General features: G+C 55.4%; 44 protein-coding genes, 3 pseudogenes and 1 riboswitch (1 of these 48 only partly in view). Of the genes and pseudogenes, 33 read left to right on the forward strand and 14 right to left on the reverse strand.

What is annotated here, in order from left to right:
• The 10 genes and pseudogenes from AB5287_RS01055 to AB5287_RS01100 form a co-directional block, all read left to right on the forward strand.
• A protein-coding gene (locus AB5287_RS01055; protein ID WP_368220392.1) for a glycoside hydrolase family 3 N-terminal domain-containing protein crosses the window boundary here: on the forward strand, positions 1-483 show its 3' end. The gene continues 1,881 nt to the left of window position 1, outside the view; 483 of the gene's 2,364 nt are visible here — the last part of the coding sequence; its start codon lies off the left edge, out of view; the stop codon is at positions 481-483.
• Between the two features lie 460 nt (positions 484-943).
• A complete protein-coding gene (locus AB5287_RS01060; RefSeq protein ID WP_014485422.1) occupies positions 944-1,231 on the forward strand; it encodes a nucleotidyltransferase family protein in 288 nt (95 codons plus the stop codon).
• On the forward strand, positions 1,218-1,619 hold the full coding sequence (locus AB5287_RS01065) for a nucleotidyltransferase substrate binding protein (protein ID WP_003830196.1): 402 nt from the start codon (positions 1,218-1,220) through the stop codon (positions 1,617-1,619). Before AB5287_RS01060 ends, AB5287_RS01065 begins: the two co-directional genes overlap by 14 nt.
• 14 nt (positions 1,620-1,633) lie before the next feature.
• On the forward strand, positions 1,634-2,839 hold the full coding sequence (locus AB5287_RS01070; RefSeq protein WP_368220395.1) for a glycoside hydrolase family 5 protein: 1,206 nt from the start codon (positions 1,634-1,636) through the stop codon (positions 2,837-2,839).
• Positions 2,840-3,433: 594 nt separating this feature from the next.
• Positions 3,434-5,029 (forward strand): annotated as a pseudogene (locus tag AB5287_RS01075) (glycoside hydrolase family 3 C-terminal domain-containing protein); the annotation flags it as partial.
• A 221-nt stretch (positions 5,030-5,250) separates the two neighbouring features.
• Entirely contained in the window at positions 5,251-5,784 is a 534-nt protein-coding gene (locus AB5287_RS01080; RefSeq protein WP_007055872.1) for a MarR family winged helix-turn-helix transcriptional regulator, read from the forward strand.
• Complete coding sequence (locus AB5287_RS01085) at positions 5,781-7,739, forward strand: ABC transporter ATP-binding protein (protein WP_007058868.1); 1,959 nt, start codon at positions 5,781-5,783, stop codon at positions 7,737-7,739. Before AB5287_RS01080 ends, AB5287_RS01085 begins: the two co-directional genes overlap by 4 nt.
• The gene (locus AB5287_RS01090; RefSeq protein ID WP_131237367.1) at positions 7,736-9,751 is read left to right on the forward strand and encodes an ABC transporter ATP-binding protein; all 2,016 of its coding nucleotides are present in this window, start codon (positions 7,736-7,738) and stop codon (positions 9,749-9,751) included. The genes AB5287_RS01085 and AB5287_RS01090 overlap by 4 nt, the downstream gene beginning before the upstream one ends.
• Positions 9,752-9,930: 179 nt before the next feature.
• Entirely contained in the window at positions 9,931-10,956 is a 1,026-nt protein-coding gene (locus AB5287_RS01095; protein ID WP_007052498.1) for a substrate-binding domain-containing protein, read from the forward strand.
• A gap of 187 nt (positions 10,957-11,143) precedes the next feature.
• Positions 11,144-11,374, forward strand: a complete 231-nt coding sequence (locus AB5287_RS01100) for a hypothetical protein (protein ID WP_347047017.1) — start codon at positions 11,144-11,146, stop codon at positions 11,372-11,374.
• Between the two features lie 168 nt (positions 11,375-11,542).
• Here AB5287_RS01100 and AB5287_RS01105 read toward each other — a convergent pair whose 3' ends face one another.
• From AB5287_RS01105 to AB5287_RS01120, 4 genes are all read right to left on the reverse strand, one after another.
• Positions 11,543-12,193, reverse strand: coding sequence for an ATP-binding cassette domain-containing protein (locus AB5287_RS01105; protein ID WP_009243732.1), 651 nt, complete (start codon positions 12,191-12,193; stop codon positions 11,543-11,545).
• Positions 12,194-12,195: 2 nt separating this feature from the next.
• Positions 12,196-14,151, reverse strand: a complete 1,956-nt coding sequence (locus AB5287_RS01110) for a hypothetical protein (RefSeq protein WP_101629281.1) — start codon at positions 14,149-14,151, stop codon at positions 12,196-12,198.
• 81 nt (positions 14,152-14,232) lie between these two features.
• Positions 14,233-14,547: a hypothetical protein gene (locus tag AB5287_RS01115; RefSeq protein WP_009243730.1), complete on the reverse strand. Its 315-nt coding sequence runs from the start codon at positions 14,545-14,547 to the stop codon at positions 14,233-14,235.
• A 411-nt stretch (positions 14,548-14,958) separates the two neighbouring features.
• The gene (locus AB5287_RS01120; RefSeq protein WP_101629280.1) at positions 14,959-15,594 is read right to left on the reverse strand and encodes a helix-turn-helix domain-containing protein; all 636 of its coding nucleotides are present in this window, start codon (positions 15,592-15,594) and stop codon (positions 14,959-14,961) included.
• A 497-nt stretch (positions 15,595-16,091) separates the two neighbouring features.
• Between AB5287_RS01120 and AB5287_RS01125 the strand changes: the two genes are divergently transcribed.
• The 9 genes from AB5287_RS01125 to AB5287_RS01165 all read left to right on the forward strand — a co-directional run bounded on the left by AB5287_RS01125 (position 16,092) and on the right by AB5287_RS01165 (position 24,290).
• Positions 16,092-17,141 (forward strand): replication initiation factor domain-containing protein, encoded by a 1,050-nt coding sequence (locus AB5287_RS01125; RefSeq protein ID WP_257963366.1) that lies wholly within the window; start codon positions 16,092-16,094, stop codon positions 17,139-17,141.
• Positions 17,142-17,153: 12 nt separating this feature from the next.
• Positions 17,154-17,360: an excisionase gene (locus tag AB5287_RS01130; RefSeq protein WP_101629282.1), complete on the forward strand. Its 207-nt coding sequence runs from the start codon at positions 17,154-17,156 to the stop codon at positions 17,358-17,360.
• Positions 17,361-17,437: 77 nt separating this feature from the next.
• The gene (locus AB5287_RS01135) at positions 17,438-18,628 is read left to right on the forward strand and encodes a site-specific integrase (protein ID WP_101629279.1); all 1,191 of its coding nucleotides are present in this window, start codon (positions 17,438-17,440) and stop codon (positions 18,626-18,628) included.
• 154 nt (positions 18,629-18,782) lie between these two features.
• Positions 18,783-19,037, forward strand: coding sequence for a GNAT family N-acetyltransferase (locus tag AB5287_RS01140; RefSeq protein ID WP_368220501.1), 255 nt, complete (start codon positions 18,783-18,785; stop codon positions 19,035-19,037).
• 64 nt (positions 19,038-19,101) lie between these two features.
• On the forward strand, positions 19,102-20,022 hold the full coding sequence (gene rihC / locus AB5287_RS01145; RefSeq protein ID WP_003830214.1) for a ribonucleoside hydrolase RihC: 921 nt from the start codon (positions 19,102-19,104) through the stop codon (positions 20,020-20,022).
• A 101-nt stretch (positions 20,023-20,123) separates the two neighbouring features.
• Positions 20,124-21,554, forward strand: coding sequence for a C4-dicarboxylate transporter DcuC (gene dcuC, locus AB5287_RS01150; RefSeq protein WP_013582880.1), 1,431 nt, complete (start codon positions 20,124-20,126; stop codon positions 21,552-21,554).
• 225 nt (positions 21,555-21,779) lie between these two features.
• A complete protein-coding gene (locus tag AB5287_RS01155; protein ID WP_242075983.1) occupies positions 21,780-22,748 on the forward strand; it encodes a ribokinase in 969 nt (322 codons plus the stop codon).
• A gap of 72 nt (positions 22,749-22,820) precedes the next feature.
• Positions 22,821-23,117, forward strand: coding sequence for a hypothetical protein (locus AB5287_RS01160; protein WP_301005829.1), 297 nt, complete (start codon positions 22,821-22,823; stop codon positions 23,115-23,117).
• Positions 23,118-23,279: 162 nt separating this feature from the next.
• Positions 23,280-24,290, forward strand: coding sequence for a LacI family DNA-binding transcriptional regulator (locus tag AB5287_RS01165; RefSeq protein ID WP_022527791.1), 1,011 nt, complete (start codon positions 23,280-23,282; stop codon positions 24,288-24,290).
• Positions 24,291-24,349: 59 nt separating this feature from the next.
• Here AB5287_RS01165 and AB5287_RS01170 read toward each other — a convergent pair.
• Both AB5287_RS01170 and AB5287_RS01175 read right to left on the reverse strand, forming a co-directional pair.
• Positions 24,350-24,901: pseudogene (locus AB5287_RS01170) on the reverse strand (beta-galactosidase small subunit); the annotation flags it as partial.
• A gap of 116 nt (positions 24,902-25,017) precedes the next feature.
• Positions 25,018-26,229: a MalY/PatB family protein gene (locus AB5287_RS01175; RefSeq protein ID WP_007052506.1), complete on the reverse strand. Its 1,212-nt coding sequence runs from the start codon at positions 26,227-26,229 to the stop codon at positions 25,018-25,020.
• Positions 26,230-26,748: 519 nt separating this feature from the next.
• On the opposite strand from AB5287_RS01175, the gene ileS reads away from it, so the two are divergent.
• Both ileS and AB5287_RS01185 read left to right on the forward strand, forming a co-directional pair.
• Entirely contained in the window at positions 26,749-30,060 is a 3,312-nt protein-coding gene (ileS, locus tag AB5287_RS01180) for a mupirocin-resistant isoleucine--tRNA ligase (RefSeq protein ID WP_368220401.1), read from the forward strand.
• A gap of 355 nt (positions 30,061-30,415) precedes the next feature.
• Entirely contained in the window at positions 30,416-30,889 is a 474-nt protein-coding gene (locus tag AB5287_RS01185) for a restriction endonuclease subunit S (protein WP_050496130.1), read from the forward strand.
• On the opposite strand, the gene AB5287_RS01190 is transcribed toward AB5287_RS01185, so the two are convergent.
• Together AB5287_RS01190 and AB5287_RS01195 are read right to left on the reverse strand one after the other, a co-directional pair.
• On the reverse strand, positions 30,882-31,811 hold the full coding sequence (locus AB5287_RS01190) for a site-specific integrase (RefSeq protein ID WP_007058548.1): 930 nt from the start codon (positions 31,809-31,811) through the stop codon (positions 30,882-30,884). The two genes, AB5287_RS01185 and AB5287_RS01190, sit on opposite strands and share 8 nt — an antisense overlap.
• Positions 31,802-32,428: a restriction endonuclease subunit S gene (locus AB5287_RS01195; protein WP_310591286.1), complete on the reverse strand. Its 627-nt coding sequence runs from the start codon at positions 32,426-32,428 to the stop codon at positions 31,802-31,804. The genes AB5287_RS01190 and AB5287_RS01195 overlap by 10 nt, the downstream gene beginning before the upstream one ends.
• Between AB5287_RS01195 and AB5287_RS01200 the strand changes: the two genes are divergently transcribed.
• Genes AB5287_RS01200 through AB5287_RS01220 form a run of 5 tightly spaced genes read left to right on the forward strand, consistent with a single transcriptional unit; the run spans position 32,360 to position 42,001 of the window.
• The gene (locus AB5287_RS01200; protein WP_007053942.1) at positions 32,360-33,295 is read left to right on the forward strand and encodes a restriction endonuclease; all 936 of its coding nucleotides are present in this window, start codon (positions 32,360-32,362) and stop codon (positions 33,293-33,295) included. The two genes, AB5287_RS01195 and AB5287_RS01200, sit on opposite strands and share 69 nt — an antisense overlap.
• Before the next feature lie 31 nt (positions 33,296-33,326).
• On the forward strand, positions 33,327-35,894 hold the full coding sequence (locus AB5287_RS01205) for a type I restriction-modification system subunit M (protein ID WP_007053943.1): 2,568 nt from the start codon (positions 33,327-33,329) through the stop codon (positions 35,892-35,894).
• Positions 35,894-37,135, forward strand: coding sequence for a restriction endonuclease subunit S (locus tag AB5287_RS01210; RefSeq protein WP_350445859.1), 1,242 nt, complete (start codon positions 35,894-35,896; stop codon positions 37,133-37,135). The genes AB5287_RS01205 and AB5287_RS01210 overlap by 1 nt, the downstream gene beginning before the upstream one ends.
• A 14-nt stretch (positions 37,136-37,149) precedes the next feature.
• Complete coding sequence (locus AB5287_RS01215; RefSeq protein WP_011068837.1) at positions 37,150-38,727, forward strand: RNA-binding domain-containing protein; 1,578 nt, start codon at positions 37,150-37,152, stop codon at positions 38,725-38,727.
• Positions 38,714-42,001 carry an HsdR family type I site-specific deoxyribonuclease gene (locus tag AB5287_RS01220; protein WP_368220505.1) on the forward strand — a complete coding sequence of 1,096 codons (3,288 nt, stop codon included), beginning with the start codon at positions 38,714-38,716 and terminating at the stop codon, positions 41,999-42,001. Before AB5287_RS01215 ends, AB5287_RS01220 begins: the two co-directional genes overlap by 14 nt.
• A 67-nt stretch (positions 42,002-42,068) precedes the next feature.
• Here the strand turns inward: AB5287_RS01220 and metK are convergent, their stop codons facing one another.
• Positions 42,069-43,289, reverse strand: a complete 1,221-nt coding sequence (metK, locus tag AB5287_RS01225; RefSeq protein ID WP_010080946.1) for a methionine adenosyltransferase — start codon at positions 43,287-43,289, stop codon at positions 42,069-42,071.
• A riboswitch (SAM riboswitch) is annotated at positions 43,285-43,344 on the reverse strand. (Overlaps the previous gene by 5 nt.)
• A 222-nt stretch (positions 43,345-43,566) precedes the next feature.
• Positions 43,567-43,851, reverse strand: a complete 285-nt coding sequence (rpoZ, locus tag AB5287_RS01230; RefSeq protein ID WP_007053158.1) for a DNA-directed RNA polymerase subunit omega — start codon at positions 43,849-43,851, stop codon at positions 43,567-43,569.
• A 201-nt stretch (positions 43,852-44,052) separates the two neighbouring features.
• Here rpoZ and ilvD point away from each other — a divergent pair, with 201 nt between their 5' ends.
• Positions 44,053-45,915: a dihydroxy-acid dehydratase gene (gene ilvD / locus AB5287_RS01235; RefSeq protein ID WP_080786031.1), complete on the forward strand. Its 1,863-nt coding sequence runs from the start codon at positions 44,053-44,055 to the stop codon at positions 45,913-45,915.
• 91 nt (positions 45,916-46,006) lie between these two features.
• Here the strand turns inward: ilvD and fmt are convergent, their stop codons facing one another.
• The 4 genes from fmt to serB are packed head-to-tail and all read right to left on the reverse strand — an operon-like array spanning position 46,007 to position 50,854.
• A complete protein-coding gene (fmt, locus tag AB5287_RS01240) occupies positions 46,007-46,993 on the reverse strand; it encodes a methionyl-tRNA formyltransferase (protein WP_082253968.1) in 987 nt (328 codons plus the stop codon).
• A 23-nt stretch (positions 46,994-47,016) separates the two neighbouring features.
• The gene (locus tag AB5287_RS01245; RefSeq protein ID WP_013141141.1) at positions 47,017-47,721 is read right to left on the reverse strand and encodes an HAD family phosphatase; all 705 of its coding nucleotides are present in this window, start codon (positions 47,719-47,721) and stop codon (positions 47,017-47,019) included.
• A 58-nt stretch (positions 47,722-47,779) separates the two neighbouring features.
• The gene (locus tag AB5287_RS01250; RefSeq protein ID WP_368220407.1) at positions 47,780-50,092 is read right to left on the reverse strand and encodes a primosomal protein N'; all 2,313 of its coding nucleotides are present in this window, start codon (positions 50,090-50,092) and stop codon (positions 47,780-47,782) included.
• 39 nt (positions 50,093-50,131) lie between these two features.
• Positions 50,132-50,854: a phosphoserine phosphatase SerB gene (gene serB / locus AB5287_RS01255; protein ID WP_022527777.1), complete on the reverse strand. Its 723-nt coding sequence runs from the start codon at positions 50,852-50,854 to the stop codon at positions 50,132-50,134.
• A 50-nt stretch (positions 50,855-50,904) separates the two neighbouring features.
• On the opposite strand from serB, the gene AB5287_RS01260 reads away from it, so the two are divergent.
• The 6 genes and pseudogenes from AB5287_RS01260 (at position 50,905) to pafA (ending at position 57,580) form a co-directional block, all read left to right on the forward strand.
• Positions 50,905-51,603 carry a DedA family protein gene (locus tag AB5287_RS01260; protein ID WP_007057155.1) on the forward strand — a complete coding sequence of 233 codons (699 nt, stop codon included), beginning with the start codon at positions 50,905-50,907 and terminating at the stop codon, positions 51,601-51,603.
• Positions 51,604-51,681: 78 nt separating this feature from the next.
• Positions 51,682-53,229: pseudogene (gene arc / locus AB5287_RS01265) on the forward strand (proteasome ATPase); the annotation flags it as partial.
• Between the two features lie 21 nt (positions 53,230-53,250).
• On the forward strand, positions 53,251-54,918 hold the full coding sequence (dop, locus tag AB5287_RS01270) for a depupylase/deamidase Dop (protein ID WP_077385816.1): 1,668 nt from the start codon (positions 53,251-53,253) through the stop codon (positions 54,916-54,918).
• 11 nt (positions 54,919-54,929) lie between these two features.
• Positions 54,930-55,826: an inositol monophosphatase family protein gene (locus AB5287_RS01275; protein WP_007053167.1), complete on the forward strand. Its 897-nt coding sequence runs from the start codon at positions 54,930-54,932 to the stop codon at positions 55,824-55,826.
• Between the two features lie 90 nt (positions 55,827-55,916).
• Positions 55,917-56,120 carry a ubiquitin-like protein Pup gene (locus tag AB5287_RS01280; protein ID WP_007055644.1) on the forward strand — a complete coding sequence of 68 codons (204 nt, stop codon included), beginning with the start codon at positions 55,917-55,919 and terminating at the stop codon, positions 56,118-56,120.
• The gene (pafA, locus tag AB5287_RS01285; protein WP_131237339.1) at positions 56,120-57,580 is read left to right on the forward strand and encodes a Pup--protein ligase; all 1,461 of its coding nucleotides are present in this window, start codon (positions 56,120-56,122) and stop codon (positions 57,578-57,580) included. The genes AB5287_RS01280 and pafA overlap by 1 nt, the downstream gene beginning before the upstream one ends.
• Positions 57,581-57,671: the final 91 nt, after the last annotated feature.

Consider the following 57,671-nt stretch of genomic DNA (forward strand, 5'->3'; position numbering starts at 1 on the left):
GGCCAGCTGCCGGTCTACTACAACCAGATTCGCGGCCAGCACGGCGACCGGTACGCCGACCTCACCCAGGATCCGGCGTTCGCGTTCGGCGAAGGCCTGAGCTACACGACGTTCGCATACGGCGAACCGACCATTACGGGCGGCGCAAGCAACGCCGACGGCACATTCGCCGAAACCGACACCGTACGTGCCGAAATCACCCTCACCAACACCGGCGAGCGCGCCGGCGTGGAGATCGTGCAGGCCTACATCGGCGACATCGTGACCTCCTACAGCTGGACCGACCGCGAATTGAAGGCGTTCCAGCGCGTCGCACTGGAACCCGGCGAGACCAAGACCGTCACCTTCGAGATCCCGGTGGCGAACTGCACGATCGTGGACCCGGACGCCAACCGCATCGTCGAGCCCGGCGAATTCGAACTGCTCATCGGCCACTCCTCGCGCCGTGAGGACCTGAAGCGCACCACGTTCACCGTGGCGTGAGTGAGTCTGACAATCGCCGGATAATAACAAAGTGGGATGAGGCTCGATGTCCCATCCCACTTGTTGGCTTGTTGTACTGTTGCGATGTTGCTGGTCAGCGTCAGTCGGACGTTTCAGTCGGACGTGGTGATGTGCTCCACATCCCAGCGCACGCCGAGCACTTCGGGCGCGCAACTGGCGTTCGAGCCCTATCAGCGCGCCCAATGCCGTGCCGAGCACAATGCGTACGGTGCAGTCGAGAATGATGGCCAGAGAAAACGTGGTGAACATGAGGATTCACCTCCTGAAAAGTAGACGTCAGGAACTTCCCGCACACCCTACAGCGCCAGCCCGCCTCCCGCAACTACGTCGCCGCGTTCGGGTGGTTCGGGCTCCGTGCGGTGAGTGGGCCGCGGCCGTATGATGGAAGCGCGGGTGGTCCGGGATTGGTCCGGGACTGTTGGATGCGGCGGGAGGTGTCATGGTTCCTATCGAGCACGTGTACGACCAGATTCGCGCGTTTGCCGCTGATGCCGGCGCTCGCAAGGTCGTGCTGTTCGGTTCTCGCGCAAAGGGTGTGAACCGGCCTAAAAGCGATATCGATCTTGCCGTGGCCGGTTGCCCCGATTTCAATCGCTTGGAGCAGAACCTTCAGGACAATCTGTGGTCACTGCTTAAAGTTGATGTCATTAATCTGGATGAGCCGATTTCTTCATCGCTGAGGGCGGAGATTGAGCGTAGCGGAAAGGTATTGTATGAAAAAATATGAGAATTACGTTTCCGCACTGAAGTCGCTGCGCAAGGCTCCCGAACAGGATCTCAGCAATGATTTCATCCAGAGCGGCATCATTGACAAGTTCGAGTTGCAGTTTGAGCTTGGTTGGAAACTGTTCAAGGCGCTGCTGGCTTATGAGGGAGACCCTGTTTCCGCTTCCGGTTCTCCGCGAGATGTGCTCAAAACCGCTTTCCAATATTACGATTTCATGGACGAATCGTTGTGGCTGCGTATGCTGCGCGATCGCAATGATTCTGCTCATATCTACGATGAGGAACGCGCCCGGCGTCTTGTAGATGCCATCATCGTTGATTACATCCCCGAATTTGAGCGTGTGAATCAGGGGTTGGTCGTTCGTTACGGCGAAGCATTGAACGATTAGCGCGGGTGACATTAATGGCACTGGGCACGCTGGGCATTGGCGAACAAATCAATGGGGTGAACCTCGGCAACTGGCTGGTACTGGAAAAGTGGATGAAGCCGGGGATTTTTGCCGCCAGCGGCGAAGCGGACGAGATCTGGCTGCATCGGGCTACGGAGTCTGCTGAGTTGGAGGCTCTGCTGACGCGGCATCGCGACACGTATATCACTGAAGCTGATTTTCGGAACATTGCCGCGCATGGCTGCAATCTGGTGCGTATTCCTGTGCCGTATTTTATCTTCGGGGATGTGTCCGGTCATCCGGGCTGCATCGAGTACTTGGACAGGGCGTTCGACTGGGCCGAGCGTACCGGTCTCAAGATTCTTATCGACCTGCACACGGTGCCCGGCTCACAGAATGGATTCGACAACGGCGGCCTCACCGGCGTGGTGCGCTGGCATCATAGCCCGCGAGCGGTCGCCTATGCGCTGGATGTGCTGGTCCGTCTGGCTCGCCGGTATCGCGACCACGCGGCGCTGTTCGGTATCGAAGTGCTGAATGAGCCGATTGACTGGCTGACGTATGCCATGTCACCATCGAGCAGGCAGGCGAAAGACCGGTCCGAAGCGCGAGGAAGCGGGCCTATTCCGATGGCGTTCCTCAAGCGTTTCTACCGCGAGACATACCACCGGTTGCGCCCGATTCTGGCAGGGAATCAAGTCATCGTGTTCCATGACGGCTTCCGACTGGGCCGTTGGCGGGACTGGTTCGTGCGCGAGGGCATGCGGGGCGTCATGCTCGATACGCATGTCTATCTGGTCATGGCCGAGCAATTCCCGCTGTTCCGTCTGATCCCGGATCGGTGGCTGATGGGCTGGTATCGCTTGTTCGTGCGCTGGAACGAACGCCGCATCCGCCGGGCCGCGCGCTATACGCCGGTGATTGTAGGGGAGTGGTGCGTGGCTAATGGTCTGGTAAATCGGGTGGTCGATAAGCGTACAGGCGATGGTGGCCGCTCCAAGGAAAACGCCATGCACAGTGCATCTATCAGAGGCTCTATTTACCGCGAGGTCGCCGCCATGCAACGCAAGGCATGGAACGTGTCCGCCGGGCAAATCTATTGGAGCTACCAATTACGTGGTAATCGTGATTTCTTGCCTACCATCGACCCGCAATCCGACACGTCACGCCTCGACCCTTGGGATTTCACTCACGTCTGGCACGCTGGTTGGATGGTGTAATGAGAACGAAATCGCTCTCTGGTGGCATGATTCGAGCCAATTGTGTAAGGTAGAGAATGAGCTTCGTGACCCGGCCTATCCTTTGCGGCGGGGTGGGTTGCGGGTTCGAGATGAGAAGTCAGCCGCCGCTGGCACTTGATTCGTCCGCGCGGACGAATACCGCGAAAGCAGGGTGCCTAGCCCAGTGGCTGGGTGATATGGTTGGGCCAACCGAAGCCACTACCGATTCCACTTCGAAAGTAGTGGATGATAGTCATGCAGAAGACTGTAAAACATGGCTTTTCATCTCAGGAGGGACATCTGGCTCAGATGTCCCTCCCTTATTTTTCGGCAAAGGGGGAGCCGTGAATATAACGAAGACAAAGGAGTATGCATTGGCGCAAGCCCATGCTGCGGCTCTCCTGTATCATGAGCGACTTGAAGGCCGTTCAATAAAAAATCACTGTGAAGATGATCTGACTCTTGCCATTGTTTGGGACTCGGGAAATTTCGCTCATCTATGTGGCTTGGATTATTATCTGGATGATTCCAAGCGATGTCGTCTTCCTCCTAGAAAGCTCTATGAGGATTTGCTTAGGGGACGCAGAATCTCACCTAAGCGAGTGAGTCCTCTGGGGCGCCGATCATGACCGTGGGGCCTCCCTGAATGCGGGCCTGAATCTGGAAATGCCGCCGAGCTACACCGACGACCAGATTGTCTACGCCGTCCGCGACGGCCTAATCATCCCCGCCCAGCTCGATCGTATGGCTCAGGGCATGATTGACTTGGTAAACAAGACCCGCGCTGCAATGAGCATCGATAATTACCGTTTCGATGTGGACGCCCACGATGAAGTCGCCCATCAGGCCGCTATTGAATCCATTGTGATGCTCAAGAACGATGATGCGATTCTGCCGCTGAACGCCGGTCCAGTCGCCAATCCGTCCGCCACGCCCCAGAAGATCGCCGTTATCGGCGAATTCGCCCGCACCCCGCGCTACCAGGGCGGCGGCTCCTCCCACATCACCCCCACCAAGATGACCAGCTTCCTCGACACGCTCGCCGAGCGCGGCATCAAGGCCGACTTCGCCCCCGGCTTCACACTCGATCTGGAACCGGCCGACCCGGCCCTCGAATCCGAGGCCGTGGAAACCGCCAAGAACGCCGACGTTGTCCTCATGTTCCTAGGCCTGCCGGAAGCCGCGGAATCCGAAGGCTTCGACCGCGACGCCCTCGACATGCCCGCCAAGCAGATCGCCCTGCTCGAACAGGTCGCCGCCGCGAACCAGAACGTCGTGGTCGTGCTGTCCAACGGCTCCGTCGTCTCCGTGGCCCCGTGGGCCAAGAACGCCAAGGGCATTCTCGAATCCTGTCTGCTCGGCCAGGCCGGCGGCCCTGCGCTCGCCGATGTGATCTTCGGCTAGGTCAGCCCGTCCGGCAAGCTCGCCCAGTCGATTCCGCTGGACATCAGCGATGACCCGAGCACGCTGAACTGGCCGGGCGAGGAAGGCCACGTCGACTACGGCGAGGGCGTGTTCGTCGGCTATCGCTACTACGACACCTACGGCAAGGTTGTGGACTACCCGTTCGGCTACGGCCTGAGCTACGCCACATTCGAGATCGATGACGTCGCCGCCGCCAAGACCGGCGCGAACACCGCCACCGTGACCGCCACCGTGACCAACACCTCCGATGTGGATGCCGCCGAAACCGTGCAGGTGTACGTGGCTCCGGGCAAGGCCGACGTGGCCCGCCCGAAGCACGAGCTCAAGGGCTTCACCAAGGTGTTCCTCAAGGCCGGCGAATCCAAGACCGTGACCATCGACCTCGACGAGCGCGCGTTCGCCTACTGGTCCGAAAAATACAACGACTGGCACGTGGAGGCCGGCGAATATGCCATCGAAGTGGGCGTGAGCTCCCGCGACATTGCCGACACCGTTGCCGTGGCCCTCGATGGCGACGGCAAGACCCAGCCGCTCACCGAATGGTCCACCTACGGCGAGTGGGAGGCCGATCCGTTCGGCGCCAAGATCGTGGCCGCCGTGGCCGCCGCCGGCGAGGCCGGCGAGCTGACGAAGCTGCCCGACAACGCCATGATGCGCATGTTCCTCAACCCCATGCCGATCAACTCGCTGCCCACCCTGCTGGGCGAAGGCGGCAAGAAGATCGCCCAGTTCATGGTTGACGAGTACGCCAAGCTCGCGAAGTAAGGGCTGAAGCGAGGCAATCGCACGGCGTAATACAGCTGGCTTCCCTCTCCTGAGGGGAGCCAGCTTTGTTTAGGCTCAACAGTTGTTTGGAGATACTACAACACGCCGATTGTTGTATGTGCAACTGTTGTATATAGGTCTCTTTATCATGAATTGTTGCGTATACAACAATGTGGGGTGAAGGTACAAACGCACACGGCCCCCGCATGGTACGGAGGACAATGGATCAGCATATTCTCAGCATCGAAATGCGCGCGGTAACCAAAGCCGTCGACCGCTATTTGGGCGAGAGCATGCCGCAAACCGCCAGGGAAACCACCGGCGGCAACGCGCATATCATCATGTTCTTGGCGCGTAACCGCGGCCGTGAGATATACCAGCACACCATCGAACAGAAATTCTGCATCACCCGGTCCACCGCCTCGCGTGTGCTGGCCCTGATGGAGAAGAAGGGCCTGATCGCCCGTGAATCGGTGGAGCATGACGCGCGCTGCAAGCGCATCGTCCTGACCGACAAGGCGGACGCGATCGTCGCCGATCTCAAGGCGAACGGCGATCGGGTCGAACGGTTGCTGGTCGGCGGCTTCTCCGATGGAGAGAAGGCCGCTCTGCGCGACTACGTCGCACGCATGCGTGCGAACATCGAGCGCGCACAACGCGAATTTGAACATCAAACACTCCCTCAGTCACCTGTGGTGATGGCTCCCGATCAAGACGGAGCAGAGGTTGCTAACACGAAGGAGGAGAACGAATGAGCGATACCGCAGAGGCAATCGCGCAGGCGCGCAAAGCCGTCGAACCGGACAAGCCCAAACATGTACTGCGCACGTTGGGCCAGTCGATTCGTGAATACAAGAAAGCCAGCATCCTGGCTCCGGTGTTCGTGACGGTCGAAGGCATCCTGGAGATCCTGATCCCGACCATCATGGCTTCGCTGATCGATGAGGGTATCACCGGTGGCAGCATGCCGGCCACCGTCAAGTTCGGCGTGATTCTGCTGGTGTGCTCGATGGTTTCGCTGGGTGCCGGCTTCCTGTCCGGAAAGTACGCGGCCGTGGCCGGCGCGGGCTTCGCCAAGAACCTGCGCAAGGACCAGTTCGAGAAGGTGCAGGGCTTCAGCTTCACCAATATTGACCGGTTCTCCACCGGTTCGATCGTGACCCGACTGACCACCGACGTGACGAACCTGCAGAACGCCTACATGATGATCATTCGTCTGGGCGTGCGTGCCCCGATTATGGTGGTCGTATCCTGGCTGTTCTCGTTCCGTATCTCCCCGTCGATTTCCATGGTGTTCCTGGCCTGCATCCCGATTCTGGCCATCGGCCTGTGCGGTCTGGCCGTGCTCGTGCATCCGGTGTTCGAGCGCGTGTTTCACACCTACGATGCGTTGAACAACGTGGTCGACGAGAACCTGCAGGGCATCCGCGTGGTCAAGTCCTATAACCGCGAATCCTTCGAGGTCTCCAAGTTCGGCCGCATCTCCCAGCGCATCTTCAAGGACTTCACCAAGGCTGAGCGCATCATGAGCTTCAACAGCCCGCTGATGATGATCTGCATCTACGGTTCGATGATCCTCATCGCATGGATGGGCGCGCAGCAGATCGTCGCCTCCGGCAACAACCCCGCCGTGGGCCTGACCACCGGCGACCTGACCGCACTGGTCACCTACGCCATGCAGATCCTTATGGCCATGATGATGCTGTCCATGATCTTCGTCATGGTGATTATTTCTCAGGCTTCTGCCGAGCGTATCTGCCAGGTGCTGCAGGAGGAAAGCACGGTGCAGAACCCGGCACAGCCGGTGACTGACATGGCCGACGGCTCCATCGAATTCGACCATGTCACCTTCCGCTACTCCGACAGTTCCGAAAAGCCCGTGCTTGACGACATCAACCTGAAGATCCGCTCCGGCATGACCGTCGGCATTGTCGGCGGTACTGGTTCGGCAAAGTCGTCTCTGGTACAGCTCGTGCCGCGACTGTACGACGTGAGCTCCGGTTCGCTGAAGGTCGGCGGCGTGGATGTACGCGACTACGATCTCGAGGCGCTGCGCGATCAGGTGGCCATGGTGTTGCAGAAGAACGTGCTGTTCTCCGGCACTATTGCCGAAAACCTCAGGTGGGGCAACCCGAACGCCACCGATGAAGAGATTCGCCATGCCGCGCAGCTCGCGCAGGCCGATGGATTCGTTCAGGAATTCCCCGATAAGTACGACACGTACATCGAGCAGGGCGGTACCAATGTGTCCGGCGGACAGCGCCAGCGCCTGTGCATCGCCCGTGCGCTGCTGAAGAAGCCGAAGATTCTGATTCTCGACGATTCGACCAGCGCCGTCGATACCAAGACGGACAAGCTGATCCGTTCCGCGTTCCACAACGAGATTCCGGACACCACGAAGATCATCATCGCCCAGCGCGTGGCCTCCGTGCAGGAATCCGACATGATTCTGGTGATGGATTCCGGCCGCATCATGGCGTCCGGCACACACGACGAACTGCTCGTCACCTGCGATGAATACCGTTCCATCTACGAATCCCAGACCAAGAACCAGGCCCAGCCCGAAGAACTGGCTGCTGCCGAACAGGCTGCTGAGTCATCTACCGCTGAGCCGTCCGAAACCGTGACGGTGACAGTGCCCATGCCCACGGCCGATACCAGCGCAGCTGATACCAATGCAGCCGATACCAAGGAAGGAGAAGCACGATGAGCAACGACCAGAGTTTCAAGAACCGCAAGCCCGCCATGGGCAAAGCCGAGCCTGGCACCATCAAGCGCATCTTCAGCTACATCTTCCAGTACAAGTGGCGTGTCATCGCCATCGTGGTGTGCATCTTGGTCGGTGCCGCCGCGCAGGCCGGTTCCGCGCTGTTCCTCCAGTCGCTCATCGACACGTACATCCTGCCGATGGTGGGGGAGTCGAACTCCGACTGGGCCCCGCTGCTGCGGGCCATCAGCCTGATGGCGGGCCTGTATGTGGCCGGCATCGTGGCGTCCTGGCTGTGGCAGTGGCTGATCGTCACCGTCGAGCAGGGCACGCTCAAGAAGATTCGTGACGACATGTTCGCCCACCAGCAGAAGCTGCCGATCCGCTACTTCGACAGCCACGAGCACGGCGACATCATGAGCCACTACACCAACGACACCGATACGCTGCGCCAGGCCATCTCGCAGTCGTTCCCGCAGATGTTCTCCTCGATTATCTCCGCGGTCGCGGCGCTGCTGTCCATGCTGTGGCTGTCCATTCCATTCACCGCGTTCGTAATCGTGTTCACCGTTCTGCTCTACTTCATCGTGCGCAAGATCGTGAGCCGCTCCGGCCGCTACTTTGTCAAGCAGCAGCAGTGGATCGGCGACGTGAACGCCTTCGTGGAGGAATCCGTCAACGGCCAGAAGGTCATCAAGGTCTTCAACCATGAAGACGCCACCCAGAAGACCTTCGACGAGAAGAACGAGGAACTCTTCGAGGCGTCCGCCGAAGCGAACACCTGGGGCAACGTCACCATGCCGGTCGTCGGCAACATGGGCTACCTGCTCTACATCCTGCTTGCCATCGTCGGCGCCGCCGTCTCGCTGGCCGGCGTCAACGACATCGGTCTGACCGGCGTCAAGCCGCTCACCCTCGGCACGCTCGTCTCCCTGCTGACCCTGTCCCGCTCGTTCATCAACCCGATCGGTCAGGTCTCTCAGCAGCTGACCATGGTGATGATGGCGCTCGCCGGTGCCTCCCGTATCTTCAAGCTGATGGATGAGCCCATCGAGGAAGACAAGGGCACCGTGACGCTCGTGAACGTGGAACTTGGCGAGGATGGCCGCACCATGACCGAAGTCGACCACGAGACCGGCCACTGGGCATGGAAGCGCGAGGTCGGCGACGACGGTACGAGGTCTCTGAAGGCCGCAGAAAAGCTCAAGGGCTCGGCCCGCGAGGTGGCGATGAAGGCCAAGGAGCAGGCGATCACCTCGCCCGACGGCCGACTGACCCTGCTGCGCGGCGACGTGCGCTTCACCAACGTAACCTTCGGCTACAACCCGGACAAGCCGGTGCTGCACGACATCACCTGGTTCGCCAAGCCCGGCCAGAAGATCGCGCTCGTCGGCGCCACCGGTGCCGGCAAGACCACCGTGACCAACCTCATCAACCGGTTCTACGACATTCAGGAAGGCCAGATTCTGTATGATGGTATCTCCGTGGCCGGCATCAAGAAGCCTGACCTGCGCAGGTCTTTGGGCATCGTGCTGCAGGACGTGAACCTGTTCACCGGCACCGTGATGGACAACATCCGTTACGGCCGCCTGAACGCCACCGATGAGGAATGCATCGAGGCCGCGCGTCTGGTCAATGCGGACAGCTTCATCCGCATGCTGCCCGGGGGATACAACACGGTGCTCGAAGGCGACGGTTCCGGCCTGTCCCAGGGCCAGCGCCAGCTGATCTCCATCGCTCGCGCGGCGGTGGCCGATCCGCCTGCGCTGATCCTTGACGAGGCCACGTCCTCGATTGATACGCGTACTGAAGAGGTTGTGCAAGCTGGTATGGATAACCTGATGAAGGGCCGTACGGTCTTCGTCATCGCCCACCGCCTGTCCACCGTGCGCAATTCCGATGTGATCATGGTGCTCGACCACGGCAACATCATCGAGCGTGGTTCGCATGACGAGCTGATCGCGCAAAAGGGCGAGTACTACCAGCTGTACACCGGTGCAGTGGAACTGGAGTAGCCGGTACGCCTGCAAAAACCGCACCTCGATTATCGGGTTGAAGCAATTCTCATCCGGTGGTTGAGGTGCGGTTTTCTATGTTGAGAGCCGTGTGTTAGCGCAGGATTACGAATATTGGCGGTGAAAAGGGTACATTTGAATTGTTGTTTTGACGATGTATCGGCCGCAAGGAGGGGACTATGGCGTTCGTGACGTTGAAGGATGTCGCTCAACGTGCCGGTGTGTCGGCTGCTGCCGTCTCCCAAATACTTCACAATAAAGGCCGCTTTTCTAGCGATACGCGACAGTTGGTGCTGAATACTGTTGAGGAAATGGGGTATGTGCCCGATCAACGTGCTCGCTCCATGCGCTCGTCGGATACTAAGACTGTTGGTTTGCTGGTTCCTGATTTGCGCAATCCGTATTTCGCCGATTTGGTCTCGTCAATGGAGGATGAGTTGTATGCCCGGGGCTATTCCACGCTGATTGGTACTTCAGCAGAAACAGTGGAACGCCAGGATGCGTTTATTGACAATCTGCTCGGGCAGCGTATTGATGGTGCGATCGTGGTGCCGCAAGGTGTCAATTCGCCTGGTATGCAGTCGCTTATCGCGCGCGAGCTACCACTGGTGTTCGTGGATCGTTTGGTATCGGGAGTAAATTCGGTGCCATTCGTAGTGTCCGACCCATACCCAGGTGTTTGCGAGGCGGTTGCCGAACTTGTGCGCTTAGGGCATCGTCACATTGGATTTGTGTCACACTCGTCACTGGGCTCGTCCAATATAAATGAGCGTGAAGCGGCATTCCGTTCTGCTGTGGCACAGGTGACGCAGTTGGGGGAGGGAACTGCGGCGGTTGTCGACTGTGATTCTACATATGTTTCGCGCGAAGCAGGACTAAATGAACTTGTAAGAGCAGGTGTTACGGCGATTATTTGCGCTTACTCGCCTGACATGATCACGATGATTGGTTTGCTGCATGACCGCGGCATTGATATTGGTAGTGAAATGTCAGTGATTTCATTCGATGACATTGCCGTATTCCGTCTGCTGACTCCGCAAGTCGCGATTATTTCGCAGCAAGCTGAGGATATGGGTCGCCAGGGCGTGGATATGTTGCTCGACATGATTATAAATAATGATTGCAGTCGTGGTGAATCGCGCTATGTCCCGTCATCGTTTGTACTGCGTGATTCGGTTGGGGCTCCTATGTGGCGTGTTCCCTGATATTGCAGCGTTTATCAGGTGCATGAAGGCTGGGTTTATGCGCTGAACAGTGCTGACGTGCCGACATCGTTGACAACATTGGTAAAAGGTTATATCATAATTTTCATTAGTTGATTAAACGTTTTATCAATGGCGATGATCAACGATGATCGGTTTGGAGGAAACTCACAGAGGAGGTGAGCGGGCAATGTGCATATCGATTCAGCAAGACGCGCTGACAGCCGAACTGTACGTCAGCGTTCGCGACGCTGTGGGTTTCTACCATTACGACCGCGAAGACGCGCGTATGGCGCTGGATGGTGGGCTGTATTCCGTGGTTGCCTACGTTGATGGTCAAGTGGCCGGAATTGGTCGTGTGGTCGGCGATGGACGTATCGCATTCTTCATCAAAGATCTCGTGGTATTACCGCAAACTTGATATAGAAAATCCGATTATCCGCATAAATACAGCATTTAAGGGCTGTTCATCACTTGAAAAAATAAGTGTTTTACCACGAATTTACCATAATTGAATATGAGTCTTGATATGACGAAATATAAAGGGAGATTGCACGTATAATAAAACCGCGTATCTCCCTTTAACAAACTATCTAAAGTTTTCTACATTTATAACTCTGGAAAAACAATCGCACAAATTCATGTTGTGAGTGACCATGATTATAGTAATGCCCTTTTCATTTAATTCTTTCAAAAGTTTCATCACTATCAATTCGTTCTCTTTATCAAGTCCAGAAGTTGGTTCATCAGCTAATATAATCTGACTTCCTTGCAAAATCAATTTAATAATTGCAATTCGCTGTTGCTCTCCACCGCTTAACTGATATACTTTTTTGTTAAGCATGTCACTTAGCTCAAATTGCTTTAAATACTTATTGATTAGTTTCAGTTTTTCTTCTTTTTTTACTTTTTTATATTCAAGAGCTAATTTTAAATTCCACAACACGCTTTCATCTTCTATTAGTCCATAATTTTGAAATAGATAGCCTATTGTATATCTTCTCAAAATCATAGCATTTTTACCGTTCATGGACAAATTTTTATGACTATCAATAGTGATTGTTCCCTCGGATATATCAGTAATCAATCCTATTATATTTAAAAGTGTCGTTTTACCTGCCCCGCTTTTCCCTACAAGCCCCACAAATTCGCCTTTTTCTATTTCTAAAGATAAATTTTCAAATAGAACCTGATTTTTCCCATATTCTTTTTTGACGTTCTTTAATGTAATCAATGACATACTTATGCCCCCTTTTCAATCTCATATAAAGCGTTTGAGATATAAATTCTATAAAGCAATTCGCAGAATATGTAGTCAATAAGTATAATCGCAAAAAGGCAAGCAAAATAATAATTTATAGCAGTTAATACGCCTGATATAATTATTTCGATTCCCCAAAAAATATACCGATTTTTCAGTGTCCTAAAATGAGAGAATCCTAAAATCTCTTTTGCCGCATATCTCTTTCGATTTACAAAAATGTCCACATAATTTGAAATATACAAAATAAACAGTAAAGACACTATAAAGACAATCGTAAACATAGTGAGTGTTTTAAGAACGAATGTCACATTTTCAAGTTGCATTAAATAAGGTGTAAGTAATGTTCCAGCTGTAACTAATTGCTCTAAATCATATTCTGATAACAAAGAAGAAAAATCTTCTCTTGACTCCATTTGAAAAAATAAACACCTTGTATTTAAAGAATCCAAATAGTAAAGTCCTGCAAAATTGCCCGTATCAACAATGATAACAGGATTAGCCATATCCGAAAAACCATTTTCTGTATTGACTTTTATCGTAGAATCATCGTCTATATAAACAACATTAAATTTATCAATAGTTTTTTCTTCTCCCGGTATTCCATAAAATTGATTGTAATTCATCAATCGGAAATATTCTTGCTTAATATATTCGCTAATAGAATTTTCATCATTCTTATATTTATGTGGAACTAATACTGTTGGTTCACTAAATATATCTTCTCCCAATGGTTTTCCACTGAGCTGGATATTTGAAAATTCATTCAGATAATTTCTATTTGCAATAACAAGCTGTTGTTCATAATAGGGGCGTGATGTCTGCAAACCACCGTCTGTCCTAAAATCACATAGTAGTGAATGGTTATGATTATACATCTCTAATGTTTGTTCAGAATATTTTTCTAATATGTCTGTGTTTGCTAACGCATAATCATACTCCGATGAATTAAAACCATTAGCGGTATAATATCCGTCCAGATACTTATAATCTAAAACAGCTTGTTGGCTTTGTCTAAATGAGTTCCCCTGATTCAGCAATGAAATAATAGTGATAGCGATTATTACCGAAAAAATTATTTTTATAGCCTGAACTACAATATTTGTGCCGCTATTTAAAGTCTTATTTTTTATCATTGCCTCTAAAGAAACAAACTTAATTAAAATACTTGTAATTAAAACACAAAGTATATTTATAGCTAAAACACCAATAAAGAACAGTACACTTGTTGCTAAATAAGAAAAATCATATCTGTTTGTTAATGCGTAATATAAATTTAGCAAGAACAGTAATACTAAACATATTACAGCAAAATATTTTATTACACTGGTAATTTGCTCCTTTAAAATATGTATAGTAGAAAAGCCCATGCTTTTTTTAATACCTATTTTTTTCAAACTATAAGACGTATAAATACAGTATATGATTTGAAGTACAATAAATAAGATTACAAAATTCAGAAGATTCAATTCTAATACCATACTATACGGAATAGCGTCATTTTCAAAGTTATTTATTGCGACGGACAGTTGAGAAGCTATCTCTTTAATTGCGTTAGCTGGTAAATCTGTATAGAATACACCAACACTATCTAAAAAATCTTCCTTTTGCAATTCATGATATTGAAACAAAATAGAGGAAGATATAGGCTGTTTTTGTGTAAACTCATTTAATGGATAGCAATATAAATCATAAACAGATTTATCTGTGGAAGTGAGCGTATTGTTAATGAGTTCTAATTTATTTTGAGAATATTCTTCTGTAAATATTGTATAAAATTTGTCGAGAATTTCTGGCGATGTTTCTTCTAAAACATACCCTTTTAAATTCTCAGTAGCAATGTTATTCTTTTCATAAATGTTGTAAATAGAAGTATTAAAAATATATGCAAAGAGTATGACTTCAAGGAAAATAAAAATCTTTAAAAATTTTTTCATAACATACGCCCCTTTCTTTGAAGAAATGTATAAAATAGGGCGGGACAAATAGCCCCGCCCTAGGTGTTTGAACTATTTTACTTAATATGGATAATAATCATAATAAGATGTTTCGTTCGCCCACCAAACTCTCTTTGCATCTTTGTAAGCGTAGTTTGACTTGAATCCACTGGTATATGTATCTCCGCCGACCTTTACAGTTGCCTTTACCATGTAGTTGCGACTAATACCTGCTTTACGCCCAATTTCGGAATATACAATGGTGTCTGTTTGCCCTCCATTGTAGTACAAATCTCCACCCGCTACATCAATAGCCCACGCTGTAAGTGGAGCGCCGACAACCATAACTGCTGCTACAAGACCAACTACTTTCGTTCTCAACTTCTTTGCTCTCATTCGATAAACCTCCTTTCTCTTTTTTACTTTTTGATAGTTTTATGTCACGTACTGTTTTTACTAACCTCAACATAACATATATTTCATTAAATGTCAAGTTATTTTTGTTTCTATTTTATATATGACCTCTTTGTTGCTATCATATTTTGTGCATAATGCACAAAATCAAAGTGCCAATATTAGTGCTTTCCACGATTGTACTTTTACAATGAAAAGACGAAGTACCTGTGATAAATTCATTGCTCTAAAATTATTAGAGAAACTATACAATATAGCTATCCTTTTTTCTCTTGTCTGCCATAAACAGAAAAGAAAAAGCCCTGTCAAGAGCCTGCCACTTCTTTAGAAGTGGTGCTTGCACTCTTGATCTGGGCTTTTTGTTTGCTGTATCTTTTTGCAAGAGGAAAAAGGCTACTCGTCCCCGTTGTCAAAATGGCTGTCCTTTAAGACTTCCCGCAACAGCTCCATATCTTCTTTTGAGTTGGGATTTATCCTCTTTACAACCTGATAAGGTGTACCGTACTTGTGTCCGTCTGTGCTTTCCCCGAACATATCCATGCTGTATAAATCATCATAACGGTCTAATACTTTCTGAAATTTCAAGTGCTGGATAAATGTTTTGATAGGGTAAAGGTCGGACGCTTGTATGTCCTCTCCCTTGATATAGTCTGTGATGTATTTCCGCAACTGCTCCAACTCATACTCTAGCCATTCTTCTTCACTGTCAAAGAAGTTATCATAGTGTCCGTGTTTCAGTTCTGCATTTAGGCGTTCTTCCGTCCGTAAAAACTTGCATACCTCTTTTTCCGCCTGTTGGACAAACTTCCATTCTCCCGACAACAATTCATTCGGTGTTACTTCCAGTACGTCCATTATCTTTTCCAGCGTGTCAAAGGTGGGATAGTTTACCCCTCGTTCAATCTTAGAAAGGCTCTGCATATTGATACCGATGGCGTCCGCAAGCTCCTGCTGTTTCATTTTCCTGTGTTTTCTTATGGTCTGTATGTTCTCCCCTAAAAAATTTATTTTCTTTGTGTCATGCTCCATAACTTCTTATATCTTTTCCTTTCCCGGCTTTTTCGTTCCTTTATAAGCCTATCATACTTATTATAGCCGAAAAAGTCAAGAAAAAGTTCTTGACAAGTAATTCTAACGGCGTTATTATCATGGAGGATATAGTGATTAAGCACAATGAGGTCAATCACACGCTTGAGTAGGCATAGAAAAGAGTTATTTTCGCTTTGATAGCATGAATAGGCATGGACTATCCGACCGAAAACGGTGTTTCTTCCTGTGCCTGCCCCGTTTAGCCACGAGCCTCCCAAAGGCTCGTGAGCGTTAAGAACGGGGCTGGTGCAGGAAGAAAAGGAACGCCGTAGGCGTTCCGTACAGGGCGTATATGTAACACCGCCCTGCGCATACATGTCATAGTACCTAGAAACTGTGATAAATAAAGGACAAAACACGATTTTTACCCCGCAAAAAAACGGGGAGTACGAAAGGAGTAATGCACTATCGCAACACATGAAAATTTATCCGTCAAGATTGATTACATCAGCATTGTCTTTGATACGGCAACGGCAGAAGATGTGATACGGCACATTTTATGCTTGCCGACCGATATTTTTAATGTCTATCCTGCAACGGTCAAATTTAAGACGTATCAGGCGCGTTGGGAAATCGGAGATATTTATGTATCGGGCGACGCAAAAAAGACAGAGGACAACCCACAAGGGCTGGGCTGTTATCTCGTGATGACAGGCAGGGGGTGTGATGATATTTTCCGTATCCTCGATAACAACGGCTTGACCTTTGGGGATATGTTCGGACGCTGTGAAAGGAGATATGGGGCTGGAAACTACCATTTCACAAGGCTGGACGTTGCCATTGACGACAGGAACGAAACGCCGTTCTTTACCATAGAGCAGATAAAGAAGAAATGTGAAAAAGAGGAATTTATCGCCAACAGTGAGGGCTACCATTTTGACGAGAGCAAGTTTGATGATTTTGACACCGCAAAGACCGTCTATATCGGGGCTGGAAAATCGGGGCTTTCCTACCGCTTTTATGACAAGGACAAGGAAGTGTGCGGCAAATACAACAGGACGCTTGATGAAGTCGGGAGTTGGAAACGGACGGAAATGCAACTGCGTGATGAAAAGGCTCATGCCTTTGCTATGGCATTTCAGGCAAGACCGCTGGAGATTGGGGAACTGGCTTTCGGACTGCTGGCGGACAACCTGCGTTTTGTCGTAGCAAACAGGAATGAGAGCAACAAGAGCAGGTGGAAAACGTGCCGTTTCTGGCAACGCTTTTTAGGGGCTGTGGAACTTTTAAAACTCCATGTACCCACACCGCATAATTCCCTTGAAGAAACGCAACAGTGGCTTACAGAGGGTGGTGTCATATCCGCTGTCAAAGGCTTTTACTTCCTCGAATCCCATGACGCTTTAGGTGGGCTGGAACGTGTCGGGGATATGGTAGATAAGGCAAGGTACAGCACTTCCCTTTCCAGCAAGCTGACCGCCCATTTACAGCGGATAGACAGGACAGAATTGATACCCTACGTCCAGTATGACACAAAGAACAGGTAGGGGGGTGGCATGATGAACGAAAAGATTGATATTCCTGTATGGGAAAAATACACCCTTACCATTGAGGAAGCGTCAAGATACTTCACAATCGGACAGAACAAGCTACGCCGATTGGTAGAAGAAAACCGACACGGCGACTGGTATGTGATGAACGGCAACCGTATCTTGATTAAGAAAAAACAGTTTGAGAAATTTATGGATAAAACAGACGCAATCTAATGCAAAAGAGCCTTGTATGTGATATTATTTCAGTAAGTCATATCAAGGCTCTTTCTTACGAAAGGAGCAGATAAGAAATGTCGGAAAAAAGACGGGACAGTAAAGGTCGCCTCTTAAAGACAGGAGAGAGCCAGCGAGCAGACGGAAGATACTTATACAAATATGTGGACAAGGCAGGAAAGACAAGGTATGCCTATTCATGGAAACTTGTGCCGACAGACCTCGTACCTAAAGGCAAGAGGGACGGGAAATCCCTAAGGGAATTAGAAACGGAGATACAAAGGGATTTACAGGACGGTATCGACACAACAGGCGGAAAAATGACGCTGTGCCAGCTATACGCCAAACAGAACGCCCAGAGAGCCAACGTAAAGGAAAGCACAAGACAGGGCAGGAAAAAGCTCATGCGGACATTAGAGGGCGATATACTGGGGGCTAGGAGCATTGACAGCATACGCCTTTCAGACGCTAAGGAATGGGCGTTACGCATGAAAGACAAGGGCTATGCTTATCAGACCATAAGCAATTATAAACGCTCGTTAAATGCGTCATTCCGCATTGCCATAGCGGACGACCTCGTGAGGAAGAACCCCTTTGATTTCAAGCTGAATGAGGTCATAGAGGACGACAGGACACCACGGCAGGCATTGACCGAGGAACAGGAAGAAAGGCTCTTGTCCTTTGCCAGCAGGGACAGGGTATATAAAAAGTATTATGACGCAATCGTAATACTGTTAAAGACAGGGCTTCGTATCTCGGAACTGTGCGGACTGACAAGGCAGGATATAGACTTTGAAAACGGCGTTATCCATGTAGACCACCAGCTATTATCCAGCAAGGAAACGGGCTATTATATCGAAACACCAAAGACAAAAAGCGGTGTGCGTGATGTTCCCATGAGTGAGGAAGTGAAACAGGCATTTGAGCGTGTCATGGCAAACAAGGCAAAGGCAGAGCCGACAGAGATAGACGGGTACAGTGGTTTCCTCTTTCTGAACGGGAAAGGCTTTCCTATGACGAATGCCTATTATACTTCTACTTTCGCTAATCTGAGAAAGAAATATAACAAGAGCCATGAGGACAGCTTACCAAAGATAACGCCCCATATCCTGCGTCATACGTTCTGTACCAGACTTGCGAACAGGAACATGAACCCTAAGAGTTTACAGTATATCATGGGACACGCAAACATCAGTATCACGCTGAACCTGTACGCCCATGCGTCCATAGAGAACGTCAAGGCAGAATTAAGAAGCATGATAGCTTAAAGTTTTACCACGATATTTACCACGATTGACCGTGAGAAAACGTGATGAAACGTAGCTGTTTGGAAGTATCAGCCGAAAAGAGAAATGCCCGTAAAGCTGATAAAATAAGGCTTTGCGGACATTTAAGAAGATATGAAAAGATAATCAAAAATTTATATTAAGTTTTAAGGAATACCAAGGGGATGGAGTCGGTACGGCGGTGCTGCGCGCACTTATCACACGCATTCGAGAACACTGCTGCAACCATGCGTACATTGGCCTGATGGCAACACCTGGCAAGGAATCGTTCTACGAAGAGCATGGGTTCCTGCGCCGGCCGGCACCGGGTTATGGCAGCGGATTAGTCCAATTCGTTGATCCCGTTCCGCTCAGCGCAGCTGAATCCACCGCCACAAGCGGAATCAAGTAATCGGCTCGCCGAGCACTACGCATAACACGTATATCAACACACCACGAAAGGAACCGAACAAGCAATGAAGCAGATCCCTCTGATTATCGACACTGACCCCGGCATCGATGACGCCGTCGCCATCGCACTGGCAGTGTTCAACCCGCGCTTCGACGTGCGGCTGATTACTACGGTTGCTGGCAATGTCAGCATTGAAGCGACAACGACGAACGCGCTCAAGCTGATGGCCTACTACGGTAAGGATGTACCGGTCGCTCGTGGCGCTGCTGAACCGCTGATCCGTCAGCTTGATGATGCAAGCGATATCCACGGTAAAACCGGTATGGAGGGATTCGATTTCCCTGAGCCCAAAACTGAACTTCTGCTGGATAAGCATGCTGTCGAAGCAATGCGCGACGAGATCATGGCTTCTGCTGAACCCGTCACCGTCATGCCAATCGGTCCGCTGACCAACATCGCACTGTTGCTAAAAACTTTTCCGGAAGTCAAGTCGCGTATTGAGCGCATTGTGCTCATGGGTGGTTCGGTCACTCGCGGCAACAAGGGTGTTATGGCCGAATTCAATATTTTCGTTGACCCTGAAGCCGCCAAGATTGTGCTCACTTCTGGTCTTGACATTACTATGGCCACACTGGACGCCGGCTTGGGAACTGTGATTCCGCCGGAGAAAACCGCTCAGCTTAAGGATATGGGCAAGGTCGGTCTGATGGCTCATGACCTGTTCCAGCGCTACCGCAAGCGCAGCTTCGGCACCGGTCTCAAAATGTATGACGCTTGCGCAGTCGCATGCTTGCTGGAGCCTGACCTATTCGACATGACTAAGGCATTTGTGGACGTAGAAATCGCTGGCGAACTCACTGCAGGGTGTACGGTCGTTGATCTTAAGGGCTACCTTAAGCGCGAACCGAATGCCACCGTCACCACCGGCGTTCACGCAGATCGATTCTGCGACTGGTTCATGGACGGCATCGCCCATTGTGCATAGTCCCTTGTCTCTTCGACGCCGCTAACACCGGCGCCCCTGAGCGCATCAGTATTCGTGAATTCAACAACAGAGAATAAGAGAACAAAGAAAGGACCAGACCGATGGAACTGGTGATTATGTACCTCGTGGCAATTGCCGCGGTTGGCATTGTGGGCTTTATGCTCGTGAAGAAAATGGACATCAAGATTTCCCTGTTCCTCATCGGCATTGTGCTGATGTACATCGCATTGCTGATGGGCAAGGACATCTCATTCACCGACTTCGTTTCCAGTGGTGTCACTTGGCTTGATCCGTTCAAGGTTGTAGGCGATCAGTTCGTGAGCACGCTCACTTCTGCTGGCTTCATCATCCTCATCCTTGGTGGCTACACCGGCTACATGTCCCATATCGGAGCCAATGAAGTCACGGTAAGTGTGCTCGCCAAGCCGATTGCGCACATCAAGTCCCCGTATATACTCGTGCCGATTACCTTCTTGTTGGGCAACCTGTTGTCTCTGGTCATTCCGAGTGCTTCCAACCTGGCTATCATCCTTATGGCAACGCTGTACCCGGTGCTTCGCCAAGCTGGTATGAGCCTGCTGAGCGCAGCTGCAGTCATTGCCACTACTGCAACGATTATGCCGACCCCGCTTGGCTCCGACAATGTTGCCATCGCCGCTGAACTCGCTAAGACCGACATGTTCTCCGGCCTGACCGCCAGCGATTACGTCTTCCGTTATCACGTGCTCGTTTCCATCCCGACCTTGCTCGTCATGGCACTGGCACACTACTTCTGGCAGAAGTTCATGGACAAGCGCGCTGGCTCGGATTTGACCGACGGTGATGTTGACCTGGCTGAGGTTAAGGCTGTCGAAGGTAGCGCTCTCTACCGCACTGTGTATGCGATTTTGCCGCTGCTGCCGATCATCATGCTTCTCATCGTGTTCGCCATCACTTCCACCACCGGCGCAAAGATCGACCTGAGTGTTGAACTCGCTTCCATTCTCTCCTTCGTGATCGCCATTATCTGCGAGCTCATCCGCACTCGCAAGGGCAAGGAAACCCTCGCTGGCACCGAGTCCTTCTTCAAGGGCATGGGTGGCGCAATGCCGATTGTGGCACTGTTGGTCGCTGCTTCTGTGTTCGTCATTGGTCTTAAGTCCATTGGTCTGATCACCGAACTGCAGAACGCAATGACCGGCCTGTCCGGCTCTGGTATGGGCTTCGTGCTGCCGCTTATCCTTGTCGGCCTCACTGCGCTCATCGTGCTACTCTCCGGTTCCGGTACCGCACTGTTCTTCGCGATGGTTCCGCTCATGGTTCCGCTGGCCGCTGCTGCTGGTATCAATGTGCTCGCTGTGTCCATCCCGATGGGTCTCGCTGGCAATCTGCTGCGCGCTGTCTCGCCGGTCTCCGCTGTGGTGATGATCGTCGCCGGCTCCATCAAGAAGAGCCCAATCGACATTGTGCGCCGTACCAGTGTGCCGATGATCGCTGGCGTAATCGTCATGTTCATCCTGTCCATGGCAATCTTCCTGCCGATGGGTGCGTGATGCTGATATAACCATCACAATCCGCTAGGCGTCAGTCGTCAGCAGAACATATCAATCGCGCAGACGATTTGGCCCCGAATACGTGCAATGCCCGGGATTTGACTTCAGACTCCGGGCATTCGCATACCCGCACGATTGTGTTTCCATCGTGATTTTGCTGAAACGTAGAACAAGCGCAGAACATAGAAGACAGGCCGAAACAAGAAGGCCGAAAGGAAATGCATCATGTCAGCATCATGTCTTGACTTGCTCGACCACCTGCACGGCAGTGTGTCCGTGGTCGGATCAATGAATGTTGATTACACGGTCGTTACTGAGCGGTTGCCGAAACCGGGAGAGACCGTCAACGGTGGCCCGCTGACCTTATTGCCGGGAGGCAAATCAGCGAATCAGGCATCGGCGGCTGCGCGAATTGGAGCGCAGGTGCGGATGTTTGGTGCAGTCGGGGAAGATGCCAATGCGGATTTTCTGCTGGAGCATTTGCGCGATGCTGGTGTGGATACTTCGCATATCGCTGCCGTTGCAGGTCCCAGTGGCACTACGGTAATTACCGTGGACGCGAATGGCGAGAACACCATCGTATATTCGGCTGGTTCCAATGGTGAGGTGTCTGTCGACTATGTGCGCCAGTCATCTGACGCATTGGTTGCCGCCGATGTACTGGGACTGTGTTTGGAGAGTCCGATGGAAACGGTCACGGCATGCGCTCGCCTCTGCCATGATGCCGGGCTCAAGGTATTGCTCAACGATTCGCCATTCGTTGCTGAACTACCCGCTGAGCTTATTGAGGCTTCGGACATTCTGTTGGTCAATGAGCATGAAATGGCGCAGCTGCTGGACATCGCCGAGCCTGACGATGACGATTGGGATGGACTGGACTGGTCTGATGTGGCGCGGCAGATGCATGACTTCGGCTTTAATCAGGCGGTAATTACGCTTGGCGGGGATGGGTCGGTGGTCATCGATGGTGATGATATCTATCGTATTGCGCCAGTTGCGGTTGCGGCCATCGACACTACCGGGTGCGGAGATGCCTTTATGGGCACGGTTCTGGCCGGACTTGCCTCGGGTCATGCGTTGGAGGACAGTGCGCAGTTGGCCTCGTACGTTTCCGCGTACGCCGCGACTGGGGTCGGTGCGCAAGCCTCTTATGGTACTGCTGCTCAGATTCGTGAGCGGTTTGGTACGAATTGATTACTGAGAAGTGTGGAGTATTGCCGGCCGTGAATTGGTGCAGACCTAACACGTTCATTTAGGCGCTATGCAGTGTCGAATGTTCTCGGCGCGGATTTTACGAAGTATTGTCAGCAAATGCATCAAGGCAATGGCGGCGGTCTGGGCGGGACTACGGCCGCGCATAACAGTATCGAGTACTCGAATGAGTCCTATGACGCGAAAACTCGGACCGTGACGATGCATGCCGTTATCGACTGGAGTGATCCGTACCGATTCGGGGATTCGACCGGCAGTTTTACTGCGCCGGACATCACCGTTGTCTTTGACAAGTCCGGGAAAATCCAGCGCATTGACTCCACGGTCTGGGGATTCCCGCCTGCCCGATAATTATCGGAGGGCCTGAAACATGCACGTTCTCATCAGCGCTGCGGATCGACGATGCTGCAACCATACGGCGTCATACCCGCATGACGTGAGTTACACTATGTAGTAAAGTTATTTACTGAGATACTGCGTATTGTTACGTACTGAGGCGTGGAAGGCTCAACTATGGTCACGATGAAGGAAATCGCACAGAAATCAGGCTTCTCGCAGGCCACGGTATCCCGGCTGCTCAATGGGGACCCGACATTGTCTGTCAAAGAGGAGACGCGACGTCGCATCATCGAGGTCAGCGAGCAGCTTGGCTACGCTACCGGATCACGCCGTATCGCATTGCCACGCCGTGTGGCCGTACTCGACAACGCCACCCGCGAGGAAGAACTGGCGGACGCCTATTTCGATGAACTACGGTCCGTGCTCGGCGACAATGCCAGAGCCCAGCACATGGAACTCACGTCGTTTTCCCATATCGACGATCTGATTGCCAACGCCGGTGATTTCGACGGCTTCATTTCCATCGGACCGTCCGTACTCTCTTCGGATAAACTGTTGAAACTCCATCTGGTATTGCCCTATGGCGTATTCATCGACATCAATCCTGCGCCCAGCCTGTTCGATTCGGTACAACCGGATTTAAGCCAAACCATTTTGGACGCATTGGATGTGTTGGTGTCCTCGGGCAAACGACGCATCGGCTATATCGGCGGTACTGGCTTCACGATGGGTTTGCACGAATACCCGGAAGACAGCCGATTAACCGCATTCCGCAATTGGACCGAGCGTTTGGGGCTGGATGCGGAAGGCCTGATTTACGCGCAAGGCGCGTTCACTGTGGACACCGGGCGCACTCTAGGGGAGAAAGCGGCTAACGATCATCGAGATGACATGCCGGATGCGTTCATCGTGGCTGCGGACACGATTGCAGTCGGCGTACTGCAGGCGTTTATTGCTGCGGGAGTGCTGGTGCCTCGCGATACCAGTGTGATCAGTATCAATAACCAGGCCATCGCCCAGTACACTTCGCCGACATTGACCAGTTACGATATCGATCAGAATGAGCTGGCCGATACTGCGATTACGATGCTTGCCGAGGCCATCTCCAGTCGGCGCACGCTGCACCACCATACCTTCATCTCCACCACCCTAGTGGTGCGTGACAGTTTCGTACCAGCACGATAAAGAAGCTCCCTCTGTGCGATAAAGAAGCTCCCTCGTCAGAGGGAGCTTCTTTATCGCTGTTAGAACAGTTCCAGATTCACGTCGAGCGTGTAGGCGCGATCGGCGGGCAGCTGGTACTGCTCATGGACGGGCGCGCCCCATGAATCGTCTCCGCCCACGCCCATTTGCGCGGCCAACAGGCGCAGGAACGTGTGACGGACCGGCGGCAACTCGTTCTGGTGGGTCGCCTCTTCCAGCATGAGCGAGTTGTACGGCAACAGGCTCGCCGCGAAATGTTCGCTGCCGGCCTGGCTGATACGCATGCCGTGTCCTTGGGCGTCAAGCACTTCGGCCCAACGCAAGTCTTCATGGTTGCCGGTCTCCTGCGGCACCAGATACGGTGCATTGTCTTCGGCCGCGGTGCGCTCGAAAATGCCGAGCTTGCCACCGTGCAGACGGTCGCGATAGGTCTCCTCGGGGCCAAGGCCGTAGAAGCGCAGGTTCTCGTACTGCTTGGGAAGTGTCCATTCTAATCCGAATGCCGGCAGCGTCGGCGCATCGGTGGCACCGGCATATCGGGCGGTCAGATGTACACGTCCGCTGGCGGCATCCACCTCATAGCGCACGGCAACTTGGCAACTTGGGTTTCGCCCGGTTCGGCCAACGTATGACGAATGCCGCCAACGGGCACCAACCTCGTTGACGGCATTCGTCTTTCCAGGACACCGCAATCGCGGATGCATGCCGTTTACGCGTTGAATACGTATTGGTCAAGGCGGCGCATGGCCTCCTTGACGCGGCTCAAGGGCAATGCGAGATTGACGCGGATGCTGTAGGGGGCCTGGAACATGTCGCCGTCCTGCCATGCGACGCCCACATCCCAGCCGCGTTTCTCCAACTCGGGCAGGCTCAGGCCGTGGCGTTCGCACCACTGCTCGCAGTCGAGCAGCAGCATGTAGGTGCCTTCCGGTTTGGCCAGACTCACTCCTTGGAAATGCTTGGTGATGTAGTCGTAGGCGTAATCGACGTTGCCGGTGAGCACCGCCTTCAGTTCGTCGAGCCACTCATGGCCTTCGGGCCGGTAGGCGCCGATCAGCGCGTGCATGGAAAGCACGTTCATGTCGTTGTAGTGGCATTTCGAGCTTTTGGCCACGATGCGGTCCCGGAGTGTGGGATTGTAGATGATGTGGTAGCTTCCCACCAGTCCGGCGAGATTGAAGGTCTTGCTGGGCGCGTAGAACGCCACGGTCCTGTTGCGTGCGTCCTCGCTGACCGATTGGGTGGGGATGTGCTGGTGGTTCCCCAGAGTCAAATCGGACCAAATCTCGTCGGAAATGACCACGCAATCGTTGGCCTTGTACACTTCCATGGCCTTCTCGATTTCCCAACGTTCCCACACGCGCCCGCAAGGATTGTGAGGGCTGCAGAACACGGCCACGTGGATGTGATGCTCCTTGAGCTTCCTGTCCATATCCTCGTAATCCATGCGCCATACGCCGCGCTCGTCCAGCGTGAGCGGACTGTGGACGATGCGGTAGCCGTTGTTTTCGATGCTCCGGGTGAACCCGATGTAGGTCGGGCTGTGCAGCAGCACGCCGTCGCCGGGGGCGGCGAACGCGGTCAGCGCACTGATCACACCGCCCAGGACCCCGTTCTCGTAGCCGATCGCCTCCCGGGTCAATCCGGTGACCCCGTTGCGCGTGGACTGCCAGTCGATGATGGAGCTGTAATAGTCGTCGGTGGGGGAGAAGTACCCGTAGGCGGGATGCTTCGCCCGTTCGATGATGGCCTGCGGGATCGTGGGCACGGTCGGGAAGTTCATGTCCGCCACCCACATGGGGATGACGTCGAAACCCTCGCGTGGCGGGTCCGGCGCGAATCCCGGGTCGGTGCCCAGTCCGTCGACCGCGATCGAATCCATGCCATGCCTGTTCATGATGGACGTGAAATCATACGTCATTGTCCGACAATCCTTTCTCGGTCCGTGGTGGCCGGTCCCAATCTAAATCGGGCTCCTGACGGTGCCGTGGCCGTGGGCGGCGATTTGACCGCGTGGCGTGTTACGATATGCACCGTTGTGAGGCAGTGATCCGTTATCAGCGGGGAGTCTTCGGAAGAACGGCGGCAATCGCCCAGTAGAACCGACGGGATCGGCCCGAGACAGCCGAACACAAGCGGTCGCGCAGGCTCGCGGCTCCGAGTGCAACAGTTCGGAGCGGCGCAACCGGTGCGATAAGCGAGGTGGTACCGCGGTGCGGAGCGCATACCAGCGCCCGTCATCGTCCTCGTAGGCAGGAACGGCAGACAGGGCTGTTCCGGGCGGAACACAGTCAGTTCCGGCTGCGAGGCGATTGACGCAATCGGCCCCACGGTTCGGTACGTGACATTCGTGAACCCAGCCGGCACACGTCGGCGCCCGGCAATCGCCATCAATGACGCTCCTGTAGGACCAGTGCACAGTACTAACAGGAGATTTACGGTGAGCGAAAACGTATATCCCAAGGCGAACGAGGGCGGCGAGACCGCGCACGTCGCGCCGAACCCCAGCTTCCCCGACATGGAGGAGACCGTTCTTGACTACTGGGACAAGGACGACACCTTCCAGAAGTCCGTTGAACGCAACCCTTCCGGCGACCACAGCCAGAACGAATTCGTGTTCTTCGATGGCCCGCCTTTTGCGAACGGTCTGCCGCACTACGGCCACCTGCTGACCGGCTACGCCAAGGACGTGATCCCGCGCTACCAGACCATGAAGGGCCGCAAGGTCAACCGCGTGTTCGGCTGGGATACCCACGGCCTGCCCGCCGAGCTTGAGGCGCAGAAGGAACTCGGCATCGACTCGGTTGACCAGATCGAGAAGATGGGCATCGACAAGTTCAACGACGCCTGCCGCGCTTCCGTGCTGAAGTACACCAACGAATGGCAGAACTACGTGCATCGTCAGGCCCGTTGGGTGGACTTCGAGCACGGCTACAAGACCCTGAACATCCCGTACATGGAATCCGTGATGTGGGCCTTCAAGCAGCTCTACGACAAGGGCCTGGCCTACCAGGGCTACCGCGTGCTGCCGTACTGCCCGAAGGACCGCACGCCGTTGAGTGCGCACGAGCTGCGCATGGACGCCGACGTGTACCAGGACCGCCAGGACACCACCGTGTCCGTGGCCGTGAAGATGCGCGATGAGGACGACGCCTACGCCGTCTTCTGGACCACCACCCCGTGGACCGTGCCCACCAACTTCGCCATCGTGGTCGGCGCCGACATCGACTACGTCGAGGTCCGCCCGACCGAAGGCAAGTTCGCTGGCAAGAAGTTCTACCTCGGCAAGGACCTGCTGCCGCACTACGAGAAGGAACTCGGCGAGAACTACGAGGTCGTGCGCGAACTCAAGGGCTCCGAGCTGGAAGGCCGCCGCTACTACCCGGTCTTCCCGTACTTCGCGGGCGACGAGGCCGAATCCGAAGGCCATGTGCCCGGCCCGAACGGCTACACGATCTTCACCGCCGACTACGTCGACACCGTCGAAGGTACCGGTCTGGTTCACCAGGCCCCCTACGGTGAAGACGATATGAACACGCTGAACGCCAAGGGCATCAAGAGCACCGACGTGCTCGACGATGGCTGCCGCTTCACCGCGCAGTGCCCCGACTACGAGGGCGATTTCGTGTTCGACGCCAACCTGCCGATCCTGCGCAACCTGCGCGCCGGCGACGGCCCGCTCGCCGAGATTCCGGAAGAGCGCCGCGCGATCCTCTTCCAGGAGAAGAGCTACGTGCACTCCTACCCGCACTGCTGGCGTTGCGCCACCCCGCTGATCTACAAGCCGGTCTCCTCCTGGTTCGTGTCCGTGACCAAGATCAAGCCGCGTCTGCTGGAATTGAACCAGCAGATCAACTGGATCCCGGGCAACGTCAAGGACGGCCAGTTCGGCAAGTGGCTCGCCAACGCGCGCGACTGGTCCATCTCCCGCAACCGCTTCTGGGGTTCCCCGATTCCGGTGTGGGTGAGTGACGATCCGAAGTACCCGCGTGTGGACGTTTACGGTTCTCTCGAAGAGCTCAAGGCCGACTTCGGTGACTACCCGCGCGACAAGGACGGCAACATCAACATGCACCGTCCGTGGATTGACAACCTGGTCCGCGTCAACCCGGACGACCCGACCGGCAAGTCGCACATGCACCGTATTTCCGATGTGCTCGACTGCTGGTTCGAGTCCGGTTCCATGTCGTTCGCGCAGTTCCACTACCCGTTCGAGAACAAGGAGAAGTTCGAGCAGCACTTCCCGGCCGACTACATCGTGGAATACATCGGCCAGACCCGCGGCTGGTTCTACCTGCTGCACGTCATGGCGACCGCCCTGTTCGACCGCCCGGCGTTCAAGAACGTGATCTGCCACGGCATCGTGCTCGGCTCCGACGGTCAGAAGATGTCTAAGCACTTGCGCAACTACCCGGACGTGAACGGCGTGTTTGACAAGTACGGTTCCGACGCCATGCGCTGGTTCCTTATGTCTTCGCCGATTCTGCGCGGCGGCAACCTAATCGTCACCGCCGATGGCATCCGCGACACCGTGCGCCAGGTCATGTTGCCGGTGTGGAGCTCCTACTACTTCTTCACCTTGTACGCCAACGCGGCCAACGGCGGGGCCGGATTCGACGCCCGCCAGCTGCGCGCGGACGAGGTCGCCGGTCTGCCGGAGATGGACCGCTACCTGCTGGCCCGTACCCGCCGCCTGGTGCTGGCCGCCGAGAAGTCGCTGAACGAGTTCGCGATTTCCGACGCCTGCGATGCGGTCTCCGACTTCATCGACGTGCTCACCAACTGGTACATCCGCAACACCCGTGACCGCTTCTGGAACGAGGATGCGTCCGCGTTCAACACGCTGTACACCGTGCTTGAAGCGTTCATGCGCGTGCTTGCGCCGCTGGCCCCGATGGAAGCCGAGTCCGTGTGGCGCGGCCTGACCGGCGGCGAGTCCGTGCACCTGGCCGATTGGCCGTTCGTGGTGGACGAGAAGACCGGTGAAGACACCGAACTCGGCTGCGTGCTGGTCGACGACCCGGCTCTGGTGGATGCGATGGAGAAGGTGCGCGAGGTTGTTTCCGGCACCCTGTCCCTGCGCAAGGCCGCCAAGATCCGCGTGCGCCAGCCGCTTTCCAAGCTCACCGTGGTGGTCGAGAACGTGGACGCCGTCAAGTCATACGACGAGTTGCTGAAGTCTGAATTAAACATTAAGAATATTGAGTTCTCGACTCTGGAAGACGCCGCCGCCCACGGTCTGAAGATCGTGCACGAGCTGCGTGTGAATGCCCGTGCGGCGGGTCCGCGCCTCGGCAAGCAGGTGCAGTTCGCCATCAAGGCCTCCAAGTCCGGCGACTGGCATGTCGATGCTGCGTCCGGTGCGCCGGTGGTCTCCACGCCGTCCGGCGACCTTGCGCTGGTCGAAGGCGAGTACGAGCTGATCAACCGCGTGGAGGAGGAGAACGCCACCGAGGCCGCCGCTTCGGTCTCCGCCTCGCTGCCGACCGGTGGCTTCGTAATCCTCGACACCGCGCTGGATGCCGATCTGCTGGCCGAGGGCTACGCCCGCGACGTGATTCGTTCTGTGCAGGACGCACGTAAGGCTGCCGATCTGGACATCGCGGACCGCATCTCGCTGGTGCTGACCGTGCCTGCTGACGACGTGGCCAAGGTCGAGCAGTTCCGCGACCTGATCGCCCACGAGACGCTGGCGACCTCCTTCGAGGTGAAGGAAGGTGCCGAGCTGATCGTAGAGGTTGTTAAGGCGTGATGCTGATGGGCGGCTGAGCTAAGGCTCTTCAATCGGCTTGAAACGATTGCGGGCATCCGATATACAGTGATTCAATGAACACTGCATGTCGGATGCCCGCATTTTTCGTGCGTTTATGCGTCTTTTCGACGCATCCCTATTTTGAAAAAATCTAACTTATTCAAGTTTTTCAAAATAGAAGGGAACGGTTATACCTCTCATGGCTTGTAAGGTGTCGCTCCAATCGTCGTTAGCTACACTTATCGCGATAAGTGTGGCTAACAGCGGAAATGGTAGTGTCCAAGTCGCCGGTAGATGTATTGCGTATGTTCGGCCAGCCACTCGTATCCCGTCTACCCTGCTTCATCTAGTGCCGATGCCCGCTTGGGAACAGCGTAAGTTGATCATGGTTGCACCGTTGCAAAGGGGTTTTGACCTTCCCGCTGAAAAGATCATTCCTGGCGTATATCCGGTTATGATGTCAAACGGCATCGGAGCTTACCATAACGAATACAAAGTTAAGGGTCCCGGCGTTGTTACTGGTAGATCAGGCACAATCGGGAATCTTCAGTATGTAGAGTCAGCGTTTTGGCCTCATAACACTACTTTGTGGGTAACCAAATTTTATGGCAATCACCCTAAGTTCATTTATTACTTATATGAAAAAATAGACTTGAAACGGTATAAGGCCGGTAGTGGGGTGCCAACTCTTAACAGAAACGATGTGCATGACACCATGGTATTTTTCCCCGCGTCAAGGAAAGAACAGGAATTAATAAGTGCAGTTCTGACCTACCTTGACGACCTCATCACCCTTCATCAGCGTAAGCGTCTGTGGTTTGCTAAATAAGGGTGGATAGGGCTCTCATCACGATGTCAACGTCTTTGTTCTCCAATTCACGGATGACATGCAGATATGTTTCCTGCGTTGTGTTCATGCTTGCATGCCCCAGTCTCTTGGACACGCTCGCAATTGAAACGCCAGCAAACAGCAGCAATGAGGCATGGGTATGTCTCAAGCCGTGAATCGAGATCACGGGTACTCCGGCTTGTTTGCAATGCCGGGCCAGAATACCGTTTGCGGTCGAGTTGTACACCTTACCGTTCACGAAGATAGGCTTGTCGTCAGGCAAGTTCTTCAGCAGGACGGACAATTGCATGATGAGTTGCCAATCAAGTTGTACTTTACGCACCGAAGAAGCATTTTTTGTTGGAACAAAGCCACCTCCGTTCTTGTAATTCCAAGTCTTATTGACAGACAAAGTCTGGTGGACGAAATCAAAGTCATCAGGAGTAAGACCCAATGCTTCGGAGAAACGTAAACCGGTTTTTGCCACCAGCAATATCAGCCAGTCCCAGTTAGGTATCGGGTCAAGCTTCAAGTCAGCAAGGACAGCATGAAGTTCGAATTGGTTAAGATATTTCGTCTTCTTTTGTCTCGGCTGCTTCCCTTTGATGATTGCTTTTCGAGTGGGATCTCTTTGAATTAGGCCCTCATCAACAGCATCAAGAATGGCCCCTTTCAGTTGGTGATGAAAATCCATCGTTGTTTGATGTTCATGATGTTCGGCGTATCCATTGATGAGTTTCTGATAACTCACACGATCGAACTCAGAAAGCTTAAGATCAGGGATAAGCTTTCTCAGCCACGCCTGTGTGAGTTTGTATTTCTTCATCGTCACCTCCCGAATCGCGCCTTCCTTGTAGACGTCGACCCATTGCGAGTAGTAATCGCAGAATGACATTTCTTCGTTTATTGTGTTTATGACCACACGGGGCTCCTTTGCCGAATAGATAGACGCTTACGCTGATGAAGGGTGATGAGGGAGTCAAGTCGGGAGAAGAAGGAACCGATAGCCTGCTGTTCGGCCTTTGAAGGTACTGTTGTCTCAACTTCCTTGAGCACTCCCACGGCTAAACCCGGCTGAGCAGATTGGCCCGAATATCGTCCTAAGTCCATACACCCCAGAAGATGAGCCAGAAAGCGCGTATCATGCAGGAAATTTGCCTTGACAGCTACCGCGTGTTCAGTGAAATAGGCCTTTCCCACTGCAGTATTGACATTCCCGCATAACGCACCTTGACGACCTATAAGGGCATAAAAACCGTCATGGTTGTATTGTTTTGCGTATCCGCGTAAACCGTTGCCCCCATACACGGGGTATGGTCCAGATCCAAGTATTTCTTCGGCAGAAATGAAGTCGCCACTTTGAAACTCGGAGGACAGCTCACCCAACTTACGCTGTTCCCAAGCGGAGGCGTATTTCCGTGATGTTTGCCGTATCATTGATAAACGACTGTAACGGAACGAAGGCGGACAATGACAATTCCCAGATATGACGAGTTTTTCGTTCCGATGCTTCGCATTCTCTCTGATGGCAAGATTCATGCATCTGGTGAGATGCTAACGTTACTTGCTGATGAGTTTGCAGTGACAGAAGGAGAACGCAGCCGTCTGCTACCTAGCGGCCGTTCGCGTGTCCTCAATGGCCGCATTAGTTGGGCTAGAACGTACCTTAAGAAAGCCGGACTCATAGAAAGTCCCAAACGTGGTACATATCGCATAACGAGACCCGGCAAAGAGGCCCTTGCTTCGGGTGCGCAGATAGATAATGATTATCTGGAACGTTATGAGTCATTCCGGTCTTTCAAGAATCTGAATGGTGATTCTTCGACGCATACGACGGTCGATGGCGGCCTGGAGAAGAAAAGCGAAGCTTATTCGTCCGAGGAAACTCCAGATGAGGCACTTGACCGTGCATTCTCATCAATCAACATGCGGCTTGCCGATGACTTGCTCTCAGAGGTGCTCAAGCTCTCTCCGATTGCGTTTGAACGGTTTGTTCTTGATCTGATGGCAAAAATGGGGTATGGAGCTTTCGACTCCGCAAGCCAGATGACGCCAATCTCGGGGGACGAAGGCATAGATGGAATCATCATGGAAGACAAGCTTGGTTTTGATCTGATTTATGTTCAGGCCAAACGTTATGCCGAAGATAAATCCGTTGGCAGACCAGATATTCAAGCATTCGTAGGTGCTATTACTGGGCGCGGAGGCAAAGGGCTGTTTGTCACCACTGCAAGATTCACGGAAAAGGCGATTACCTATGCGAAGAGGCAGCACATCATTCTTATTGATGGGCATAAGCTTGCGCAACTGATGATTGAACATGGATTCGGTGTCAGCACGCGGAAGATTTACGAAATCAAAGCCGTGGACAGTGACGTTTTCAATGAATACGTTGATGAAGAGTAATGAAAGAGCTTAGGGCACAAGGAGCATATGAATGAATAAGCAGCAGCTTGCCGCCAAAATCTGGGAATCTGCCAACAAGATGCGTTCCAAGATCGAGGCGAATGAATACAAAGACTATATCCTTGGCTTTATCTTCTATAAGTTCCTTTCAGAGACGGAAGTTGCGCGTCTTCGTGCTGAAGACTGGGGAGATGAAGATCTCAAGGGCTTGGATGAGAATGATGCCGAGACCGTGCAGTATGTACGTGATCTGTGCGGCTACTTTATCTCCTACGACAACCTGTTCTCCACATGGATTGCCAGCCAAAGCGATTTCACCATCGCCGACGTACGTGATGCGCTTTCCGCTTTTGAACGCAACATCGATCCAGCCCGCAAGCGTGTGTTCGCCGGCATCTTCGACACGTTGCAGACTGGTCTATCCAAGCTCGGTACCGATGAGAAAAGCCGTAGCAAGGCCGCTCGCGACCTCATCTACCTCATCAAGGACATTCCGATGGACAGCCGGCAGGATTACGATACCCTCGGCTTCATTTACGAATATCTGATTAGCAACTTCGCTTCCAATGCGGGTAAGAAGGCCGGTGAGTTCTACACGCCGAGCGAAGTTTCTCAGCTCATGAGCGAAATAGTGGCCTGGCATCTTGCTGGTCGTGAAGAAATCAACATTTATGACCCCACAAGTGGCTCAGGCTCGTTGTTGATTCATATTGGTCAAGCTGTGGCCCGCCGCAATGGCAATCCGAATGACATCAAATATTATGCGCAGGAACTCAAGGAGAATACCTACAACCTCACACGCATGAACCTCGTCATGCGCGGTATACTGCCGGACAATATCGTGACCCGCAACGGTGACACATTAAAGAGCGACTGGCCGTGGTTCGATACCGACGAGACCAAGGACGAAACCTATGAGCCGCTGTTTGTAGATGCCGTGGTTTCGAATCCTCCTTACTCCCAGAACTGGGAGCCGCCGGAACCGGGTGAAGATATCCGCTTCGAATATGGCATCGCTCCCAAGTCCAAGGCTGATTATGCCTTCTTGCTGCACGATCTCTACCATCTGCGCGACGACGGCATTATGACCATCGTGTTGCCGCACGGCGTGCTGTTCCGTGGTGGTGAAGAGGGCACTATTCGCCGGAATCTAGTGGAGAACCACCATATTCAGGCCATCATCGGACTGCCAGCGAACATCTTCTTTGGCACGGGCATTCCCACTATCGTGATGGTGTTGCGCAAGCACCGCAACGATGACCATGTGCTTGTTGTGGATGCCTCCAAGTATTTCGCTAAGGACGGTAAGAACAACAAGCTGCGTGCGAGCGATATCAAACGCATCGTGGATACGGTGTCGGAGAATCGTGATGTCGATAAGTTCAGTCGTTTGGTCAGCCTTGACGAGATTCGGCAGAACGATTACAACCTCAACATTCCTCGATATGTGGATTCCTCCGAAACCGCCGAAAGTTGGGACGTGTATTCCACTATGTTTGGCGGTATCCCCAAGCAGGACATCGATGCGCTCAACAAGTATTGGAATGTGTTTCCGGGATTGCGCCAACGTCTCTTCGCGGAGGAGAATGGTCATTCGGCTAAGCTCGCTGTGCAAGATGTTCGTGAGGCGGTGAATGCTGATTCTGGTGTGAGTGCCTATATCCAGCGTTATCGTGAGGTTTTCACCGATTATCCCTCATATCTACGTGGCGAACTGGTCGGTAATGCCGTCAACGTGAGCATTGCCGCCGAGGAGGAAGTTCTGGCAAATGACCTGCTGCATCGTTTGGCCGACGTACCACTCGTAGATGCCTATACGGCATATCAGGTGCTTGATGACAGCTGGCAGAAGACCATCGCCAACGACCTTGAAACCATACAGAGCGAAGGCCATGACGCCGTTCGCAAGGTTGACGCCAACATGGTCGTCAAAAAGAAAAGCGGCAAGGATGTCGAAGTGCAGGACGGCTGGGCCGGACATATTCTGCCGTTCGACCTTGTACAAGAAAAACTGCTGAGTGCTGACCTTGCAGAAATCGGCACATATGAATCCCGATTGACTGAGATTAGCAGCGAAATCGCTGACATTCTTGAAAATCTGGATGAAGACGACAAGAATTCGACCGATGCTGTCAGCGAGGATGGAGATTCTTTCGTTGCCACTGAGTTGAAGAAAGCGGTGAAATCGATTGGGAGGGATCCTGAGACTGATTTTGACCGTGCCCTTGTGAATGCGCAACGGTTGTTTGATGAGGAGCGTGAAGTCAAAAAGAACGTTAAGAATCTCCGCTCAGCGCTTGATGAAAAGACCCGGGCCGTTATTGAAGGATTAAGCGATGAGCAAGCTGATGACTTGCTCGCTGCCAAGTGGGTGGAACCATTGCAGCACAAACTTGAGGAGCTTCCTCAGACGGCTGTTGATGAGTTGATTGCATCGGTGAATGCGTTGAACGATAAGTACTCGACTACCTACTCCGATGTATGCGAGCAAATCGAGCAGGCTGAGGCAGAACTTGGCAATATGCTTGGTCAGCTGACCGGAAATGAGTTCGACATGGCCGGTATTGCTGAGCTGAAGACCCTGTTGGGAGGCGAATGATGACTGAACAGGCGAAAGTACCCGCGATTCGTTTCGCTGGTTTTACTGACCCTTGGGAACAGCGTAAGTTGGGCGATATCGCCGAGAGAGTTACTCGTAAGAATGAGAACAACGAGTCGGATCTGCCTTTGACCATATCAGCTCAGCATGGCTTGATTGACCAGAGGCTGTTTTTCAATGCTCAAGTAGCCAGCCGAGATATGAGCGGCTACTACTTGCTTAGACAAGGAGAGTTTGCTTATAACAAGAGCACCTCGGCTGATAGCCCATGGGGTGCTATCAAGCGGTTGACAAGGTATGAAAAAGGCTGTGTTTCTACACTTTACATATGCTTTGCTCTGTTGAACGCCAATCCTGATTATCTTGTGACGTACTACGAAACCAATCGATGGCATAAAGCTGTGCAGATGATTGCCGCGGAAGGTGCGAGGAACCATGGATTACTCAATATTGCGCCGGATGACTTCTTTGACACGATGGTGTCCCTGCCGGAATCTCAGGCTGAGCAGCAGACCATCGGTGCGTTCTTCTCCCGACTTGACTCCCTCATCACCCTTCATCAGCGTAAGTATGACAAGCTTGTCATCTTTAAAAAATCGATGCTTGAAAAAATGTTCCCGAAAGATGGTGAGTCTGTACCCGAAATTCGCTTTGCTGGTTTTACTGACCCTTGGGAACAGCGTAAGTTGGGCGATATCGCCGAGAGAGTTACTCGTAAGAATGAGAACAACGAGTCGGATCTGCCTTTGACCATATCAGCTCAGCATGGCTTGATTGACCAGAGGCTGTTTTTCAATGCTCAAGTAGCCAGCCGAGATATGAGCGGCTACTACTTGCTTAGACAAGGAGAGTTTGCTTATAACAAGAGCACCTCGGCTGATAGCCCATGGGGTGCTATCAAGCGGTTGACAAGGTATGAAAAAGGCTGTGTTTCTACACTTTACATATGCTTTGCTCTGTTGAACGCCAATCCTGATTATCTTGTGACGTACTACGAAACCAATCGATGGCATAAAGCTGTGCAGATGATTGCCGCGGAAGGTGCGAGGAACCATGGATTACTCAATATTGCGCCGGATGACTTCTTTGACACGATGGTGTCCCTGCCGGAATCTCAGGCTGAGCAGCAGACCATCGGTGCGTTCTTCTCCCGACTTGACTCCCTCATCACCCTTCATCAGCGTAAGTTGGAATTGCTGCAGAATATCAAGAAATCCTTGCTTGACAAGATGTTTGTGTGAAGGGAGGTAGAGCAATGGAGACATTCGATATCGTGAAGCTCGCCTCATATCGCGAGAATAACCGGATTGAAGCGAAAGCAGCGAAAGGCGGTCTCCCACGCAGCATGTGGGAGACCTATTCCGCCTTCGCCAACACCTATGGCGGTGTCATCCTGCTTGGTGTCAAAGAACGCGAAGACGGCACATTTGAAACAGTCGGGCTCGCACCAGTGGAAGCGGAACATCTTCGCCAGGACTTTTGGAACACGGTCAGCAACCGGTCCAAGGTGAGCGCCGTGCTGCCCATCGAATCGGAAGTTGAAGTGCTCGAAGCGGATGGTGGGATGGTGCTGGCTATTCACGTTCCGCGCGCTCCGCGTGACGAACGCCCCGTGTATATCAATAATGATCTCTTCGGGGGAACCTACCGTCGGCGTGGTGAGGGCGACTACCGTTGCACGCGGCAGGAGATCTCAGCAATGCTCCGGGATCAGGGAGCTGAGACGATGGATTCCAAGGTGCTGGACGATCTCACTGTTGCCGACTTCAATACAGACACAGTGCGGGCATATCGCAATCGTTTCCGTACGGTACGTCAGGGCAGTTCTTGGACCGATCTCGATGACGAGCGTTTTCTGCGTGCTGTTGGCGCGGCAATGGTGAGCCGAGAAGACGGTAAGCTTCATCCTACGTTCGGCGGTCTGCTTATGTTCGGCAACGACTATGACATCGTGCGCGAATGTCCGCATTATTTCCTTGATTATCAGGAGACTCTAGATCCGACGATTCGTTGGACTGATCGTGTCCATTCCGGCGATGGCATGTGGTCAGGCAACCTCTTTGATTTCTTTTTCCGCGTGAATCTCAAACTTGCCGAGTCTCTGAAGACCCCTTTCAAACTTAATGGCATCTTCCGCGTTGATGACACTCCCATGCATAAGGCAATTCGCGAGGCATTGGCCAACTGTTTGTTCAACGCTGATTACTATGGCGTGCGTGGTGTGGTGGTCAGACGCGCACCCGATAGATTGGTGTTCGAAAATCCGGGCGATATCCGAACGGGCGTTGAGCAGATGCGTCTTGGCGGGGTGTCCGATCCGCGCAACGGTCTTGTCATGAAGATGTTCAGCCTAATCGATGTGGGCGAGCGAGCTGGTACGGGTGTTCCCGATGTGTTTGCCACATGGGCGAATGCAGGACTTCCTGAACCGCAGATTGAGGAGAGCTTCGGCGAGGCTGATCGTACGGTGCTCACGCTTATGTTGGAGCCGGATGCCAAGCTCGATCAAAATGAGCATGTATTCATCCGTGGTGAGCAGATAACTGACAATAATGAGCAGTTAAATGGTTTGAATGAGCAGATAACTGACAATAATGAGCAGTTAAATGGTTTGAATGAGCAGATAACCGAGAGACAGCGAATTGTTCTACGTTTTGTAGAAAAGAGCCCCAGCGCGACATATGACGACATGGCACGTGCCGCGGGAGTCTCATCAGCGACTGTGCGAAGGGATGCTGAAATACTCATTGGGTGTGGATTGCTTAAGCGCGTCGGCTCGCGAAAGGCAGGACACTGGGAAGTTCGGGGAGAGAAGAATCATGATATTCGATAGCGAATCGGTGTTTGAGGAAAACGTCATCACCGTGCTTAAGCAGCATGGATGGAAGGACGGTGTCCTGCGCTATCCAACTGAGCGGGATTTGCTCGACAATTGGAAAGACATACTGTACCGCAACAACAACGACATAGACAGGCTTGGCAAATACCCGCTGACGGACGGGGAAATGACCCAGATAATCGAGCAGATCGAGACCCTACGAACCCCGCTTGCGCTCAATTCGTTCGTCAATGGGCGTACCGTGTCCATCACGCGTGACAACAAAGAAGATGTGGCGCATTTCGGCAAGGAAATCAGCCTCTACATCTATGACCGCAAGGAAATCGCAGGCGGCAAAAGCACCTATCAGATTGCTCAGCAACCGGTCTATCCCGCCAAGAACAAGATGTTGAACTCGCGGCGCGGCGACCTCGTGCTTCTCATCAATGGCATGCCATTGATTCATATCGAGCTTAAGAAAAGTGGCATACCGGTCAGCCAAGCAACCAATCAGATTGAAAAGTACACACACGAAGGCGTATTCACCGGCCTGTTCCGACTCGTACAGATTTTTGTAGCCATGAACCCCGATGACGCCGTCTACTTCGCCAATCCGGGCGTAGACAAATTCAATCCAAGCTATTACTTCCATTGGGCTGACTACAACAACGAGCCTATCTGCGGCGGGCAAAACCCCGGCAAAGACGAATGGAAGCTGTTCATCGGCGGTACTTCCGGCACTGCGGGGCTGTTGTCCATTCCCATGGCGCATCAGCTCATCGGCTTCTACACCATCGCCGACTCGGCAGACGGATGCCTCAAGGTGCTGCGCAGCTACCAGTACATCGCTGCGAACGCCATCTCTGACGTGGTGCGCAAATGCGATTGGGAACAGCGGCCAACTACTCCGGGACGACCAGGCGGCTATGTATGGCACACTACCGGTTCCGGAAAAACCATGACCAGCTTCAAATCGGCACAACTCATAGCTGATTCGCATGACGCCGATAAAGTCGTGTTCCTTATGGACCGCATCGAGCTAGGCACCCAATCACTGAAGGAATACCGCAGTTTTGCTGACAGTGAGACGGAAGTACAAGGTACTGAGAACACCGGCGTTTTGCGGGACAAACTCAACAGCACCAATGTCAACGACACCCTGATCGTCACCTCAATCCAGAAGATGAGCAACGTGAAAGCAGGGGAGCGGGGCGTCACCCAGGCGTGGCTGGATCAGCTGGCTGCACGACGTATCGTTTTTATTGTGGACGAATGCCATCGTTCCACATTCGGCGACATGTTGCAGGACATCCGTCGTTCCTTCCCGAATGCGCTGTTCTTCGGCTTCACCGGCACACCCATTCTGGATGAGAACCAAAAGAAGAATTCCACCACTGCCATGGTATTCGGCCGCTGTTTGCACCGATACAGCATTGCCGACGGCATTCGCGACCATAATGTGCTCGGGTTCGACCCGTACATGGTGACCACGTACAAGGATTCTGAAGTCAGACGTGCCGTGGCTCTCGACAAGGCGAAGGCGGAGAGTGCGGAAGATGCGCTCGCCGACTCGGTCAAGGCCAAAGTATTCCAGCATTACATGGATAAGTCTGAGGTCCCCATGGGTCCGATGGTTGATGGTGCCGGGAACCGCATCAGTGGCATCGAGGATTTCCTGGGACGAGACCAATATGGTATCGACTCTCCGCACCCGAGTATGGTGGTCTCGGACATTCTTGAACAGTTCCCGGTGCTCAGCCATGCGGGCAAATTCCATGCGATGCTCGCTGCCAGTTCCATTCCTGAAGCTGTCAACTATTATCACTTATTCAAGCAGCAGGCACCCAAGTTGCATGTGACGGCGTTGTTCGATCCCAATATCGACAACAACGAAGGAGCGACAGACAAAGAGGATGCGCTGACCGAAATCATCACCGATTACAACGAGGCGTTCGGCAAAGAATTCGTCATTCCTACATGGCCGGCGATGAAGAAGGATATTTCTTCGCGACTGTCGCACAAGAGTCCGTATGGTGGTATAGCAACGAACCGCAGCCAGCAGCTTGATTTGCTCATTGTCGTAGACCAGATGCTCACTGGGTTCGACTCGAAATGGGTGAATACGCTGTATCTCGATAAGATTATCGACTACGAAAGCATCATTCAGGCGTTCAGTCGTACGAATCGTCTGTTTGGCCCAGATAAGCCGTTTGGCGTCATCCGCTATTACCGTAAGCCGTACACCATGCATGGTTTCATCGAGGCAGCTGTGAAACTGTATTCGGGTGATCGACCGCTCGACCTGTTCGTACAGAAATTGCCAGCGAATGTGAAATCCATGGATACTCGGTACCGTGAGATTCTCGACGTATTCTCAGACAGCGGAGAATCGGACCTTATGCAGCTGCCGGAGTCGGTAGAGGCTAGACGTAAGTTTGCCAAGGAGTTCGTGGAACTGAATCGGTACCTTGAAGCGGCGAAAGTGCAGGGCTTTGACTGGAGCACCACGGAATACAAGGTCGATAGCACGGATACTGACGATACGAATGAGGACAATGATGAGCATGGCGAGTCTGAAGTGGTGCGTCCTCAAATTGACGAACGTACGTACCTCATTCTTGCGCAACGCTATAAAGAACTGTTCGATGGCAATAGCGATCGCGGTAGTGACCCAGATGATGATGTGAACGATAATCCTGAAGCGCCATATGAACTGGATGGTTACCTCACCGAAATTGATACCGGACTCATCGATACCGATTACATGAATGCCAACTTCGATAAATGGCTGAAGGCGCTCAAGGAGAATAGCCCGGAGTTGGCAGAGATGTCTGCGCAGCTGCACCGGTCCTTTGCCGCGCTCTCGCGGGATGAACAACGACTCGCTGAACTGTTCCTGCATGACGTGGAGCGTGGCGACGTGGAGGTCGAAGCCGGTATGACGCTACGTGATTACATCACGCGCTATGCTGCACGCGAGAAGAATGAGCAAGTCGACAAACTGGTCGATCGATTGGGTGTCAACAGATCGGTGGTCGAGGAATTCCTTGCCAAACGTATAGACGAGGCGAACATCAACGAGTTCGGACGTTTCGATGCACTGCGTTCCTCGCTTGACGTGCAACGGGCAAAAGCCTTCTTTGAGCAGCATGATCACAAGGCATTGCCGGTGTTCAAGGTGCGTATGCGCGCCACCAATATGTTGAAGCGTTTCGTACTCATGGGCGGATTCGACATCGATGATACCGACAATACGGATGGACAAAGCGAGACGAAGAACGAGCACTAGACTCATATACAAGAAGGGGTGTTTCCGCTGGCATCAGCGGAAACACCCCTTCTTGGACTAGTCGATATCACTCCGCAGCAATCGCGGCCTTGAGCTCCTCGACCTTGTCGGTCTTTTCCCACGGGAACTCAACGTCTGTGCGGCCGAAGTGGCCGTAAGCGGCGGTCTTCAAGTAGATCGGGCGCTTCAGGTCGAGTTCGTCGATGATGGCGGCGGGGCGCAGGTCGAAGACCTTGCGTACGGCGGCGGCGATCTGGCCGCGCGTCACGCCCTGCTCGGTGCCGAAGGTCTCCACGTTGACGGATACCGGGTCGGCAACACCAATAGCGTAGGCGATTTGGATCTCGACCTTGTGGGCCAGGCCGGCAGCCACGATGTTCTTGGCAACCCAACGGGTGGCGTACGCGGCGGAACGATCGACCTTGGACGGGTCCTTGCCGGAGAACGCGCCACCGCCGTGGTGGGCGGCGCCACCGTAGGTGTCGACGATGATCTTGCGGCCGGTCAGACCGGCGTCGGCCGCCGGGCCGCCCAGGATGAACGAACCAGTCGGGTTGACCAGCTGACGGTAGTTGTCATGCGGCACCTTGGAACCCAGCACCTCATCAAGCACCGGGTCAATCACGTGCTTCTTCAGCTCAACAGCAAGCCAATCCTGCGTAACCTCAGGATCGTGCTGAGTGGAGATCAGCACGGTGTCCAGACGAACGGGCTTATCGTCATCGTCATACTCAATGGTCACCTGGGTCTTGCCGTCCGGGCGCAGGTGCGGCACTTCGCCGGACTTACGAACCTCGGTCAGACGGAAGGCGAGGCGATGTGCCAAGTAAATCGGAAGCGGCATCAGCGTCGGGGTCTCGTCGGTGGCGTAGCCGAACATCACGCCCTGATCGCCGGCACCCTGTGCTTCGTAACGCTCTTCGCGGCTGGCGGCGGTCTCCTGATCGTCAGTCAGACGGGCAACGCCCTGGTTGATTTCGGCGCTCTGCTCGGTGATGGCCACGACCACGCCGCAGGAATCGGCGTCAAGGCCGACCTCGGAGGAGGTGTAGCCGATGTTGCGCAGGGTTTCGCGGACCTTGGACTGCACGTCGCAGTACCCCTCGGATGTGACTTCGCCGAAGACCAGGAACACGCCGGTGGCGGCGGAGGTCTCCACGGCCACATGGCTGGACGAATCCTGGGCCAGCAAATCATCAAGAATGGCGTCGGAGATTTGATCGCAGACCTTGTCAGGGTGGCCTTCGGTCACGGATTCGGCGGAAATAAGCCGATGTTCTTCTGTCATATCATCCCTTTCTTCAGGACTTATCGCCCCGCGGGATGCGAGGCACAATGATACGGTGTCAATTTTTACTTGTCACTGTGGAAGCGGGCATAAATAAAGGCTCGTGCCAACCAGCGCGGTGGCGCGAGCCTTACGTCTTATTCGCTCCTGATGTTGAGTTATAGCCGATTGCGATAACTCAGGCAAGCGTGTCGCTCAAAATCAGTTGTGAGAGAACTCTCACACCATCATTCGGCGACGAACTGTCCAAACAATCCAAACGAATTGTCGGAATCGATCAGTTGCCCTCGTTGGCGTCGTCCTCGCCCAAGGTCTCCTCAAGCAGGCCCTCGTCGATTTCGCGGAAGGCGATGGACAGGGGCTTCTCATTGTTCTGGTATTCGACCAGCGGGCCGATGTTCTGCAGCAGGCCCTCGTTGAGCTGCGTGAAGTAGGAGTTGATCTGGCGTGCGCGCTTGGCGGCGAAAATGGCCAGCGCGTACTTGGAATCGGCGTGCTTCATCAGGTCGTCGATCGGCGGGTTCGCAAGACCGTCGGGTGTCGGGTCAGTACCAAAAGCCATTGTTCTTATCTCCAGACATTGGAAAATCTATCTCAACCGAAGCAAGTGTAGCCGTTTGGGGGGACTTCTGCCGGACCTCCGCCAGACTTCCAGTGGAGGAATGTATTCCAAAAATATGTGTGAGAAACGTTACGTTTTTGCAAATTCCATTATTCGACTCTTGACAAGTGGCGTGTCCCTCACAAGGGCTTGAATAGAACCATGACTGAAATGCGATCTGCAAAAATTATGTCAGGGCGCGTCTTTGCAGGCGCCCGAGCCCTCTACCGTGCTGCGGGCGTCAGCGGAGACGACATGGGCAAGAAGCCCATCATCGCCATCGCCAACTCGTTCGATGAGTTCCTGCCCGGCCACGTCCACCTCAACAAGGTCGGCCGCATCGTTTCCGAGGCTATCAAGGAAGCTGGCGGCATCCCGCGCGAGTTCAACACGATGGCCGTGGACGACGGCATCGCCATGGGTCACACCGGCATGCTCTACTCCCTGCCCTCCCGCGACATCATCGCCGACACCGTCGAATACCAGTGCAACGCGCACTGTGCCGACGCACTCATCTGCATCCCGAACTGCGACAAGGTCGTGCCGGGCATGCTGATGGCCGCCCTGCGCCTCAACATCCCGACCGTGTTCGTCTCCGGTGGCCCGATGGAGGCCGGCACCACGGTGCTCGCCGACGGCACCGTCAAGAGCACCGACCTTATCGACGTGATGTACGCCACCGCCGACGACAGCGTCTCCGATGAGGAACTGCTCAACTATGAGAAGACCGTCTGCCCGACCTGCGGCTCCTGCGCCGGCATGTTCACCGCCAACTCGATGAACTGCCTGACCGAGGCCATCGGCCTGGCCCTGCCCGGCAACGGCACCATCCTCGCCTCCCACTCCTACCGCAAGGACCTGTTCGAGCGTGCCGCCAAGCAGGTCGTCAAGATCGCCCACCAGTACTATGACGATTCCGACGATTCCGTGCTGCCGCGCTCCATCGCCACCAAGGAAGCCTTCGAGAACGCCATGACCATGGATGTGGCCATGGGCGGTTCCACCAACACCGTGTTGCACATCCTCGCCATGGCCCAATCCGCCGACGTGGACTTCACCCTGGACGACATCGAGCGTATTTCCCACACCGTGCCGTGCATCTGCAAGGCCTCGCCGTCCGGCAAGTGGGAGATTTCCGACGTGCACCGCGCCGGCGGCATCACCGGCATCCTCGGCGAGCTCGACCGCGCCGGCAAGCTGCACACCAACGTGCACTCCATCGACTACCCGACGCTGGAAGCCAAGCTGGCCGATTGGGACATCATGCGCCCGACCTGCACCGAGGAAGCCCAACAGATGTACAAGGCCGCTCCTGGCCACATCATCTCCCCGGAGCCGTGGACCCACACCACCCTGTTCGATTCGCTCGACCGTGACCGCGCCAACGGCGCCATCCACGACATCAACCACCCGGAGATTCACGAAGGCGGCCTCGCCGTGCTGCGCGGCAACCTGGCCCCCGACGGCTGCGTGGTCAAGACCGCCGGTGTTCCGCCGGAGATCTGGAAGTTCCGTGGACCGGCTCTGGTGGTCGACTCCCAGGAGCAGGCCATCGAGGTCATTCTGAACGACACCCTGAAGCCTGGCATGGCGCTTGTGATTCGTTACGAGGGTCCGAAGGGCGGCCCGGGTATGCAGGAAATGCTGTACCCGACCTCCTTCGTCAAGGGCAAGGGCATCGGCAAACAGGTCGCCATGCTCACCGACGGTCGCTACTCCGGCGGTTCCTCCGGTCTGGCCATCGGCCACATGGCGCCTGAGGCTGCCAACAAGGGCCCGGTGGCGCTCATCAAGAACGGCGACATCATCGATATCGATATCGAAGCCCGTTCCGTGAACGTCGAACTGACTGACGAGCAGCTGGACGAGCGTCGTCGCGAGCTTGAGGCTGGCGACGGCTACGTGGCTCACCGCAACCGCCACGTCTCCCAGGCGCTGAAGGCGTACGCCGCCTTCGCCCGCTCGGCCGACAAGGGTGCGACGCGTGACCCGGAGCTGATCAACAAGCTCTCCGGTCTCAACTGATCGCCGATTGCATAGCTGAAAGGCCCGGCATCTTCTTTATGAAGATGCCGGGCCTTTACTGTGCTTCCGAAGGCGGGAGCGATATTGCTTGTTATCGCACGCAGGCGGCGGGGGAGAGGCGTGCGCCTCGGGCCCAGTCGGCGGCGCGCATGGCCTTCTTGCCTTGCGCCTTGACTTGGGTGAGTTCCAGCGGCGTGCTGCCGGTACCAACCCACACGTTCTTCTTGCCCACCTTCAGCTCGCCGGGCTGAAGCTCGGCCGGAGTGTTGGGATTGGACTGGTCGGCCGGTTGTGCGGCGAGAATATGCAGGGCGAGGGATTTAGCGGTTGACTCGTCATTATCGGCGATTGGCCCTTCCGCAAACAGTTCGGTCCATGCCCCGGGATGTGGCGTGCAGGCGCGAATCTGGCGGTCGATGGCCTCGGCCTCGTCCGTCCAACTGATGCGGGCGTCCTCCACCGTGATCTTGTGCGCATATTCCAGGCTCTCGGCCGGCTGCGCGGTGAATGTGGCGGTGCCTTCGCCGACGGCGGCCAGAGCATCCACATACATGGGCGCGCCTTCTTCGGCCAGACGGTCAAGCAGTTCGCCGGAGGTCTCACGGCCGGTCAGTTCGATGGTCAGGGAAGCGACGATCGGGCCATCGTCCAAGCCCTCGCCGACCTTGAACACGTCGGCGCCGGTGGTCGGGTCGCCTGCCCAAATCGCACGCTGGGCGGGAGCGGCGCCACGCCACTTCGGCAGGTTGGAGAAATGCAGGTTGTACCAGCCCATGGGCACCGCATCAAGCACGTTCTTGGGCAGGATATTGCCATAGGCGATGACAGCGGCGATATCCGCATGCAGGTCGTTCAACGCCTCCATGAATTCGGGGGAGCGGGGTTTGAGATCGATGACGGGCAACCCGAGCTCCAGAGCCGTCGCCTTGACCGGGCTGGGCGTGAGCTTGCGGCCGCGACCGGTAGGCGCATCGGGGCGGGTAATGACGCCGACCACATCAAAACGTGGGTCGGCGGCAAAGGCCTTGAGCGAGGGCACCGCCACGTCGGGGGTGCCGGCGAACACGAGTTTGAGCATGGTCCTCCTTGAAATGTCGATGCTCACTGCACGGCCGGAATGTTCACGCCATTGGCGATGAGCAGTTCACGCAGCTTGACCGGATCCTGGAAACGTACGCCACGGATGCCGGCCGCATTCGAGCCGACGATGTTCATGGCCTTGTCGTCGATGAACAACGCGCCATCGGCCTTGATGCCGAACTGGTTCAACGCGGCCTCGTAGATTTCCTTGTGCGGCTTGCGCAGCTTGACAAAACCGGAGACGAGCTTGCCATCAAGCTGCTGCAGAATATCGCACTGTTCCTCGGCCACGTGGAACAGACTGGATTCCCAGTTGCTCAGGCCCCACACGCCGATGCCGGCGGCCTTCAGGTCATTGACCAGCACGCGCGCGCCCGGCACGATGCCGGTCAGGGAGTCGCGGAAGTTCTTGATGTAGTAGTCGAGGATGTCCGCCCACTTATCGCCCTTGTCACGGCGCATGATGGCGATGGCCTCGTCGGTGCTGGTGCCGCCGTCCATCAGGTCGTTGACATCGTAGAAGCCGGAGATGTCGTTGTCGAGGAATTCGTCGATGGTCTTCTGGCTGTAGCGGGGGATGAGCACGGCGACCGGATCCCAGTAAATCAGCACGTTGCCGAAATCGAAGATCACGTCGGTGATCGGCTTGCCGGCGTTCGCAGCGGCCTCGCCATCCGCGACCAGCACGTCGTAATCCATATCCGGCTCTCCAGGCCAACCCTTCATGGTGTCCTCCTTCTAGCGATGTTCATTCTGTAATTATCGTTTCACGTGTTGAAGACGATTAGATCAGGTCCTTGGGATCTACTCGGAAGCGAAGCTCGCCGGGTTCGCGGGACGCCACATGACGAGCGGTTTCCCGGTGCAGTCGGGCCGCCAGCTCGGCTCGCCGACTCTGCGGCACACGGATTACTGCCTTCACCCGGTCGTCCGTGGCTTCGAGCTCCCGGGCGTCGACCGTGTCCGGTTGCGCGATCGGCACCGGGCCCAACATGCCGGGCAGCTCGCCGCAGGCCGTCCAATCGCCGCCCAGCGCGCCGATACGCTGCATCAGCGTCATCACCGCATCACGGCGTCCCCATACGCAGGCGGCGGCCACGGCCGGCGGCATACCGGTCTCCACACGCTCCTCAAGATCCTTGGCTGCAAGAATCCTCGAATCCCAGAGCATCAGCGATTGGGCGATGGCCGGGTCGGTTTCGCCGAGAATCAACGCCTGGCCGCCACGGGAACGCGGCGCGCACAACGACACCGCACGCATCCACGCGGTCAATGTATCCAAGCGAGCATCCACGCCCAACGCATACAAGCTGGTCCAAGCGTCGAGCACGGCCACGGCACGATACTCATGGCCAGCCGATCCCTGCTCGGCACTGACCGGACGCACGCGCGGTTCGAAACCGGGAGTGGCGATGACGATAATCGGCTGACAAGCCACATCGCGCACCAGGCCCTGCGTCTTGCTGGACAAAACTACTGGCACGCCGCGGAACAATCCGGCCAGTTCAGCCGCAGTGCCTGCAGCACCCACGCGCACCACACGCATACGTTCATGCCCACAGCCCGGGCACTTCCAATTGATGGCAGCAGCCCCACACCAGCGGCATCGCGGTGTGGAATCCCGGCGGTCGGCCGGTAGTTGCAACGGTCCAGAACACTTGGCACAACGCGCCTGACGATGGCATTTCGCACAACTCAGAGTCTCACTGACGCTGTCTTGCGGAATGGACAGCAGCACGGGGCCGCTCTCCAAAGCCTTAGATAGCACGCGGACGGCCGTATGCGGCACGCGCGCCCCGATGGACGGGTCGGCAAGACGCGCAAGTTCATCGCGATTGAGCCAACGCACCCAAGGAGTGGCGTCCTTCAGCGGCGAGGCGAGCGGATGAATTGTGGTGGAATAGCCGCTCACTGGGGTCTCCACTGTACCTGGACCGGTGTTTTCCCACTGGCTTTGCGGGGTGCGCGCATTGGCCATGGCCACGAACACGCCGTCATGGGACTTGGCGCGCAGCCGCATCACGCCACGGGCCTGTGGATATGGCATCATACCGTCCATGTTCTGATAGGCGGCATCCTCCAGAATGGCGAACAGCGCCGGGCCTTCAACCGGCGCATACATCACCGCACGGGTGCCGATCGCCACCTTCACCTGTCCCAACGCCACAGCCAGATAGGTGCGATACCGGTCGGCCGCGGGCATGGTCTCCGCGTTAAGCACGGCGACGTCGCCCACCCAGCCGCCGGCCGGAGCAGGGGCGAACGGTTTGAGCCCATAATTGCGCAGCATAGGCATCAGGTCTTCGACCTCGCGCATGGTGGGCAATTCAACCACGGCAGCTTTACCGGCACTCAGCGCAGTGGCCACCATCCATGCCATGTTCCGTTGCCACTCCTGTGCACCGGGCAGCGAATCAAACACAAAAGATTGGAAACGCTGACCGGTAAGCGCATCATGAAGCACATTGACGTCGGCGTAATTGGCGGTCAGACGACGATACCCCTGCGCAGCCCCCTCCGAAACGGTACTGGCAACGGCAAAGGTAGAGCCAGCAGGTTTGGCCCCATCGGGATTGGTGCCACGCCCGGCAAAACCACCCTGCGTATTATCCGGCAATGAGCCGCCGACCGGCCGACGGAACGACGCGGCCAACCGCTGCTCGGTCTCCACCTTGGCCACGCGCGGTGGCACGGCGAAACGCAGAATATTGGCCCGTGTGCCGCCATAGGCTTTGGCAACCAGACCGATATCCTCGCGCATCGAAGCGGGAACCAGTACATCGGGGCTTAGCACTCGCTCGATATAGCGAATCGAAGAGCGCGGCGTATCACTGGTATCGGTGCGTGCCCAGATCACGCCGCTGACCCTCTGACCGCCAAACCGCACGCGCACCAGCACACCCGGTTGTGCGGCCTCGCTGTCTTTTTCATCAATGAAGTAATCGAATGTCTGACCGAGGTGGAGCGCCTGCACATTCAGCACGACTTGCGCTATGGGATGCTGCTCGGCCGGCGTATGCTCCGCAGGCGCACGTTTACGCCGCTTGCGGGGAGCCAGCCCCGCAAGCGTCAACTGTTCTGCGCCTGAAGTAGTCATGGCTCAACTATAAGTGCCGGAGCCGAGGTCGGTAAAATTTTACCGGCGCAGGTAATCGAGTACGTGGGTTAGGTCGCGGTCGTTGATGGCTTTGTCGGCGGCGAGCTGGGTCTTTGGCTTGGCACAGAACGCGAGACCCAGACCGGCGGCCTGAATCATCGGAATATCGTTGGCGCCATCGCCCACAGCCACGGTCTGGCTCATCGGAATACCCAAACGGTCCGCCCATGTCTGCAAGGCGTGCAACTTCACGGTCTTGCATACGATCTCACCAAGCACTTTGCCGGTCAGATGACCGTCCTCAACCTCAAGCCGGTTGGCAATCCAATAGTCGATATGGCTCTCGGCCGCCAACATGTCAACCACTTCATGGAAGCCTCCGGACACCACGCCGATCTTCCAACCGTGTTCATGCAGCGTGTCGATAAGCTCCAGTGCACCCTTGGTGAAATGCAGCTTGTCATGCACCGTGTCGAACACGGAGATCGGCAGGCCCTCCAACAGGGCCACTCGTGCGCGCAGCGCATCGCAGAACTCCAGTTCGCCGCGCATGGCGCGTGCGGTCACTCCGGCAATCTCCTCACCGCAGCCAGCCACCACGCCCAACTCGTCGATAACCTCTTCGTCAATGAGCGTGGAGTCCACATCCATAACCAGCAGGCCGGGCTTGCTCAGCGTCGGCACAGAAACCGCAGAATCAGCCGGGCTCCCAACTTCGCTCTCGGCGGACTTGTCAACAAAATGCACATCTTCTTGCGTCATGCTTCTGATTCTGGGAAAACCTTGGGACAATGCCCTCTATGAGTTTTTCCATGGCAGCCGCCACTATTCTTGCAACCGACCCCACACCCATCTGCACCACCACCGAACCCGGCCTGATCGGCACCATCACCGACTGGCTGATCATGCTGATGGAAACCATCGGCGGTATCGGCGTGGCCTTGGCCATCGCCCTCGAATCCATCTTCCCGCCCATCCCGTCCGAAGTCATCCTTCCGCTCTCCGGCTTCACCGCCGCACGCGGCACCCTGAGTCTGCCGGGCGCAATCATCTGGGCCACCATCGGCTCCGTACTGGGTGCCTGGACCTTGTACGGCATCTCCCGCTGGGTGGGCCTGCATCGCATCAATCTCGCGGCAGACAAAATCCCCGGCGTCAGCCGCAAAGACGTGAGCAAAGCCAACGACTGGTTCACCAAATACGGCACATGGTCGGTGCTCATCGGCCGCGTGATTCCCGTGGTACGCTCGCTGATTTCGATTCCCGCCGGATTCAACCGCATGAACTTCCTGCACTTCACCGGCTGGACCCTGCTCGGCTCGGCCGTGTGGAACACCATCCTCGTTTCCGCCGGTTACCTGCTCGGCGACCAGTGGTGCTCGATTCAAGGCGCGCTCGGCGTGTTCGAGGACGTGGTCATCGCGGCCGTGATTGTGGTCATCGTATGGTTCGTGGTGCGAAAAGTGCGTACTGTTATACGTAACAGGAAATCCGCCGACGGCAACGAATAGGGTCTGCCGACTGCCATAAGTTGCCGAAAATCCCGGATAGAAGGGAAGCGAAGAACCCGCATGAGCGACACCGAAGATCTCGCCGCGCTGAACGATCGCCTGATGGCCAAGAACCATGCGCTCGCCGAAGCGCTGAGCCGCGCCGGCAAGGAACTGACCAAGGCGAAGTCACAGCTCGCCCAGCTCGCTCAGCCGCCGCTCACCTTCGCCACCATGGTCAAGGTCGATTCCACCCGCACCGATGAAGACGGCATCCAGCACGCGTCGGCCGAAGTCATTTCCGGCACCCGCCGCATGGTGGTGCCTGTGGCCTCCAACGTCAACGCCGCCCGCCTGACCGCCGGGGCCACCGTGATGCTCAACGAGAAGCTCGTGCTGGTCGAGCAGCGCGACGCTGACACCGTGGGCCAGATTCGCAGTGTCAAGCAGGTACTTGACGACGGTCGACTGATCGTTACCGACGCCTCCGGCAATCCCGTGCTCATCCGCCGTTCCGGCGCGCTCGCGTATGCGGGCATCAATCAGGGCGACCGCATTATCGTCGATCCGTCCGTCCGCCTCGCCATCGAAGCGCTGCCCGCCGAGGGCGACAAGGATCTGGTGCTGGAGGAGACCCCGGACGTCACGTTCGCCGACATCGGCGGCTTGGATAGTGAGATTGGTCGTATCAGGGACGCCGTCCAACTGCCGTTCCAGCATCGTGCGCTGTTTGAGCGCTACGATCTGAAGCCGCCGAAGGGCGTGCTGCTGTACGGCCCGCCCGGCAACGGCAAGACGATGATCGCCAAGGCCGTGGCGAACGCCCTGTGCGAGGGTGGTTACGATACGAATGGCGACGGCTCGATCAGCCCGGCCGAAACCCATGTCAAGGGCGTGTTCCTGTCCGTCAAGGGCCCGGAACTGCTCAACAAATACGTCGGCGAATCCGAACGGCTGATTCGCCTGATCTTCCAGCGTGCCCGTGAACGCGCCGCGGACGGCAATCCGGTGGTTGTGTTCATCGACGAAATGGATTCGCTGCTGCGCACCCGCGGCTCCGGCGTCTCCTCCGACGTGGAGACCACGATCGTGCCCCAGTTCCTCTCCGAACTCGACGGCGTGGAATCACTCGACAATGTGATGGTGATCGGCGCATCCAACCGTGTGGACATGATCGATCCGGCCGTGCTACGACCGGGGCGTCTCGACGTCAAGATTCGCGTTGGTCGGCCCAAAGCCAATCAGGCCATCGCCATCGTGGACCATTACCTCACCGACGACCTGCCTCTGGAAGATGGCGTCGACGCGCACGCCTTGTCCGCCGTGCTGGTGCATGACATCTACGGAACCTTCGAACGCCGCCATCTATGCGACGTGCAGGAGGAGAACGGCCAGTGGCATGCGTTGTTCCTGGCCGACGTGGTCTCCGGCGCGATGCTCAAGAACATCGTGGACCGGGCCAAGACCCGAGCGGTCAAGGAATCCATCGAAACCGGCTTGGACGTGGCACTCACCGTGCCGCTGCTCGCTGCCGCCGTGGAAGACGAATACCGCGAGACCCGCGATTCCATGGCCGACGTGGACCCCGAACAATGGTCGCGCATCAACGGCATGGACCCGATCCGCCGCATCCGCACCGCCGAATAGCTCAAGCTCAAGGAGCACTACATGACCGTTAAACGAGTGATGGGCACCGAAACCGAATACGCGGTATCCCTGAACACCCCGGACCGCTACAATCCGGTGCAACTGTCCTTCGACGTGGTGAATGGCGCCGCGGACAGCCACAGCAAATCCATCCGCTGGGACTACCGGCAGGAGGACCCGGTCAACGACGCGCGCGGCACCCGTCTCGAACGCGCCGCCGCCCGCCCGGACATGCTCACCGACGCCCCGCAGCTCAACATCACCAACGTGATCGCCCCCAACGGCGGCCGCGTCTATGTGGACCACGCCCACCCCGAATACTCGGCGCCGGAAACCACCGACCCGTTCGAAGCGGTCCGATACGACCACGCCGGAGACCTCATCATGCAGGCCGCCACCGAACACGCCCGCAAACAGACTGGCACTCCCATTGCCCTGCATCGCAACAATGTGGATGGCAAGGGCTCCTGCTGGGGCACGCACGAGAACTATATGATGGCCCGCGCGGTGCCATTCGACTTGGTCACACGCCTGATGACCCTCCACTTCGTCACCCGCCAGATCTACGCCGGCTCCGGCCGCGTAGGGATTGGCGAGAACAGCGAGATTCCGGGCTACCAGCTCAGCCAGCGCGCCGACTACATCCACGCCAAAGTCGGCCTGCAAACCACCTTCGAACGCCCGATCATCAATACGCGCGACGAATCCCACTCCACCGACGAATACCGCCGCCTGCACGTCATCGTCGGCGACGCCAACCGTATGGAGGTACCGCAGGCATTGAAACTCGGCACCACGAGCATGCTGCTGTGGCTGCTCGAACATGCGGACGAGGCCGGATTCGACCTGAACGCCTTCCTCGACGAACTCGAACTGTCTGACCCAGTCGAGGCCATACACACCGTTTCCCGCGACCTGACGCTGGGGGCAATCTTGCCGCTGGCCAACGGCGGCGAAACCAACGCATGGCTTATCCAGCTCAAACTGCGCCAAGCCGTCTACCAGGTTGCCGCACTGGTCGAAGGTACCGACACCGCCGGCGAACCCGCCTGGCCGGACAAATCCACCACATCCATTATGGCGATGTGGCAGCAGGCGCTCATCGACTGCGCCTCCATCCGCCATGCCGCCGACGATGACGAACGTCTGGCCATGACCGGCGAGGCCAGCCGCATCGAATGGCTGCTCAAATGGCAGCTGCTCGAAAAACTGCGCCGCAAAATCACCACAACGTCCGCACCCGGCGTGGCCAACGGATGGAATGATCCGCGACTGAAGGTCATCGACCTGAAATGGGCGGCGCTCGACCCCGCGGACAGCATCTTCACCAAACTCGAACCCCGCACCGAACGGGTGGTGAGCGCCGCCGACATCGCACGCGCCACCACCGAACCGCCGGAAGACACCCGCGCCTGGCTCAGGGCAAAACTCGTGGCGCAATTCGGCGATGAGGTGGCCGCCGCCAGCTGGTCCCGACTCACTGTTCGCGACCCGCGCGCCGCAGACGAGGGCGAGGCGGTCGAATTCTACGGCAATGCCGGCCATATGGCCGCTACCGACCATCACCTGTTCTCCCTCGACATCTCCGATCCGCTCGCCTTCACCAAGGCGCACTGCGAAACCGAACTCAATTCAGCCGAACACGCCATCGATCTGCTGAAGTCGCTGGCCATCAACGCCGAACGATAGACTTGGTAGCTATGGAAGAAACACGCGAAGAGACCCCACAGGACCTGCGCAACCTTGCGCTCAAAGTCGCCGGCCTGCTCGAAGAAGCCGGCCAGCATGCCCTCCACGACCAACTCAATCCGCGTAACCTCGCCCAGCCGAGCACCGAGAACGCGGACCGTGGCCCCCGCTACAAGCTTGAAGTGGACAACAAGATCATGCGCTTCATGAGCGCCAGAATCGCCGACATCGCCCACTTCGACGGCTTCTGGACCACCCGCCCCGCCGAAAGCCGCCCTGGCCAGCGTTACTGGTACATCGGCAAGATCGACGGTGTGATCAACTACGTACGTCGCATGAGCGAATGGACGGTGACCGCCGCCCTGTTCGAATTCGGCCCGGACAACGAGCCCAAGCCGATCATCGGCATCGTGCACGCCCCGGCCCTCGGCCTGACCTACCTGGCCGCCAGGGGAGCGGGTGCCGTGCGCATCCACAAAACCGCGGTCGGCGAGAAGCGCGACAAGGTCGTGCCGTCGATGACCTCCTCGCTGGATGGTTCTGTGCTGAGCTACGGCATGTCCTTCATCCCCAGCGAATCGCAGCGTGCGCTCGACGTGGCCTCCTCGCTCGCCGGACGCCCGGCCGACATCAAGCGCGTGGGCCCCGTCTCGCTCGACCTGTGCAAAGTGGCCGACGGCACCTATGACGCCTACTTCGAGCCGATGCTGCACGTGTGGGATATCGCGGGCATCGCCGCCGGCACCGTAGTGGTCTGGGAGGCACAGGGCACGCTGAGCCGTTGGGACGGCGAACGCATCCACTGGCGTCACGATAACGATGTAGTGGCCTCCAATGGACTCATCATCCGCGAACTGCAGCATTACCTGCAGCAGTATCCGTGGCTCGACTCCATCAACCAGCGATAATTTTTTGACTCCTCCGGCTCCCCTCGGGTGAGGGGAGCCGTCGGCCGAAGGCTGACTGAGGGGAGTTTGACAGCCCAAAAAGAAGACAACATGCCACAACAATTCGAACAACCTCAAGCACAGCAGGCCGCGTCTCAGGAAGACGACGCCCTCGCCACCACGCAGGCCGCCGCCCAAACCGAGTCCACCGACCAAGCCGACGTATTGGACGACATCCTCGACGACATCGAATCCGCCTTGGAAACCAACGCCGAGGAATACGTCAACAGCTTCGTGCAAAAAGGCGGCGAGTGATGCCCCAACTGCGTGACAGCGGCACCCGCTCCCTGCACGCCACGGAACCCGTACCATCCGCCGAGATGGACGGGTTCTGCCGTATTTTCGGCGTCGAAACCGAATACGGCGTGGCGGTCACCGGTGCCGAACGCCCCGTGGACGCCGGCCAGGTGGCGATGACCATGTTCCAGCCCATCGTCTCCCGTTCCCGCTCCACCAACACGTATCTGGCCAATGGCTCACGTCTGTATCTGGACGTCGGATCCCACCCCGAATACGCCACCGCCGAAGCGCGCGACCCGCGCGAGGCCCTGGCCCAGGACCTCGCCGGCGAACACGTGATGCGCAACCTAGCCCTGAAGGCCCAGCGCAAGCTGCGCGAATCCTACGGCGCACACGCCACGATCCATGTGTTCAAAAACAACGTCGACTCCGCCGGCCACGCCTTCGGCTGCCACGAAAACTACCTGGTCCGCCGCTTCGTGCCGTTGGAGACCATCGAACACCAGCTGCTGCCGTTCCTCATCACCCGCCAGCTGTACACCGGTGCCGGCCGCATGACCCCGGACGGCTTCCAGATCACCCAGCGCGCGGACTTCCTGGACGAGGCCGTCTCCTCGGCCACCACCCGCTCCCGCCCGATGGTCAACACGCGCGACGAACCGCACGCCGACCCCGACTCCTTCCGCCGGCTGCATGTGATCATCGGCGACTCGAACCGTTCGCAATGGTCCACATGGATGAAGCTCGCCGTCACGCACCTTGTGCTGTGCGCGATCGAAGACGCCTTCCGCCATGGCGTTCCGTCCGGATTCGAGCAGTATGCCTTTGCTGATCCGGCTGCCGCCAATCGCACGGTCAGTCGATTCCTTGACGATCCGCGCGCCGAACTGACGCTCGAATCAGGCGAATCCGTGTCCGCACTGGGTCTGCAGCGCCGGTATTATGCGGCGGTCAAGGCCTTCATCGAAACCCATGTCGATGCGCTGGCAAGTTCGCTGCCGGCCACCACGATCGACACGATTATGGGGGAGTGGAGCCGCGTTCTGGACGCGCTGGAGCGTGGTGCATACGATGCGCTCGCCGACCGCGTAGACTGGGCCGCCAAGAAGCGTCTGTTCGACGCGCTCAAACGCCGTCGCCCGGACGTCACCTTCGCCCAGATGGAACAGCTTGAGCTCGACTACCACGACATCGCCAACGGTCGCCTGTACGGTTCGCTCGTAGCCCGCAACCAGATGCGTGAGCTGCTGACAGGAGACAACGTGGAATACGCCGTGCACAATCCGCCGACCGACACCCGTGCCGCCCTGCGTGGCCGGTTCGTGGACGCGGCCCTGAACGTCGGAGCCCAGTTCTCCGCCGACTGGACCCACCTGACCCTGACCGCCCCCGAACGCCGGGAAGCCATACTCCTCGATCCCTTCGAGGCCGAGCCCACCCTGGGATTCGAGCAGCTTATGGAAGCGCTGAACTAGTCCGGAATAATACGGTTGGACAACACGTCACAGCACCACAACAAAAAGACCCCGACCATCTCGGTCGGGGTCTTTGTCGTCAGTAATGCTC

Source organism: Bifidobacterium sp. RTP21102st3_E2_RTP21102_210122, assembly GCF_040916945.1.
GTDB lineage: Bacteria > Actinomycetota > Actinomycetes > Actinomycetales > Bifidobacteriaceae > Bifidobacterium > Bifidobacterium longum.

Bases quoted from the DNA above. Each gene is read 5' to 3' on its own strand.
- AB5287_RS01060 (WP_014485422.1), top strand. From the start codon at position 944: ATGGTTCCTATCGAGCACGTGTACGACCAGATTCGCGCGTTTGCCGCT.
- AB5287_RS01065 (WP_003830196.1), top strand. From the start codon at position 1,218: ATGAAAAAATATGAGAATTACGTTTCCGCACTGAAGTCGCTGCGCAAG.
- AB5287_RS01070 (WP_368220395.1), top strand. From the start codon at position 1,634: ATGGCACTGGGCACGCTGGGCATTGGCGAACAAATCAATGGGGTGAAC.
- AB5287_RS01080 (WP_007055872.1), top strand. From the start codon at position 5,251: ATGGATCAGCATATTCTCAGCATCGAAATGCGCGCGGTAACCAAAGCC.
- AB5287_RS01085 (WP_007058868.1), top strand. From the start codon at position 5,781: ATGAGCGATACCGCAGAGGCAATCGCGCAGGCGCGCAAAGCCGTCGAA.
- AB5287_RS01090 (WP_131237367.1), top strand. From the start codon at position 7,736: ATGAGCAACGACCAGAGTTTCAAGAACCGCAAGCCCGCCATGGGCAAA.
- AB5287_RS01095 (WP_007052498.1), top strand. From the start codon at position 9,931: ATGGCGTTCGTGACGTTGAAGGATGTCGCTCAACGTGCCGGTGTGTCG.
- AB5287_RS01100 (WP_347047017.1), top strand. From the start codon at position 11,144: ATGTGCATATCGATTCAGCAAGACGCGCTGACAGCCGAACTGTACGTC.
- AB5287_RS01105 (WP_009243732.1), bottom strand. From the start codon at position 12,193: ATGTCATTGATTACATTAAAGAACGTCAAAAAAGAATATGGGAAAAAT.
- AB5287_RS01110 (WP_101629281.1), bottom strand. From the start codon at position 14,151: ATGAAAAAATTTTTAAAGATTTTTATTTTCCTTGAAGTCATACTCTTT.
- AB5287_RS01115 (WP_009243730.1), bottom strand. From the start codon at position 14,547: ATGAGAGCAAAGAAGTTGAGAACGAAAGTAGTTGGTCTTGTAGCAGCA.
- AB5287_RS01120 (WP_101629280.1), bottom strand. From the start codon at position 15,594: ATGGAGCATGACACAAAGAAAATAAATTTTTTAGGGGAGAACATACAG.
- AB5287_RS01130 (WP_101629282.1), top strand. From the start codon at position 17,154: ATGAACGAAAAGATTGATATTCCTGTATGGGAAAAATACACCCTTACC.
- AB5287_RS01135 (WP_101629279.1), top strand. From the start codon at position 17,438: ATGTCGGAAAAAAGACGGGACAGTAAAGGTCGCCTCTTAAAGACAGGA.
- rihC (WP_003830214.1), top strand. From the start codon at position 19,102: ATGAAGCAGATCCCTCTGATTATCGACACTGACCCCGGCATCGATGAC.
- dcuC (WP_013582880.1), top strand. From the start codon at position 20,124: ATGGAACTGGTGATTATGTACCTCGTGGCAATTGCCGCGGTTGGCATT.
- AB5287_RS01155 (WP_242075983.1), top strand. From the start codon at position 21,780: ATGTCAGCATCATGTCTTGACTTGCTCGACCACCTGCACGGCAGTGTG.
- AB5287_RS01165 (WP_022527791.1), top strand. From the start codon at position 23,280: ATGGTCACGATGAAGGAAATCGCACAGAAATCAGGCTTCTCGCAGGCC.
- AB5287_RS01175 (WP_007052506.1), bottom strand. From the start codon at position 26,229: ATGACGTATGATTTCACGTCCATCATGAACAGGCATGGCATGGATTCG.
- AB5287_RS01185 (WP_050496130.1), top strand. From the start codon at position 30,416: ATGCCCGCTTGGGAACAGCGTAAGTTGATCATGGTTGCACCGTTGCAA.
- AB5287_RS01200 (WP_007053942.1), top strand. From the start codon at position 32,360: ATGACAATTCCCAGATATGACGAGTTTTTCGTTCCGATGCTTCGCATT.
- AB5287_RS01195 (WP_310591286.1), bottom strand. From the start codon at position 32,428: ATGAATCTTGCCATCAGAGAGAATGCGAAGCATCGGAACGAAAAACTC.
- AB5287_RS01205 (WP_007053943.1), top strand. From the start codon at position 33,327: ATGAATAAGCAGCAGCTTGCCGCCAAAATCTGGGAATCTGCCAACAAG.
- AB5287_RS01210 (WP_350445859.1), top strand. From the start codon at position 35,894: ATGACTGAACAGGCGAAAGTACCCGCGATTCGTTTCGCTGGTTTTACT.
- AB5287_RS01215 (WP_011068837.1), top strand. From the start codon at position 37,150: ATGGAGACATTCGATATCGTGAAGCTCGCCTCATATCGCGAGAATAAC.
- AB5287_RS01220 (WP_368220505.1), top strand. From the start codon at position 38,714: ATGATATTCGATAGCGAATCGGTGTTTGAGGAAAACGTCATCACCGTG.
- metK (WP_010080946.1), bottom strand. From the start codon at position 43,289: ATGACAGAAGAACATCGGCTTATTTCCGCCGAATCCGTGACCGAAGGC.
- rpoZ (WP_007053158.1), bottom strand. From the start codon at position 43,851: ATGGCTTTTGGTACTGACCCGACACCCGACGGTCTTGCGAACCCGCCG.
- ilvD (WP_080786031.1), top strand. From the start codon at position 44,053: ATGACTGAAATGCGATCTGCAAAAATTATGTCAGGGCGCGTCTTTGCA.
- fmt (WP_082253968.1), bottom strand. From the start codon at position 46,993: ATGCTCAAACTCGTGTTCGCCGGCACCCCCGACGTGGCGGTGCCCTCG.
- AB5287_RS01245 (WP_013141141.1), bottom strand. From the start codon at position 47,721: ATGAAGGGTTGGCCTGGAGAGCCGGATATGGATTACGACGTGCTGGTC.
- AB5287_RS01250 (WP_368220407.1), bottom strand. From the start codon at position 50,092: ATGACTACTTCAGGCGCAGAACAGTTGACGCTTGCGGGGCTGGCTCCC.
- serB (WP_022527777.1), bottom strand. From the start codon at position 50,854: ATGACGCAAGAAGATGTGCATTTTGTTGACAAGTCCGCCGAGAGCGAA.
- AB5287_RS01260 (WP_007057155.1), top strand. From the start codon at position 50,905: ATGGCAGCCGCCACTATTCTTGCAACCGACCCCACACCCATCTGCACC.
- dop (WP_077385816.1), top strand. From the start codon at position 53,251: ATGACCGTTAAACGAGTGATGGGCACCGAAACCGAATACGCGGTATCC.
- AB5287_RS01275 (WP_007053167.1), top strand. From the start codon at position 54,930: ATGGAAGAAACACGCGAAGAGACCCCACAGGACCTGCGCAACCTTGCG.
- AB5287_RS01280 (WP_007055644.1), top strand. From the start codon at position 55,917: ATGCCACAACAATTCGAACAACCTCAAGCACAGCAGGCCGCGTCTCAG.
- pafA (WP_131237339.1), top strand. From the start codon at position 56,120: ATGCCCCAACTGCGTGACAGCGGCACCCGCTCCCTGCACGCCACGGAA.